Source organism: Brevibacillus sp. AY1 (assembly GCF_029870785.1).
Taxonomy (GTDB): Bacteria; Bacillota; Bacilli; order Brevibacillales; family Brevibacillaceae; genus Brevibacillus; species Brevibacillus invocatus.
This window is the reverse complement of record NZ_JAFLPN010000008.1, coordinates 57672-115342: the sequence shown is the minus strand read 5'-3', so window position 1 is coordinate 115342 and position 57671 is coordinate 57672. Positions and strand designations below refer to the sequence as shown.

Below are 57671 nucleotides of genomic sequence, written 5' to 3'. Positions count from 1 at the left end.
ATTGTTCTGGGCCTTTTTTATTTCCAATATTCTGGGGTACGGCGGCGGTCCTGCAAGTATTCCGTTGATTCAGAATGAAGTGGTCAACCAGTATGGATGGATGACGGTTCAGGAGTTTGGTGAAGTACTTGCTGTTGGGAATGCCTTGCCAAGCCCGATCGCTACCAAGCTGGCTGGCTATATCGGTTATGAGGTAGCCGGTGTGCCGGGAGCTTTGGTTGCCTTGTTTGCGACAGTGGCGCCCACTGCCATCGCGATGATTTTACTGCTCCAATTTATCCATATGTTCCGCAAGTCACCCCAGGTAAAAGCAATGACACAATCGGTACGTCCTATCATAACGGTCTTATTGGGAACCATGACGTATCAGTTTCTGATGGGAGCTGTCGAAGGGATTGGCTGGATGCAGACAGGGATTCTGACTGTTGCTTCCTATCTGCTTTTGGAGACGTGGAAAATGCATCCTGCCTATGTGATTCTGATTTCGATGGCCTACGGGTTCTTCTTTATTGGTTAGCTCTTACGGTAGAAAAAAGGAGGTTAATAACATATGACACAGTTTGACGCACATGAATACCCGTATGCATCGCGTAGAACGACGACTTTTGCCAATAATGGCATGGTTGCCACTTCTCAACCCCTGGCAGCCCAAGCAGGTCTGGACATCCTGAAAAAGGGTGGAAATGCGATCGATGCAGCGATTGCTACAGCTGCTTGCTTAACTGTTGTGGAACCTACCTCCAACGGTATTGGCGGAGACGCCTTTGCCCTGGTATGGGTCAAGGATGAGCTGTTTGGCATGAACGCCAGCGGTCCGGCTCCGCAAAGCATTTCCATTGATGCCGTCAAAGCCAAAGGTCACGAAGAAATGCCGACATACGGCTGGACTCCGGTAACCGTACCGGGCGCTCCTGCTGCGTGGGCTGCTTTGTCCAAGCGCTTTGGCCGTCTTCCTTTGACAGAAGTTCTGCAGCCTGCCATCGATTACGCGGAGAAAGGCTTTCCACTCTCCCCGACTCTCGCGCACTACTGGAAAGTGGGCTACAACAAGTTTAAAAAGCTTTGCACAGGTCCTGAATTCGCGCATTGGTTCACGACATTTGCTCCAGACGGACGTGTGCCACAGGCAGGAGACATCTGGAAATCTCCAGCTCATGCCCAAACCCTGCGTCTGATCGCCGAGACGAATGCAGAGAGCTTCTATCGTGGTGAGCTTGCAGACAAAATCGATGCTTTCTCCCGCGAGTGCGGCGGTTTCCTGACCAAGGAAGACTTGGCAGCGTACCAACCAGAGTGGGTCAAACCAATCAGCGTCAACTATCGCGGCTATGACGTATGGGAAATCCCGCCGAACGGGCAGGGAATGGTAGCCCTGATGGCATTGAATATCATGAAGGGCTTCGAGGTAGGAGCAAAAGATACAACCGATACGTACCACAAGCAAATCGAGTCGATGAAGCTGGCCTTTACTGATGGCATGCACTACATCACCGAGCCAAAAGACATGAGCGTGACTGTGGAAGAGCTGCTTTCCGAGGAGTATGCAGCGGCAAGACGTGCGTTGATCGGTGACGAGGCACTGATTCCAGAACCAGGTCAACCGCGCAGCAGCGGTACAGTCTATCTGTGTACTGCTGACGGTGAAGGCAACATGGTCTCCTTCATTCAAAGCAACTACATGGGCTTTGGCTCCGGAGTGGTTATTCCGGATACCGGGATTGGCATGCAAAACCGCGGTCACAATTTCTCGCTCGATCCGAAGCACGACAATCGACTGGAACCAGGCAAACGTACGTATCACACCATCATTCCTGGCTTCCTGACGAAGGATGGAAAAGCGGTAGGACCGTTCGGAGTTATGGGCGGCTTCATGCAGCCACAAGGGCATATGCAGGTTGTGATGAACACGGTAGATTTCCATTTGAACCCGCAAGCTTCCCTCGACGCACCGCGCTGGCAGTGGCTGGAAGGCAAGACCGTGGAGCTGGAGCGGCATTTCCCAGAGCATTTGGCTCTGGCGTTGGAGCGCAAAGGCCACACAATCAAATGGGCGCAGCCAGGCAACTACTTTGGCCGCGGACAGATTATCTGGCGCAATGAACAAGGTGTGCTGATCGGCGGAACGGATATGCGGACTGATGGTTGTATTGCGGCCTGGTAATACAAGTGAACGCATCATGAAAAGGGTGTCCTCCGAGTGGATAATGGCTCGGGAGACACCCTTGTTTTATGGAGATTATCGGAATTCACGGTCTTTAAATTTGATTGATAATTATTTTCACAAGGTGCTAAAATGATCCTATCAGTGCGTAGCGAAAGTAAGATGCGTTTGTCTGCCGGGAGCCGATTCAAAACTTCTTTTATCATTGGCCAAGAAACATTTTCATCGCGTTCTGGGTTGAAGCATTGATCGCACAGCCGATAGCCAGATTTACCATAAAAAAGCTGCACGCTAGACAGGATCGTAAAGCAGCAGGCACGCATTAATCGTTGAAATGGATCGCTGAGATGAACTGGAAAGCAGCACTGGGACCTTTTTTCAGATTCGTGGCTGCTGCTTTTTTTCTTGTGAAAAACGTCTCGACGTTTTTCATTAAACAGAATATGACCGTTTATTTGCGTCTGTGTAAAACGTATTGAAAGGAGTCATGGGGGAATTGTCTTAGAAATTCATGCAGGGGCTAAAGGCACCTAGCCAATTTATTTCGCTAACGGAGTAGGGTTCTTTTAGATTAAGCAAGGAGAGACTTATCATAAGTGACAGATATTTTTATTACTTGTAGTGAAAATTTGATTTTTCTCTTTTAAAAAGGAATTTATAAATGGGGCGGTATAAGGGGCAGCTAATATTTCAAATTTGTTAGGAAAATAATATTGTTTTGTTGTCTTTTTGTTTACATGTTAAATGTACTTTCAGATATTAGTGGTAATTTGTAAGTACAATAATAAACTACGAAATAACAATCCATATTCAATCTAAACTTATCCAATAACAAAAAAGGGTTATCCTTGCCGGAATTAACCATACAAGAATAGCCCTAATTATGAAAACAACGTATATAGTTTTCTAGCTTACTCATGAAATAGCAAATCAATCCTCGAATTCGCTAAAAGCCCTAATACTAACAGTTTTATTCTCAACCGGAATATGAATTTTAGGCGGCATATTATTAGTGTTTATAAATTGCTGTGGAGTTTGAGAGCATATTCTACTTATATCACAGCTATTACACTTCTTGCTGCAAGGCCTCATTGGAAAATCATTATCAAGAATACGTTCGACTGCCCAATTAATATTTCCGATTGCTGCTGTTATAGCATCCTTTGAAACTGGAATATCTATTCTCTTGTTATCCTTTAGTAAATGCACGGAACCGGTTTTTGTCTTTTCACCTAAAACTTCATTAGCAGCATGAGCGTAAAGTTGAACCTGTAAAGATAAATCTATCCAGTCATTTTCAGCGGATTGGTCAGGTGTATCTAATGATTTAAAATCAATAACGTGTGCATCAATAATATTACCAATATCATCACGTTTAAGAAGTAAATCTATAGCACCTGAAACCAATGCTTGACCAATATTAATTTCAAACCTTGCTTCATCTTCCCTAATTCTTTCAAAATCACATCCAAAAGAATTAACATAATTACCAACAACTTCCTTTGCGCTCTCGTACGCTCTTTCATAAGGACCTGGTCTATTCACTGGATCATTACTTGGAAAAATGTGCTTTAAGTGAAATGTCTCTTGGGCAACAGTATCTACTTCCATTTGACTAGGAGCAGAATTCTTATAGGTTTGATGTAGTTTTTCAATAATAGTATGCGTTGTTAATCCGAAACCGAACAGTTCAGGAACTGCAGGATTAAATCCGAAAAATTTCTTAAGTTTATAACGCATAGGACAAACCATATATTCTTTGATTTCTGAATAGCTGGTTGGTAGTAGGGTTTCATCAATCCGACGTTTTTGAGGAACTTTTTCAATTCCAACAGGCAAGGTTAAGTTATCGTTAGAAAGGCCAAGCTGATCAATTCTTTTTTTGAAATCCGATGGTTTCTTCAAGCTTTTAGCGTCGGGCTGTCGTTCACTTCCAGTGATATACAAGAATCGTTCTGCTCGTGTCATCGCTGTATAAAACAGTCGAGCCTCGTCTTGTCTTGTCGTACAATAGGCACCTCTTCGAACGGGTTCCTCCATTAGTGAGGATGGAAGCCATCCGGAATAACTACTTTTATCGGAAGGAAACCGTCTATTGACTACATCGACAATGAAAACTACCGGATATTCCAGACCTTTCATTTTGTGAATTGTTGAAATTGTTATGGCGTCAGGTTTTGCGATTACATCCAAAGTACTTACGTCATAACCACTCTCAGCAACATTAGAAAGAAAGTTTAATATTTCTCGGTATCTACCTGGAGAGTCAATGCTGACATATACTTTTTCGATATCAAGGATAATACTGCTAAAAACCCCCAAATCTCGCATAACAACATCATCAAATGTTGTTTTTGGAACGCCAAAAGCTAGCATAATTTGATGTAAGAATTCCTGAGGATAAACTTTACGACGCGCTCCGCCTTGAGGTGTATGTATTTTTAGGTTCCAATCGGAGATAACTTTGGCTACTTCATTAAAATCAGCATTTGGGAAATTAGAAATTATAACTGTTTCAAATAACACTTTCATCATTTCTCGCGTAGGAGCAGGTTCACGTAATAATTCCATAGTATTTCTAATTGTTACAGCGTGAGGTCTTTCGAAAATACCGCCCTCAGCATCTAGGGAGTATGGTAACCCCATTCTACGCAATTCGGTAGTAAATTCGTGGTGTTTGTGAGGTAAATTTTGGGGATTATAACTTCTTTTAATTGATCTGAATAAGATTGCAAAATCTGCAGGTGTTAACCCTCTAACTTCACGTTCCGTTCCATCGGCGTTATATTCAATGAATTTTGTGCCAAGTAATTCATTAATTCTATTTGCTACCCATCTAGCCTCATTTTCCCTTGAATCAAACCATAGAGATTTGAAGTCACTAATATTACCATCACTATGTGATTTTGGATTTTTTGAATGACGAGATGTACTTAGCTCTTGTTGTATAAAGTAATCCGAGGCTTGAACAATTGCATTTGTACTTCTAAAGTTAGTACTCAAAATATGAGTAGAACAGTTAGAGTACCGGTCTTGGAAACTTAAGATATTGTTAACGTCAGCTCCACGCCATGAATAGATTGATTGATCATCATCACCAACAACCAATAAAGACTCAGCTTGTTTTTTTAGGTGTACTATTAGTTTTTCTTGTATAGGATTAATATCTTGATATTCGTCAACCAAAATGTGCTTTAGTTCTTTTAATGATTCCTTAATGGACGGTGTCTCCTTTTCAAGTTCTTCTACTGCAAGACGTATCATCAGAGAAAAATCAATAAACTTATCTCGATGTAAGCTTTGATATATCGTTTTTAATAAGCGACCTAACGTTCCGTCTTCATTTTCAATATCTTCAAGGGATAATGCTTCATCATTTGCAGTGCTCCATGCATCAGCAACTTCTTTAATTGTAGAAAACATTCTTGCATTACGTTCGTTTTGAATTCCATTTAAGCCTAAGGTGTAATAACGAGATAGTAGATATAATTTAAACCTATTTTCATCGAGAACCTCATATTGTCGATATTTTGCATCTACTTTACCGAGTAAATACTGACAATAAGAATGTATCGTTCCAATGTACATTGCCCCAACTAATGAGACTGGCAGAGAAAATTTCAAAAGTGCATCAGCAACTCTGCGTTTAATTGATTCTGCTGCCTTATCGGTGAATGTAAAAGCAACGATTGATTGGGGGGGACAGCCAGTAGCAATTAAATAGGCAATTCTAAAGGCTAATGTTCGTGACTTTCCGGATCCAGCACAAGCAAGGCATAATATATTTTCATTGTCATCTAATACGGCAGCTTGCTGATTATAAGTTAAGTTTTCGGATAGTACTTGTTTAAGGTCCATTTCTATCCTCCAAAATTTCATAAATAATATGGTGAAATAATTTCCAATTTCCGTAACTATAATTTTATTATTTTGGACGGTTTTTCTTTAACAACAATATTACACATTAATGCCTCGTCTAGTTTTTTCCGAACAACCAAACCTTGAGCTTTACAAAATTCAGGGGGCAATGCATTTCCGATCATTAATGCGATAGACGAAATTGGTATATCATCGGGGAAGTAATAATTACGTCTAAACGTTTGTAATAGAGCGGCTTCTCTTGCAGTAATGCATCGATCTTCTTCAGGGTGAAGAAATCTACCTTTTGAAGGATTTAAACAACCACCAGTAATTGTTGAAGATACGTCATCCCATCTCAATCTGCCATATACATCATTAAATCCTACATTTTTTTTTGTATGGCACTCTAATGTAAATTCTGCAGGCAAATCTTTTCTACTTCCACCGTTGCGTGGAGTTAATTTTATTCTCTGCAAAACTTTTTCAGAGTGTCTTGGGTAACGTTTATGTGCGTTATCAGTTGTGACATCCACACTTTCCAAATCGCCAATAAAATCTCGTACAGTCATAACTCTTTCATTACCTGGAGGTACTTCTATTTTATCTATCAAAGAGCCTAACATCACCAGTCGCTTTCTTCTTTGAGGAACCCCATATGCTGCCACATCAACAACTTTATACTCCAGTTTATACCCTATTTTTTTAAGTCGGGAATATACTTTTTTAAATAACGTGTAGTTTTCCAGCCCTGGTACATTTTCCATCATAATGGTTATTGGTTGCAATTCCTCAACAAATCTTAAATATTCTAATATCAAGCTATTACGTGAATCTTTTGAAGCCCTTTTTTTATTCCGACGTCTAATTGATGAAAAGCCTTGACATGGTGGGCATCCGGCTAATAAATGAAGTGGTTGTCCTTTGAGAAGATCCAGTATTTTTTGGGTTTCTATGTTCCTAATATCTTCTTCAAATAAATGGATGTCGTGTTTTTCGTGATTCAACCGATATACCCGAGCAGCATGTTTATCTATTTCAATAGCTGCAATTACATTAAATCCCGCATTTATTAAACCTTCTGTCATTCCTCCACAGCCAGAAAATAAATCAATTGCATTATAAGCCATCTTATCACCACCCTATTTTCTAGTGCTCACCTTTTGTACCCATAATTTGGTGCCCAAGCTTGAAATAAAACATATACCACTCGGGATTCTCCCTTATTAGCATAGAAGTTGTTTTTACTGAGATGAGTTGTGTTGTTTTACAATTTATAAACCAGTTCCTCAAACCAATAATACTATTCTCATTTTATCGCAAGAGCAAAATTTATCAAATATAGCTTCTTGACGAAGAATAATGTTTTCATGCCTTAAGAGGAATTCCAGATAATTAAAAATAAGTATCGATTGACTGCTTGTTTTTCTAGGTAATCTTAATAAACAAGCATCTAAATATTAGTGTAATGATGAACATGGGCTCAAAAATATACTTAAAGTGTGGTGGAAGTTCCAGTGATGAATAAAGAATCAGCACTTTGAATATGAGTTCTCTAAAACGTGTATATAGTCAGAACTCGCTGCCTCCGTTGATCTTTTCTTCGGGTCAGATATTCTTCGTCATTCTTTCCTTTTGTGACTTTTAATTTTTACAGGGAGTCAATGAATTTCAGTCGAGTTCTCGATTTTCAAATGATAGTTAATGTAAAGAAAATGATCGCCCTACCAGTTACCGAAAATTAACACCCTTAACAGGTCAGGCGGTTAAATAACTATGTTTATCTATTCCTAAAAAATAGGAGCTCCTGCTCTGCATGCAAGAACTCCTTTTATTAAAAATAAAATTAATTAAAGATCGGCAAATAGTTGAAGATGGTAATCTTCAGAAGTTAATCTTGCCTTACCATAATGTTTTATTTCAGCTTCAATTAAGATATCGATAGGGTTATTATACTGTGAAAACCATTTTGTAATATAATCGACCACCCTATTCGAGAAATCCAACTCCCAGTACTTTCTGATTATAAAAGCTCTAACAATGTTGACTTCAGGAGTTGGATTTAAATTGATGTATTTATCCTCAATAATGATATCCAATAATTTTTCTCTAATTGCCTGTATAAATATATCAGCGTCAAGATACGAGGTTTTTAAATTTAACGCTAAGGAATCAAAATTATAAAAAGATCCTTTTGAAATATTTTCAAATTTTGCATCTAAAATGTTTTCTCTGAATGCCCAATTGTTAGAAATACCCCAAATATCTAGTTCAATATTTTCGAGAAAGACCTTGTAACCACCGAAGCGATTTCGACGATAACAATATGAATCTAGAACCTCGTCAAAATTGGATATTTTGGAATCAACTATAATATCAATATCTCTAGGCAGTGTTTTATGGGCATAATCTCTAATTGCTCCACCCACTAAAATAAGATCACCATATTCACTTAGATTATTAAATAGACAAGCAACTTGTTGATTCCCCGTCCTAAATTTCATTAAATTATCAATTGTACGTTTCTGTAATTGGGACGCGGTAACCATTTATGTACCTCCTACAACTTAATCCCAGTTAAACGCTGATACATTTCAAGGGCATATGAGTCAGTCATACCACATATAAAATCTGTAACAAGTAGAAGTTTGTCATATATACTAGGAATAGTGTCTTCAAGCTCAAATGGATATTTTTCGATTATATCTCTGTAGTTATCAGAGATCAATAAATACAACTTACCTTCCTCAGTTTTACTATCTTCTATATTCTCAGAAACAACAGCAGATACAAACATATTAAGCAGGCCTTGAATAACCTTTCCTCCTGCATATTCCCTAGCGACTATATCTTTAGAGTCAAAAATAATATTCGCCAATTCTTTAAATGCCTCTCTTACTTTTGCAGCTTCAGATACATCGATTATTTCTTGGTCAAAATCACCATTTAGTATCGATTCATGTCTGCTAATAAATTCTTTTACAACACATTGTATCATATAGCCTTGAGCGTCAATTCTAAACCTTTGTACTGCATTATCTAATTTGTCACATCTATTTATTTGTATATTTTCTTCGTAAGTTTTTACGAAACTCTCATATAATTTTTGATCTTTTTCAGAGCCATCAGTTAAATGTTTTCTTAGTACACCTTCAATTGTATGGTAGTCCAGAACTTTCTTTTTGCATCCATCTTCAATATCAGCTGCGGAATATGCAATATCATCGGCAGCTTCTAAAAGAAATGTTACAGGATGACGGTGATTTTCAATACCCGTATAGTTTTTGATCCTTTCAAATATTTGTTCTTCAGACTGTAAATATCCAAACTTTTTATAACTGATACCTAAATTTTTCTCCCTGCGCTCTATTTTGTTTTTATTTCCTACAATTGATGATCTTGGATATTTAATTATACTGGCTAAAGATGCAGAAGAAAGATTATAACTAAATTCATCCACTAAGAAATTTAACCTTGATAAAAGTCGAAAGGTTTGGGCGTTACCTTCAAAATTAATAAAATCAGAAACTTTTGCAGAAGAGTTAAGGCGATCTCTAATCTCAATTCCTCGGGGGTTATTATTAAACCAGTCTGAAAAAAATTTTTGAATAGCTGCTTCCCCAAAGTGGCCATATGGGGGATTACCTAAATCATGTACCAGACCAGCAAAAGCTAACAAAGAGCTAATTTTACCTCTATGTTCGATGGATAGTTTTCCAAGCTCAATTAATTTTTCTTCAACGCTAACTCCCAAAGAACGTCCTATTGTAGAGACTTCATGGGAATGTGTTAATCGAGTTCTTACAAAATCACTATTATCTAATGGAAATACTTGGGCTTTGTCTTGAAGTCTACGTACTGCTGAGCTAAAAACGAGTCTTGCATAGTCATCATCAAAATCGTTTCGTAAGTCAAATTCGTTTTCTTGTCTTCTATCTTTAATTTGCCCAGTTCTTAAACGCACTCCACTTAATAATGTATCCCAATTCATTTTGGTTTCCATAATTAACCTCCCAGTATAAACCTGTAGGTAGGTACTTCTAATTGTTTATCCAAAACTCCTTCTAAACTGGAAAATGTATCATTTTGTTTCGTGTTGTTTGTAGAGATACAAATTGACCGTTAGACCCGTTACGGAGAACCGTACCAAAAGTAATGGAAAATAATAATATGACGGGTTGATTTCTCCAAGTACGGTCTCGACAGAAAATGGAAATCCGGTATCGCCAATTTGAGTCGGTGGCTTGATGAAAAAACCAGAAGGACAAGGCATCGTTCAGCGATACAATGTCTTTCCGGTTTTAGTACATGTCAAGCTAATCCAAGTGCCAGCGCCAGCAAGACCGCCGAAGCACCACCTGCAAGCGAGCCGGCGACATTGACGGAATCGTTGTTCCAGCCGATGCGGCCACGGACCCGCACGGCTGGCTTACCGCAGTGACGAGCCTGCTCGATTTCGCGACCACAAGCGTCACAACGGTACATTTGCTGCCATGTCGCACCGATCCAAGAATCAGTCAGCGATCCGATGAGGCCCGCCAGACCGGCTATTCCGATCCAGGCCGCTGGTCTAAGCATCTCCGCGACCGCATCTGGCGCAGCTTGACCGGGCATCGCAAGCAGCAACCATGCTACTGTGCCGATAAATAACCCGCCTGCAAACGATGCCCCCAAGCCAAGGCCAGAGACGCCTCCGGATGTGCCAGGTGGAACACGCCGACCTGTCTTGATCGATCTCGGGGGAGTCCGGCTCAAACCTCCGATTTCCGTAGCCCAAGTATCAGCAGTAACAGCCGCCATGACACCAAGGAAGGCGTACCACCAAATCGGATGCGGATAAGCCCAATTTGCTACACACAACAGCAGCCCCAGTCCACCGTTCGCGAGCACTTGGCCGGCATCACGGGTCCCGGTTTTCTCATAACTACTCTCGGCCTCTTTCTTTGCATGCTTTTTCCACTTGGACCAGAAGTTCGACGAAACAAAAAAAGCAATGAGGGAGCCGAACCAGATCACGCTTCCGAGCGCGTACATCACCGTACCCAGCATCACTGCAGCCAGAAAGCCGGAACCGGAAAGCGACCTTTTTGAATAAGCCGCCCCCGCAATTCCAGCGCTGCAGGCAAGACCTATTAACCATACCACCGTTTTCCGCCCCCTTTGCTATTGAACTATTATACCTTAATACAGCAGGCTTACGAGAAGTATAAAGAGTCTAGTAGGACATCGGATGTCTCGACCTCCAAATAATGGACGTGGTATGATTTGAGAATACTATCTTCACATTAGGTGGTATGTAATGGGAACAGGTAATCCGGCAACGATAACCGTAGAGACGATTGTTCATTCTCCCGTCGAAAGCGTGTGGAAATTTTGGACGGAACCGAAACATATCATGCAATGGAATAACGCTTCCGATGACTGGCACACGCCTTACGCCGAGAATGATCTGAAGGCCGGTGGCAAATTCGTATCGAGAATGGAAGCCAAAGACGGCAGCTTCGGATTTGATTTTGGCGGAGTATACGATGAGGTGAGCATGTACGAGACTATCTCCTATACGATGGGAGATGGTAGAAAAGTGAAGATCTCTTTTATTCGCCAAGGCAACGACACGCAAATCATTGAGTCGTTCGATGCTGAAGAGACGAATAGCAGGGAGATGCAGCAAGCCGGATGGCAATCGATTTTAGACAATTTCAAGAAATATGCGGAAAACGCTAAAGAAGAATAGGAAACTCTCGCAGTCCTAGAAGCGCATGCCAGCATCGGCATGCGTTTTTTGCTATTGCTGCGTCTAGGCTGACCTGATTGTTTTTTGCATTTTGGCTGTTTTGCTGTTTTATAGATGAATAGTAAAAGTGAGAACCCCTGGCACACCAAAAAGATGGTGAAGACAGGGGTTCTTATCATTTTCTTAGTTTTGCTATGTAATCGATCGTGGTTCACCCGAACCTGCGAACAGATGCCAATGCATCCTCCAGCTCGCCGAACACGACGATTCGCGACTGGCGATGCACCTCTTTTCCCTCGAAGAACAACAGTATGGTGGGTGCGGCAAATACGAGGAATTCCCCGCTGATTTCGGGTGTTTTTTCGATTGAGACGATTCTACCCTCTACTTCAGGAAAGGCCTCAAGCAGTTTGATTGTCTTTTCCAGCGTGGCGTCACAGACTCCGCAATTCGCCATTTTTATAAAGATTAGACTGATCGGATGGGCTTCCAGATGTGCCTGTACCTCAGACATTTGAGTGAGTAGATTCATTTCATGTTAACCCCCGGTTGTTGGATCACTTTATGCTGTAGTTGTCCTTTTTCTTGCGGAACAACAGAAAACCTCCGCAAGCGATCAGAATGATCCCCAGAATTCCGCCTAATTGAGACGATAGCAGGTTGGTGGCAAAAAGATACTGGCGACGACGGTCAATATCGAGATGGGGATCAGAAGGGCATGATTGCGGCCACCGAAAATGTACAATTCCAGAAGACCAAAGGCTGGACCAATAAGAAAGAATGGCCATGTACCGCTCATGTCGCCATCGAACAAGAGCTGGCTAAAGAAAAACAGCGGAGCATAGACCAGCAGGATACCTCCCGGAACCAGCAGTCCCGCCCGTTTGGGGTGTGGATTCATGAAAAAGAAGATGTGAAATCCAATCGCTGGAATCAAAAGAAATGCTGGCCACAGAACACCCATATTCATTTCGATTCCACTATAGGTAGCCAGAACAAAGATTACGCCTAAACCAATTAAAACATATCCGAAAAACTCCTTCATCCCTTCGAGCCCCTTTAGATTATTTTTCCAGCCTGCACTTTTATCAGTCTAACATACCCCTTCTAGGAGGTGATCCGTCTTCGGACTGAAATGACATAAAATAGACGGCTGCACCTGAGGCAATAAACCCAGCTGGTCCACATAACGATCAGTGAAAAGTCCCCTTTCTGCAAAAAAATAAAGAAAAATTTTGGGGGATTTGCAACAAATTATGCCAAATGTCCGTCTGTGGGTTTGACAACATATTCCAAAGGAAGGAAGGAAGGGGGATGTGATTGCTACCCGCATACGTCTTCATTCCTATGATGATCATCATGGTCATCGCCGTTTACACCGATTTGCGTAGCAGGATGATTTACGACTGGCTAACGCTTCCTGGAATGGTTTACTTTTTGCTCTGCCATGCTTTTGCCCAGCCGGATCGATGGCTTTCGTATGTGCTCGGGGTGGTTGTATTGGGGGGAATTACCCTGATGATGGCAGTGATCAGCAATGGACAGCTGGGTGGTGGAGATATCAAGCTGTTTGCGGTGGTGGGTGCAGCGTTGGGATGGCAGGCAGGATTAATGGTGATGGGACTTACTTACCTCATAGCAGGAATAGGGGTTATTCCGGTCTGGATTGCATCGAAAGTCTTGAAAAAGCAGGGAATTGGGCGGGAAATTCCATTAGCTCCTTATATAGCAGGAGGAACAGCACTTCTGATAATGCTGGCGTTTTACATCGAGTGAGAAATAACTTTCTGGAATAAAGGGTCAATGAAGCAAGTGAACAAGACTCGTGCCCTTTGACAGCGAAGTTTTTTAAAAGGAGAGGGAATCATTGCATGCTGGAATCCAAGCGTAGAGCCATTATATTCTTGGCGCTTTCCATTTTGCTAGCGGCGGGAGCAGGCTTTTTATTTTTGAAAAAAATCAAGGATTTGAATGCTCAACTAGGGGAAATGGTGGAGATTTACGTGGCGACTACCGATATTGCGTCGCGTTCTCTGATCCAGCCAGACCAGATCACAACGAGAGAAATTCCAAAAAAGTATGCAGATGATTCGTACATAACGGACAAAGCAGTCCTGAAGAACCAAGTGACGGTTGTCCCATTGTCAAAGGGCAACATCATTACGAAGAACATCCTCAAGCCAGCGACTACGGTACGTGATCAAAATAGTCGTCTCGTCACCGTCTACGCTTCAGGAAAAGTCGTCTTTGACCAGCAGCTGGATGCATTGGATCGGGTTGATATTATCGTCTCCCGTGAAATCAATGGAAAGCCGGCTACAGAGGTCTTCATGAAGGACGTTCCAGTCGCGATGGTCGCCAAATCCGAAGATCAATTTCGCGGTGTCGCATTGGAGATGCCGTTCGAGCAGGTTCCAGTCTTTATTCATCAGCAGCACTATGCCGATGTCATGCGGATCTTGAAAGCCAATGTAGGCAAAGAAGAGCTGGGGATTCCGGAGCCATTCTCCGAGCAGCCAGCAGAGCCAGGAGCACCAGGGGCGTCTCCTGCGGAAGGACAGCCTGGCAATCAGCCGCCTGCATCGACACAACCAGCAGGGACTCCACCTACACCAGTTCCGAATTCGGGAGGCTAATGCATGAACACCGATGTCAAAATACTTGTCGTCGCCGACTATGAGTCAATTCAAAGTCTGTTGCGAGAATCTCTCACCCAGCGTAATGTCCACTTTACGACATCGCGCGAAGTGAAAAAGGAGATCGACCGGATTGCACCCGATGTCGTGCTGCTCGTTCAACCTGAGGATGGCACAGGGGTTGAACTGGTTCAATACATCCAGGGGGAGCTGCCGGAAGGAATCATCATTTTTTTAACGGAAAAGCAAGACTTTGCCCTGGTGCGCGATGTTGTGCGCGCGGGTGCGATCGAATACATTCTGATGCCCGACGAGCTGTCGCTGTTGACGGATCGGCTGGACAAAATCGCGGAGCTGGAGCAGCACCAGCAGCGCAAGAAGGGAGCCGTTGCGACCGGAGGGGCATTCGTCAGGGGAAGGGGAAAGGTATATTCCTTCTACAGCGGCAAGGGTGGCAGCGGTCGAACACAGCTGGCGACCGGCTTTGCGCAGGCACTCAAGCTGGAGTCGACCGCCCGCGTCCTGCTGATAGACCTGAATCTGCAGTACGGCGGCGTGGAAACCTTCTTCTCGCTCGACAGTATGCGTACGCTGGCGGATCTGGTCCCGGTGATGAATGAGATGAATGAAAACCACATTCGCAATGTGTCGCAGAGGGAGAGTCATTCCAAGCTGGAAGTGCTGGTAAGCCCGAGAGATGCGGAGACTGCCGAGAATATTTCCGAAGAGTTTATCACCCGACTCATCCGCGCGAGCCGACGCAGCTATGATTTTGTCATTCTCGATCTGCCAAATCATATGAATGAGCTGACGTATTCGGCCTTGGAGGAATCCGACACGATCTATTACGTCATGAATCTGGATACGCCGTCTGTACAGACCTATCGACTGGTAGAGGAGCTGTTCAGAAAGTTGCGAATCGACACCCAAGGAAGATTGGAGATCGTGGTCAACCAGGTGGGAAGAGATAACGAACTGACCGTATCCGACTTGAAAGGATTGACACAAACACCGATCACTGCCGAAATCGTCCGCGACCATCGCGGTGTGCAGGCTGCAGTCAATCAAGGGCTGCCCCTGCAGCGAGAAGCCAATGAGAAGAAGCTTGTTCCCGCTGCCAAAGACATCCGCAAATGGGTACTATCCAAGCTGTCATAGGAGGCGAAGGACATGGCATTATTTCGACGAAAAGAAGAGAATCACGTACAGCCTGAAGAAACCGCCCGTTCGCTCGCAACTCCGCCCTATCAAAATCCGTACATCGACGAGCTGGCTGATCACTACAAAGCGAGGCTCTTGCGGGAGACCAATCTGGATCGCTTGACCAGTCTGGCTCCTGGTGAGATGAGACTGGCGATCGAACGAATGGTATCGCAATACATGTCGGAAGAAAAAGTCGTCATTCCACGCAATGAAAAAGAAATGCTGCTAACCAGGCTGATCAATGAGTCTGTCGGTCTGGGGCCCTTGGAACCTTTGCTGGCTGATCCCGAGATCACAGAGATTTCGATCAACGGTCACAAGGAAGTCTACATCGAAAAAAGCGGCCGACTGGAGCGAACCGATCTGAAGTTTCGCGATGAAGAGCATCTCCGCCACATCGTCGACCGGATTGTGGCACCACTCGGACGGCGAATTGACGAAAGCTCTCCGATGGTGGACGCCCGCTTGAAGGACGGCAGCCGCGTGAACGCTGTGATTCCCCCGGTCAGTCTGAACGGTACGCTTGTCTCCATCCGGAAATTCCGCAAAGAGCCGTTCGCCATGAAGGATCTGATGAAGTTTCATTCCTTTGATGACAAGATGGCGTTTTTCTTGGAAGCCGTCGTTCAGGCAAAGATGAACGTGCTCATCTCGGGAGGTACGGGCAGCGGAAAAACAACCTTGCTCAATGCCGTTTCCAAAGCGATTCCTGTCTTTGAGCGGGTCATTACCATCGAGGATTCGGCAGAGCTGAAGCTGGATCGACCCAATTGCGTGGGACTGGAAGCACGCCCGCCCAATATGGAGGGAAAAGGGGAGATTACGATTCGTCATCTGGTGCGCAACTCCCTGAGGATGCGTCCCGACCGGATTATCGTTGGGGAGGTCCGCGGCGCTGAGGCCTTCGACATGCTGCAAGCGATGAATACAGGTCATGAAGGCTCCCTGACTACGGTGCATGCGAATACCCCGCAGGATGCGTTTAACCGCTTGGAGGGTATGGTCATCATGGCAGGGATGGAGTTGCCTTCCTCGGTCATTCGCGAATACATCGTCAGCGCCCTTGATTTTATCGTCCAGGTCACGCGCCTATCGGACGGAACACGGAAGATGGTCTCGATCTCAGAGGTGTATACAGGGGCTGACAAACAAATTGAGGTCAATGAGATTTTTCGTTTTCAGCGCATCGGCATCGGCAAGGATGGGGAAGTGCTCGGCTATTTTACCCCGACAGGCATCATCCCCCGGTGTCTGGAACGGTTGAAAACCTTTGGCATAGAGATCGACGAGACCCTGTTTCAGTCAGCGGAGGTGAAAAGACGTGAGCATCTCCATCCTGTTTAGTCTCTCGGTATTGCTGGGCATTTGGGGCATTTATGAATACCTGGGCTACCGGGCGAAGAAGACGGAGTGGAAAAAGAAGGCCGAGGAATGGTACGACGTCAAATCACAGCGTAAAAGCTTCCTGCTCGTCTGGGGGGATCGCTTTGACCGTACTCCTCACGCACAGGAGATTCAAAGCAAGCTCGTCAAGGCCAATATCTCCCTCGCTCCCTCTGAGTACTACGGCATCATGCTGGTGGGCTCATTCGGATTGGCCATCTTTTTCAACAATGTCGTGGGCCTGAAATTCCCCTACAACCTGTTCGCGGGTGCAGCCAGCATGTACATCCTGCAAAACCTGCTTTTCATCGTCCGACGCAACAAATACCAGGAGAGAATGAACGATCAGCTATCGGACGTGTGCCGCCTGCTCGCCAACTCGCTACGGGCCGGACTAACCCTGACACAGGGGATTGAGATGGTAGCCAGAGAGATCCCGCAGCCGGCAGGCATGGAGTTCAAGCGAATGGCGCGTGAGCTGCAGCTGGGGGTCAGCTTTGACAAGGCTTTGAGCGACATGGAAAAACGTATTCCGACGAGAGACTTTCGGATTTTTGCAGCGACGCTGTACATCCAAAGGCGGGCTGGGGGCAATCTTAGCGAGGTGTTGCAGGAGATGGCAGAGACCTTGGAGGATCGGCGAATCGTCAACCAGGAAATCAAGACGATGACGGCTGAGCAACGCTACGTTTCCATCCTGGTGCCGATCATGCCCATCGCTTTGGTGCTGATGATGAACACGATGAACAAAGGCTTTATCGATCCACTGTTTTCCGGCTTTGGGCTGATTTTGCTGGGGGTATTTATTATCGGGACGATTTTGTCCTACGTTCTGGTCAGAAAAGTGACCAACATAAAGGTGTGAGAAGGGTGTGGCAGATGGATGCTTGGATGATAACCTGTCTGTTTCTGTTCTTGTTGTTCTTCGGCATTTTTTTAAAGGAATTCTATCGTTACTCGGTCGAGAAGGAAAAGCTGATCAACCATGTGCATGAAAAAACGGGCATTCGTGGTTATGAGATTCGCAAGCGGGAGACGGCTTCCGAAAAGTGGATCAAAAAATGGCTCGCATACAGTGACGATTACTCTGCTCTCGGACAGCGCATCAACTTTTTCAGTGAATCGCATGAGGTGGAGGAATGGCTGCTAAAGGCGGGACGCCCGTTTGATCTGAGCGTGGAGCGGTTTCAGGGAACGAAAATTCTCATGGCTCTGCTCGGGGTCATCGTTGGTACGGTTTTCTTCGTTCTGGGCTTTCCCTTTGGGCCCTATGGCTTGATTGTGTGGCCATTGGTCGGCTATTTTCTGCCGATTATCCTACTGAAAAATCGGGCGAAGGAACGGCAGAACCAGATACGCTACGATCTGCCGGAATTTCTCGACACGGTGAGTGTCACCCTACAGGCGGGGGTCAGCCTCGATCAAGCGCTGCGAGCGGTCATCCAGTTTTTCAAGGGCCCGCTGCAGGAAGAGTTCTCCCGATTCAATCAGGAGCTTGATCTTGGGGTTCCTCGTGAAAAGGCGTATGAGCAGCTGCTGCGGCGCAATGACAATCCCGAGTTTCAGATGCTGATCAAAGCGTTGATTCAAGGAATGCGGCTTGGCGTACCGATTGCGGTCACCTTCAAGATCCAGTCGGAAAACATGCGCCGCATCCGCAAAGAATTGATTAAGGAAAAAGCAGCGAAAGCTTCACCCAAGGTCACGTTGATTACGACGTTTGTAGTGGCGCCGACAGCCATTGCCTTGATTGGTGGGCTGATGGTTCTGAACATTTTGGAGAGCACGACCATGTTTTCGGATGTGTTTTCCAGATAGGGCCAAGCTGGAGAGGAGGTGATGCCCCTCATCAGGAAGAGCACAAGGAAGATTAGTACTTATCACTTAAAAAATTTAAGCCATGAGGGGAGTAGTGAATGATGATGACAAACACAATCCAAAAGTTTTACGCGAAGATGAAGGTTTCACTGAACAATCAAAAAGGGGCACAAGCGATTGAGTGGATTGCCCTGGCTGGCGTCATTCTCGCTGTATTCGCTTCGATTCAAGTGTTTTTCAAGGGAGATACTGCTGTCGGTACTGCCGTTTCCGATACACTTTCGAACATCATCAAAGGCATTAGCGGTGGAGAGTAATCCCTGATCGTAGGGGGTGCTGGCAATCAGACATCTGCTTTGTCAGCATCCTGCCATTTTTTTGTCCTTTATACATATCGAGGTTAGATAAAAAGAAGAAAGATCAGGAGGGAGAGAGCGTTGCGGAACCTATTTTTTGTCATCTTCCTGGCTTGTGTAATAGGTTTGTACGCCTGTTCTACAGATGAAGGAGCACCTGCAGGCACGAACGGCTCTACAACTCCAGCACAGCCAGAGGATACCCAGCCTGCACAGCCAGGCGTCAGCAATCCTGAGGATCAAACACCACCGGAGTCATCCTCCAGCGACAGGGAAAAGCAATTGGCTGAACTACGTGCCATGATCCCTGAAGGTCTGACCAAATTGCCGCAAACTGCTGAGGATTTTTACAGCATGCCAGTCGGCCGCTTTGCTGGCGTTTCCTATGGGGAGCAAAGAGAGGCGATTGAACAGGCAATCCAACAGATTCCCGATATAAAAGACCCAGATCCGGAAATCATCGAGCTTTATTATCTCGCGCTGCTTGGCTTGTTTGCCGAAGATTATCCCGAGCCAGAGGAGATCATCAATCAAATCAAGCTGAATTCGTTCGGAAGTCCGGAAATGGATGATCCCCGCTTTCAATTCAAAGAGCAGTACAATGTGATGATTGTGCTGGATGCCAGTGGAAGTATGGGGAATATGGCCGGAAACAAAACGAGAATGGAAGCGGCCAAAGAAGCCATTCGTGCTTTTGCTGCCTCACTGCCGCCGGAAGCACGAGTCGGGTTGCGTGTCTACGGGCACGAGGGTGATGGCTCAGATTCGAAAAAAGAGCTATCCTGCAGCAAAAGTGATGTGATGTACCCGCTACAGGCGTATGACTCACAGAAGCTGGACGGGGCACTGGCTGAGTTCAAGCCGGCTGGATGGACGCCCATTGCCTTAGCATTGCAGCAAGCGCAGGAGGATTTGCAAGCCTTTAAAGGAGAGAACAGTACCAATATCATCTACCTCGTCAGTGACGGGATTGAGACATGCGGGGGTGACCCTGTGGCCGTTGCCGAACAGTTGGGTACCTCAGATATAACGCCGATTGTCAATGTCGTCGGATTTGGGGTCGATGGGGAAGGCCAGCGTCAGCTCAAGCAGGTAGCAGAAGCAGCAGGTGGACGCTACGTGTTGATTCAGGATCAGGATCAGCTGCAAAAGGAGTTTGACCAGGCCAATAAAATCGCACGCAAATGGAACGAGTGGAAGAGCGGTGCAACCTATGACGCGTTGTCAGCCAACCTTTCCCAAGCGGTTTCCATCAATATATATGGTTCGAACTGGTACCGATATTCGGTCGTGGAAAGCTACAACTTTCTTTCCGCGTTCAACGATTTAAAAAGGTTCAAGGTTTTGAGCCCGGAAACCATTGCAAAGCTGGAAAAAATGGAGGCCGAACAAGAGAAGCTCATCGTCAAGCACGGCAGAGAAATGGAAGCCTTTCTGAAAAAGTTCAATGAAAAGTCCTACAAGGAAGCCGTAGCAGCGATTAAGCAAGCCTATAAGGAAAATGTGAAAGGAAATTAGTTATCGCACTGGAGGGTTGCGATGTGGGCAAAAGAGGAAGAAGACCCTGGTTGGCCGGAATCTTCGCCCTGTTTATTCTTTTGATGCAGGTTTTCCCGATGATCGTGCTGGCGGAAGGTGCAACCTTGCAGGCACCTTCCATGCAGGTGCCCCATTATCAGGCACCTGACCTGAAGGCACCAGACGGGAAAACACCATCGCTGGAAGGCGTTCAATGGGAGGTGCCAGATCTAGAGCCTCCACCGGGCAGCCTGCCTCAGCTGGAAACTCCGAATTATCAGGCTCCTGATTTGCAACCGTCGGGTGGAAGCATGCCATCGCTGCAATCTCCTGACAGTCAGGCACCCGGTCTGACTCCTCCGAATGGGAGCGGACCTGTGCTGCAAACTCCGGGAGGAAATGGTTCTACAGGAGGAAGCAGTAATAACGGCGGTGCACCACAATTACAGCCACCCAGTCTCAATCCGAATGGCAATGCCGACGACAAGCCATTTGGAGAGACGCTTGGCTATAAGATGATGGAGCTTTCCTTCAAGGATGTGGTTGGCGATACGCTGAGCTATACCGCTGACTTGCTCAAGGAAGGGGAGGTTTCCGCTGGTGGCGGAGCGGGTGGATACGCAAAAGTCCTGTTCACGCTCGGTCTGAAGGGATTAGACATCGGTCTGCAGGGGACAGATTACGAGAATTATACGGGTGGTGCACTTGATCTTTTGGGGGCAAAAGGCGCTTACGACGGCTACAAGTTCGTCGTGCAGCAAAGTGCCAGCTCCCTGGCAGGCGGAGTAAACGCCCAACGCTCCATTACCAATACCGTTCAAGGAGCGTCAGGAGCCGTTCGTGTACCTGGTATCGTCTCCGGATTAAATGCGGGCGTTGCTGCCATCAGTCTGCCTTTTGACGCCTACAACACGTATACGAGTTTTGGGCAGGCATTCGATCCCAAGCTCAGCGAAGACAAGCAAAATGAAAAATTCGTCGATGGGGTCGGCAGCTTGGGAAGTACGTTGATGGATGCCGGCATTATCGCCTCGGTCATTCCAGGCGGACAGACGGTAGGGACGGTTCTCTTTGTCGTAGGCGGTGTCCTTTGGGGAGGAAGCAAGCTCGTCAAATGGGCAAACAAAGCGACGGGTGGGGCCGTGACAAAATGGATCCGAGAAAAAACAAGCGGGGCCATCGGTTGGGTGAAGTCCATCTTTTCGTAACGTGTAGGAAAGTACGGAATCTTTATCGTATACAAACAGCATGAAATTCATGAGTGAGTTGGGGGAATGGTCGCATGATCGTGAGAGAAACAGCACAAGTACGAGAACAGATCCAAACCTATAAACGCTTTCTGGAAAAGCCGGACTTGTTTAATCATGCGGCATTGCTTGATGACCAAACCTATTACAATGTCCAGTATTGGCGATGGGGGAAAAACGAGGCGGTCGGGTATTTGATCCTGCGCAGCGATGGAAGTGTACCGCCTCGCTCCGAAGCCATTTCCGTCGTTCACTTGTTCATGTCCCATAACAACGCAGCGGTCAACTTCACGCAAAAATTTGCTGTCGATAAGGAGAAGCCTGTATGGATGTACCAGCAAAAACGGGATCATCTCTGGGCCCTTCTCCCGGCATGCGAGGCGCAGATGGATACACAAATTAGTCAGGATGCAGCTGCTGTCATCGAGATGTGCGAAGAAATGGTTGGAAGTGTGGATAAGCTGCAAGCGATCTTTGATCGGGGCATGCGCCATCACAATCAAATGCTTTCCCGCAACTACGTGACCCCGGAAGACGAGAAACATATGCGTGACGCTTTGATTGAATCGGATTATATTCTCTACCGCAGACTGAAGAAACAGGTAGAACTACAAGGTGCTGTGGATCGGCTGTATCATTTTTTTCATTCCTACCAGCATGATTTGCCCAGGGAACAAAGAGAGGCTGTCAAAAAGCTGACGGCTCTATTGCGTGACTATAAAAGGGATGAGATCAGACGAATCATGATCCAATCCGTTCGGGACATGGAAGTAAGCGGCTCGCCTTATCGCAATGTTGAAGAGATGAGGCAGGCTATCGGAGAAAAAAACAAAGAAATCTTTCAGAACCAGGTCTTTTCCATTCTGCGCAATCCTTAGCAGAAGAGGAAGGTAAGGAGGGCCGTCTGTGAATCCATTCAAAGAAAGCGTTCATTTTTACACGCGTCATATTGAGTCGCTGTTGATACTATCGGCTGTTATTGTGCTTCCGTTGCTGCTTTTGCACAACATGACGATCAACTACGTCCATTTTCTGGCCGTCCTGACGGGCGCTCCTGTGGTAGCCAGTTTCTATAATCTCTTTTTGCTGCTGTTGTTTCTGACATTGGTGCAGATCGCATTCGCGCAATTCGTCATCAGTGAAAGAGAAGGGGAGGAAAGGCCGCTGCGCAAGGCATTCCGTATGTTTTTCGAAAATGGATTCTCCGTATTTCTGTTCGGGATCGTCTATGTACTGGCGGTCTGTATCGGTCTGCTTTTGTTCGTTGTGCCGGGAGTCATCGTGTTGATCTTGTTTTATCTGACTCCGTATTTGACCGTCATGAAGCAAAAATCGCCTTGGCAATGCTTTCGGTCAGCTCTGGAAATGGGAAAGAGGCACTTTGTTCCGATCTTGGGCTTGATGATTCTGACGAGTGCGATCCAATGGCTGATCAGTTTGATTGGCATGGCGTCTGTGACCTTTGTTACGACCAGCTTCGGAGCCATTTTTTTCACGCAAATTCTATTGACGGTGCTGATTTTCCCCTTCATCGCCGTATTGTTTACGATGTATACCTACAAGTGGAGTGCTGAAAGTGTGCGAGCCACAGAAACAGAAGGGCTGGCTGTGGAAGGATAAGCGCTCTGCCAACGGAGGTGACTTTTCTCATGAGCATGCTAAGTCGGACCATAAAAAGTGAAAAAGGCTCTGTGACCGTGGAGTTTATTGGCATTCTGCCCTTCGTCTTTTTGATTCTGCTGATCCTGTGGCAGTTTTTGACGGGCGTGTACGCCGTGATCATCGCGCAGTCTGCAGCGAACGAGGCGGCAAAGGTGTACGCCATCACGGGGAATTCCGGGGAGGCCATGAGTGCTGCGCGACAGATCGTCAGCTCGGCTGGGGGAGGCATTTCCTACAATGGATCAAAATCCGGAATCAAGAATGAAAGTGACAGCTATTTTACAGCACAAATTGGCGTAGAACTGGATTTGTTTTTTATTCCGGAGTTCATCAAGGAAAACATGAGTGAGGAAGACAAGGTCATCTCACTCAGCCGTGAGCTGCGGGGACGGGTGGTCCATTAGATGAGAAACGCAACGGAAATGTTACGCGACCAACGAGGCAATATGACGGTGTTTGTGCTGACGATTTTTTTCTTCTTCTCCCTCGTCATGTTCACCCTGCTGTTCAACATGTCCACAATTTTTGTAGACAAGGAAGTCGCTGCCAACAGTGCGCAGCAAGCCAGCTTGGGTGCGACGCAGATCGTGTACGAAGAAATGGAACGGGCCATTAAAGCCTATGATGATTCCATCAGTCTTTTGATAGATCCGGTATTTATTTGGCCGTTGGTGGAAATCGCGGAGTCGAACTATCGCCGGGCCTATCCGAGCTGGTCAGAAAGTGAAGTTCGATACCACGCGATTGATCAGGTGCTTAGTGCCTATATCGTAGGCAATCTGGAGCTTCGCGCCTATGTCTGGCGCCACTTGGCGATTGCAGAGCGAGAAATTCCTGGTACGGTCGGAAGCATTCTGTCCTCGAACGGTGCGGTCAAGAGCGGGTCACGAGTGAAGATGTTCAATAGTGAACAGCGGATTGAAGTTCGGACCTCTGTCCGCTATGAGAGCGAGACGTTCGGGCTTGATTTTTTATCGAATCATCACAACGAAATTGAGCAAACCGCAGAAGGGCGGCGCATTCGCTTTGTAGAGGTGCTCCGTTGGGGTGATGTCCACCTTTCCTTATAGAGAGAATATACGGACGGGCTTTGTGCAGCGAAGGAGGCGAGGAGTAGTATGGCATGTACAGGTAAATGGCGTCACATTCTGAGCGGCTTGGTCCTGACCTTGTCGCTTTGCGGCTGTTCATTGGGATCAGCTGTAACAGGCTCAGCACCGGGAATTCCACGCATGCCACAGACGACACAAGAATTAATTGGTGCCGAGCCGGGTCCATTGTCTGGCACACACTTTTATCAGGAAAACTACCCGCATCGGGCACAGATCGCGAAAGTTCTGGATCAATTGCCCCCAATCATCGACGGAATGGACTCCTCGATCGCAGACGTATACTGGGGACAGCTGCTGACGTTGTTTGCAGAAGACTATCTGACTCCACAAATGGTCGTGGATCGCTGGCGAATGGCTTCCTTTGGCAGCCCGGATGTGGGCGATGCCCGTTTTTTATTTCGTGAGAATTTCAATGTGCAAATCATTCTGGACGCGAGCGGCAGCATGAAGGAGAAAATCGGCGACAAGACCAAAATGGAGCTGGCGAAGGAAGCAATCAAGGAATTTGCAGAGGCTCTCCCACAGGAAGCCAAGATTTCGCTGCGCGTATACGGGCACAGGGGCAGTGGAGCTGAAGCAGACAAACAGCTTTCTTGTTCCAGCAGTGATCTGGTGTACCAGCTGCAATCGTACAATGCGAAGAAGCTGGACAGTGCCCTGAAGCAGTTTGAGCCCAATGGCTGGACCTCTATTGCCCATTCCCTACGGATGGCGCAGCAGGACATGTCTGCTTTTCACGCCGATAAAAACACCAATGTCATCTATCTGGTCAGCGACGGTATCGAGACCTGCGATGGTGATCCGGTCGCAGTCGCGAAGGAACTCTCGCAATCTGACATCATGCCGTTGTTGAACGTGATCGGTTTTGATGTAAATGCAGATGGTCAGAAGCAGCTAAAAGAGATCGCCACCGCTTCGGAGGGCTTGTACGCCAACGTGACCAATCGAGAGCAGTTCAAACAGGAGCTGGAAAGGGCGCGTGAGATTGCTCTCAAATGGGAGCAGTGGAAAAAAGACGCTTTGAGTGAAGCGGATGCCGTCCTGATTGACCGCAAGAAGTGGATTGATGCTTATGATCGGGATTGGTACGAGAAAAACTGGCGTGAGAGCTTGAATATTGGGGCAGCCATCGACTATCTGGCTGCGACTGGGAAATTGGGTGCCGAGGCTCGCGAGTATCTGGTCGCGAAGCGGCAAGCCAGAGAATCGTTGGTCACACAGTCCAAGGATGAGCTGGTGCATTATCTGGTCAATCTGACGACGCAGACGTACAGTGAGATGCGTGTGGAGATTGAGGAAAAGTATAGCGGGGGATGACGACTTCCTATGCAGCACCATACAGATAAAGGATTTTACCTCGTATAGAAAGAAAGAGTGGGTATGCGCTCGAAGCGAGGAGGATGGAAGATGAATGTGAAGGATTTGAACCATGCCATTCAAACGTATGTCAGAACCGATACGTTCCTATCCGCTGGAACGCGCTTCGGTAGATCCGGATGTCGTCGTGATTTACGGAAATTCAGCCCAGGTGATGCGGCTGGTGGCAGGCATGCTGTACAAACGAGGCGGTTCTATTCCTTCGACGTTTTCCAGTCGAGCAGACTGTGCGGATATTGCGATTAAGCCTCTACAGACAGGAGAGCCACAGGTCATCGTGCCCTGTTACGGGGACAGGTTGTTTGCCCAGACACAAGACCATGAGATGGCGTTCAGCTTTCATTACAGAGATGCAGAGGAACTGGTAGCGGGGCTTGCGGGTACCCAAAAAGGCGGTGTTCGCTATCCGATCCCTTCCTATCTTCGCTATCAGGCGGAGTTTCCACCGACTTATCAGAAATTGAGTCACATGTTTGCTGAGAAAGAGGAAGAATCCTGACGTGTATAGACGTAAGGATTTTATTTTTAGTTACTTGAAAGTTCAGACAAATACTCGTATGATAAGAGAAATATCGATAAAAAAAATCTTATCGAGAGAGGGAAAAAAAGATGAAAAAAGCGCTCGTTATCGGCGGAACGCAGTTCTTTGGAAAACGTTTGGTGAAAAATCTGATCGACAGCGGCTGGGGTGTCACAATTGCGACGAGAGGTAGGGCCTCGGATCCTTTTGGTGACAAGGTTCAGCGATTGATCATCGACCGGGAGGACAAGCAATCTCTGGAAACAGCATTTGACGGAAAGGATCTGTTTTATGATTGCGTGTTCGATCAATCCTGCTATTCGCCCCAAGAAGTAAAAGACGTACTCGATGTTTTGAATGGCAGGATCGGTCACTATGTGTTCACCTCCACGATGTCTGTTTACGATTACGGTACCTTCAAGCAGGAAACAGAGTACGATCCGTATCGCTATCCAATCGAGCTGAAGTCACGCCGAGAGTATTCCGGGATCCCTGGGTACAAGGAGGCGAAGAGGCAATCGGAAGCAGTATTGTTCCAGCTTGGAAATCTTCCAGCTACTGCCATTCGCTTTCCGCTTGTTGTCGGGGAGGACGATTATACCGGGCGTTTTAAATTTCACGTGGACAGGGTAAAAGCAGGGGAACCGATCGGATTTGCCAATCCGGAAGATCGCCTCGGCTACATCACATCCGAGGATGCAGCAAGATTCCTTCAGTTTGCCGCAGAAGAAAAACTGCAGGGACCGTACAACCCAGGATGTGCAGGCGACCTTTCGCTTCAGGAGCTGGTCGATCGGATCGCTGCTGCATCCAACACAGAAGCGATTGTCATCACCCCGGCGGAAAAGGAATCCACTTCCCCATATAATGTGGGAGGGTCGCTCTCTCCCGATGTGAGCAAGGCTGAGGCTGCCGGTTTTGAATTCCGCAGGCTGGATGACGTCTTGGATGAATGGATTGGACATTACCTGCAGAAATAGGTCATTCACATATTCGATGTATCCATACAGGCCGGTCGAGACACGAACAAGTGTCAGATCGGCTTTCTTTTTTGCGAATGCCTGAAAAACATGTCATAAAATGAAGGATTATGTAAGGAGATCGAGAAATTCTTACTATATAGATGATTTTTCCAGTCATAATGAGTCGAAGAGAGGGACGAGGCTGTTGCGGTTACGTATAAATACTTGGTTGATCGTGGTTTGTTTCCTGTTGTTGTTCATGCCGCCATCGTTTGCGCAAGCTGCTACCCATGCCGAGGTAGCGGTAGACCAATTAAATATTCGCAGTGCTCCCAACACAACATCCCAAATCATCGGAACTGTCGGCAAACCTACACGACTTCCGATCCTTACCCAGCAAAACGGCTGGTCACAAGTGAAGCTGACGAATGGGAAGACGGGCTGGGTCGTCAATAAATATGTCAAGATGATTGAAGTTCCGCGGATCATCTATGTAAAAAGCACGGTAGATATGCTGAATGTACGGGCTGAGCCGAATGCAAATGCCCAAATATTGCAGATCATCGACCAAAACGGTGTCTATTTGCAATTGAAAAAACAAGAAAATTGGGTGCAGATCAAGCTGTCTGACCAAGTGAGCGGCTGGGTGAATGCACGCTATATGGTCGAAACAGCAGCGCCAGCGCCAGCACCCGCACCCACACCTGCACCGGTGCAAACACAAACACCCCTAGACCCGATTGCTGTACCCACTATACCGGTAGCTCCACCGCCTCCTCTGCCTACAGGGGATGGACAAGCTGTTGGTACCATCGTGCTCCAAGAAGGGCTTGAAATTTTCTCCCAGCCCGATTTTTTGAGCCATGTCATCGGTCAGCTTCAAGGTGGTGTAGTGATCAATCAATACGGATATGCAGACGGCTGGTACAAGATTAGCTTTAATGGAACCTATGCCTATATTTATAAGCCAATCATCCAGGATGCTCCGGATCAGGGACAGGTAATCGACACGCCTGTGGCCCCAGTCCCCGATACAGCAACTGGACAAGCAGAAGCGATGATTCGCGTGAAAAATGCCGATACCAATCTGCGCACTGGTCCCGGAACCGAGCATGCGGTCGTCGGAATCGCTCAGCCCGGGCAAACCTTCCCGATCGTACAAAACGCAGGAGACTGGTATATGATTCGGCTCCCGGATCAATCCACGGCCTATGTAGCGGGGTGGATCGTCGATCAGATCCTGCCAGCAGGGAGTCAGCCAGGTGGATACAATCACGGCATGGTCGGAAACGAGACCGTCTATATTTACCATACCCATAACCGCGAGTCATGGCGGAATGTTGCGAGCCAGACCCAGGGAAGCTCTGTGGACGATCCCGTCATCAACATTACGCTGGTCGGGAAACGATTAGGTGAGCTGCTGCAGCAAAGAGGCATTCAGGCGATGGTGAACCAGGATGATTTTGCCAAGAAACTGGCTGAGCAAAAGAAAAGCTTCGCGATGTCCTATACGGAATCGTACAAAGCGGTCGTGGCGGCAACCAACACAAGCCCGCATCTGAAGTATCTCTTTGATATTCATCGGGACAGTGATGAGCCACGCAGCAAGGTAGCCCATACCTTGAACGGAAAGACTTACGCGCGCGTCATGTTTGTGATCGGGACAGCCCATCCGACCTATCAGGAAAACAAGAAGCTGGCAGAAAGCCTGCACGCCAGACTGGAAGCTGCATACCCTGGCTTGTCGCGTGGCGTCATTCTGAAGGGCGCGAACGAAGGAAACGGTGTGTACAATCAATCCGTTCACGAGGGAAGCTTGCTCCTGGAATTTGGCGGTACGAACAATATGCTGGAAGAATGCTACAATACCGCAGAAGCATTTGCGGAAGTGTTGACCACGTATATTATGGAATCGCAAATCGTGTTTAAATAAATGCAAAAAGGCAGCCGCTGGGGTTCTCCCTGGGCTGCCTTTTGCATTTTCAGCGTTGCGCTTTACACCAGATTCTCCGGGTTCAAGCCCTCCAGCTCTGGCAAAACAAAGCGTCCGTCTTTACGAATCAGGACGTCATCGAACCAGATTTCTCCGCCGCCGTACTCAGGACGCTGGATTTGCACCAGATCCCAGTGAACCGAAGAGCGGTTGCCGTTGTCTGCTACGTTGTAGGCATTGCCTGGCGTGAAATGGAAGCTGCCGGCAATCTTTTCATCGAACAAAATATCCAGCATCGGGTGCAGGATGTAAGGATTGAAGCCAATCGCGAACTCCCCGATGTAGCGCGAGCCTTCGTCTGTATCGAGGATATCGTTGAGCGCTTTGGTATTGGAGCTGGTCGCTTCGACGATTTTTCCTTCCTTGAATGTGAATTGCACATCGGTAAAGGAAGTGCCGTGATAGTTGGTTGCTGCGTTGTAGAAAATGGTTCCTTCTACAGAGTCACGCACCGGAGCGGTATACACTTCGCCATCCGGGATGTTTCGTTTTCCATCGCATTTTACAGCGCCAATCCCTTTGATCGAGAATCGCAGATCTGTTTTCGGGCCGACGATGCGGACGCGGTCTGTGCGGTCCATCAGTTCTTTGAGCGGCGTCATGGCTCTGGACATTTTGGCGTAGTCCAGATTGCAGACGGAGAAGTAGAAATCCTCGAAGCGCTCCAGGCTCATGTTGGACAGCTGTGCCATCGATTTGTTCGGATAACGCAGAACAACCCAGCGCTTGTTGGCTACGCGTTCATTCGTATGTACCTTTTGATACAGAACGCGGGCGTAGATACCCATCTTGTCTTCAGGCACATCAGCCAGCTCATTGATGTTTTCATAAGCGCGAATCGCGATGTAGGCATCCATGTCTTTCATCCGGTCGTATTCGTATTTTGCCATCAACGCCATATGCTCTTCGCTTGTTCCTTCATATAAAACGCGCAGCACTTCCTGGTCCTTCAGTGTAACCAGCGGGAGCGCTCCCACAGCAAAAGCTTCGCGGACGAGAGCTCGTACCATCTCAGGCTGAAGTCCTGTATTTTCGATGAGCAGCTTTTCTCCCTTTTGCAGGTTAAGCGAGTAACGAATAAGACGGCTCGCCAGTTCGTTGATCCGTGGATCCGCCATAGCTTGACAACCCCTTAAGTAAAAATTTTTTTACTAATCATATTATCGCACAAATCATCCAAAACATGCCATAGCCAGGTTAGCGAATCCTTTCCTTGCTGTCCATTTCTACAGGCAAGCCTCGTAGATAGAAACGATCTCTGCCGCATTCAGTTTGTGAGAGCTAGGCAAGTATCCCACACCTCGACCGCCGATTTGAACAGCTTCTTCAGCCATACGTGGAAGTGCATCGCGGGTCACGCCGAAATCGGACAGGCGCTCCGTGATTCCCATCCGTTCGTACCACTGCCGCACTGCTTCGATGGTTGCTCGCGCGCAAGCTTGATCGTCTGCGATATCGATGCCAAAGCAGTTTCGTCCCATGCGAGCGAGTCGCTCCGGCCGATCGGCCAAGATGATCTGCTCGAAATAAGGAAGAGAAAGAATGGCGAGTCCTCTGCCATGCGCCATGTCATAAATACCGCTCAATGGATGCTCGATGCCGTGCAGAGGCATGCTGGCACCACGGCCAGCGAGGGCAAACGGGCTAATCCCGAGTGTGCTGGCCCAAAGCAAGGTGGCACGCGCTTCCGCATGATCCGGCTGCTGGATGGCTTTCAGGGAATGCTCGACGACCAGACGGATCAAGCTTTCGGAAATGCCGTCCTGCACGTGGGTTCCACTGGCGCTGATCAGATAGCTCTCAAAAATATGGGAGAAAATATCGGCACTCGCTTCGGCTGTAATGCGTGCTGGAACGGTAAAAGTAAGCTCCGGGTCGAGGATGGCGATTTTCGGGAAGAGGGCAGGACCGTTGAAGGAAGATTTCTCGTGTGTCTCCCAATGCGTCAACACGCTGATGGCGTTGGCTTCGGACCCGGTAGCGGCGACGGTCGGAACGGTCATTAGCGGGAGAGCGCTTTGGACAGGGACCAGCTCCTTGGCGGTACCGAGCGGATTGCCGCGCATGTAATCGTAGATCGGCCGCCCCGAAAGTGCGGCTGCAGCAATGGCTTTGGAAGCATCCATGACCGAACCGCCGCCAACGGCCAGCACAAAATCACAACCATGCTCACGTGCAAGGGCTGCTCCGGCATCTACGGTAGTCGTACGTGGATTTGGTTCAATTTTATCAAAAAGAATAGCCTCGATATTCGCCGCTTCCAATAGAGCCTGAACACGGGCCAAAAGACCAGTCCGCTTGGCTGCGTTTCCCCCGGTAACGAGCAGGGGCTTGCAGCCTAGGGTTTTCGCTCTCTCGCCCAATTGATTGATTTCCCCAATGCCAAAAAAGATTTGCGTCGGAAAAGAGACCTCAAACGACAACATCTGGATTCCTTCTTTCACTGTAGGTTATACAACGTTAGTTTATCACAAATAGTAGGAAGGAGCGGAAATCAGAGAAGTTCATTGTAGGACGAAAGTGGCATCGATCCCGAATGTTTAAGCAAATGTTAAGATGAATTACATATAATTCCCGAACATTTGTCGAAGTTCGTTAACGGAGTTTTCGTTGATAAATGCGTATGATTATGTTTTAATGTATTTGAATCGTTCGTAAATTAATCACAACTCAACCTTTTTACTTGGGAAGGTGGCTCCTGCGGTGGAAAAACAAGAACAACTATACGAAGGTAAGGCGAAGCGTATTTATCGGACTTCTGTATCTGATCAATACTGGGTGGAGTACAAAGACGACGCCACAGCATTTAACGGAGAAAAACGGGCTCAAATCACCGGAAAAGGTGAGCTGAACAATCGGATTACTGCCATCTTTTTCACGATGCTCAAAGAGCGCGGCATTGACAACCATTTTATCCGCCTGTTGTCAGCGACAGAACAAGTTGTACGTAAAGTAGAGATCATTCCATTAGAGGTTGTTGTCCGCAACATCGCCGCAGGTTCCTTGGCGAAGCGATTGGGAATGGCAGAAGGCACCGTCTTGCCGCAACCGGTTGTTGAGTTCTACTACAAGGATGACGCCTTGGGCGATCCGCTGGTCAATGCTTCCCACATCAAGGTGCTGGGCATTGCGAGTGAAGAGGATCAGGCGACACTCGAACGCATGGGTCTTGAAGTCAATGAAGTGCTTCGTCCCTACTTGCGCGAACGAAATATTACCCTGGTCGATTTTAAATTGGAATTTGGAAGAACGCCGGAGGGAGACATTCTCCTCGCCGATGAAATATCACCGGATACATGCCGGTTCTGGGATTCTGTAACGAATGAAAAGCTGGATAAAGACCGCTTCCGCAGAGATTTGGGCAATGTAGAGGAAGCGTACCAAGAAATGCTGAAACGATTGGGAGGAGATGTACATGTTTAAAGCAGTCGTATACGTAACCTTGCGCGAGAGCGTTTTGGATCCACAGGGACATGCGGTAAAAGGAGCGTTGAACACGCTTGGTTTCGATGAAGTGAAAAACGTGCGCATCGGGAAGTACATGGAGCTGGAATTGGGAACCAATGACCGTGCTCAGGCAGAAGAGCGCGTTCGTGAAATGTGTGAAAAGCTTTTGGCCAATACGGTGGTTGAAGACTATCGCTTTGAGATCGTGGAGGGCTGAGTCATGCGAGTAGCCGTTATTGTTTTTCCCGGCTCCAACGCCGACATTGATTTGTATAATGCTGTTGAAGATGTCATGGGTGTGCCGGTAGATTATGTGTGGCACTCGGATACGGATCTTTCCGCCTATGACGTGATTTTATTGCCGGGCGGTTTCTCCTATGGAGATTACCTGCGCTGTGGTGCAGTTGCCCAATTTTCTCCTGTCATGGAGCAAGTGGTGAAGGCGGCAGAGGAAGGCAAGCTGGTCATGGGGATCTGTAATGGTTTCCAAATCCTCACAGAGTCCGGTCTGCTGCCTGGAGTTCTGCTGCGCAACCGTTCGCTCAAATTCCGCTGCAAGCTGTCTGCCTTGCGCGTAGAGAACAACGATACAGCTTTCACAAGTGATTATGCACAGGGAGAAGAGATTCACATCCCGATCGCGCACGGTGAAGGAAACTACTACTGTGATGAAGAGACGTTAGCCAAGCTGAAAGCGAACAACCAGATCGTGTTCCGCTATCACGGGGAAAATCCGAATGGCTCACTGGAAGATATCGCCGGGATTGTCAACGAAAAAGGCAACGTGCTGGGCATGATGCCTCACCCGGAGCGCGCCGTTCATACCTGGATGACATCCGATGACGGTCGCCGCATGTTTACTTCGATCCTGAAGACCTGGAGGGAACGGAACAGTGTCACAACTCACGCATAAAGAACCGACAGCTGAACAAATTGCCGAGCAAAAGCTATATCGTGAAATGGGTCTGACTGACGACGAGTATCAGCGCGTAGTCGACATCATCGGCCGCAAGCCAAACTGGACAGAGACAGGTCTGTACAGCGTTATGTGGTCGGAGCACTGCTCCTATAAAAACTCCAAGCCTGTCCTGCGCCGCTTCCCGACAAAGGGACCACGCGTCTTGCAGGGTCCTGGTGAGGGTGCGGGGATTGTAGACATTGGCGATAACCAAGCCGTCGTCTTTAAAATCGAAAGCCACAACCATCCATCTGCGATTGAACCTTACCAAGGTGCGGCTACGGGTGTCGGCGGCATCATTCGCGACGTGTTCTCGATGGGTGCGCGTCCGATTGCTGTATTGAACTCGCTTCGTTTCGGGGAGTTGACCAACCCTCGTGTGAAATACTTGTTTGAGCATGTGGTAGAAGGCATCGCAGGCTACGGCAACTGCATCGGGATTCCGACAGTAGGCGGAGAAGTCAATTTCGACCCGACCTATGAAGGCAATCCTTTGGTAAACGCGATGTGTGTGGGCCTGATCGACCACGATAAAATTCAAAAAGGTGTCGCCTCCGGTATCGGAAATCCGGTGATTTACGTAGGTTCCAGCACAGGACGTGACGGGATTCACGGCGCTACCTTTGCCTCTGAAGAGCTGAATGAAGAATCCGAGAAAAAACGTCCTGCGGTACAAGTGGGCGATCCGTTCATGGAAAAGCTGCTTTTGGAAGCGTGCCTGGAGCTGATCGACACCGGTATCGTCGTAGGGATTCAGGACATGGGAGCAGCAGGCTTGACCAGCTCCAGCTCCGAGATGGCATCCAAAGCGGGAAACGGGATCGAGATGAATCTCGACCTGGTGCCGCAGCGTGAAGCGGGCATGTCTGCTTATGAAATGATGCTCTCCGAATCCCAAGAGCGTATGCTCGTTGTAGTAGAGAGCGGCAAAGAGGCAGAAGCGATCGCGATTTTTGACAAATGGGGCTTGGCTTCTGCGGTCGTGGGTAAAGTAACAGATGACAGCATGCTCCGCCTGCTCCATCAAGGGGAAGTCGTAGCGGAAGTGCCTGTAGACAGCCTGGCCGAGGAAGCGCCTGTCTATCACCGTCCGTCTGCTGTTCCTGCTTACTATGAAGCAAACGCGCAGGTTGATGTTGTAGGCGCAATCTCCGAGCCTTCTGACCTGAACGAAACGCTGAAAAACGTGTTGGCTCAGCCAACAGTTGCCAACAAAGCGTGGGTTTATGAGCAGTACGACCACATCGTACGCGCGAATACCGCGGTAAAGCCTGGCTCTGACGCAGCTGTTGTCATGGTGCGCGGTACACGCAAGGCTTTGGCGATGAGCACGGATTGCAACGGACGCTATGTCTACCTCGACCCGAAAGTAGGAGGCGCGATTGCCGTAGCCGAGTCTGCGCGCAACGTTGTGTGCTCCGGCGCTGAGCCGTTGGCGATCACAGACTGCCTCAACTTCGGCAGCCCGGAAAAGCCTGAGGTGTTCTGGCAGTTCGAGAAAGCGTGCGAGGGCATGAGTGAAGCCTGCATAGCTTTGGATTCTCCGGTTATCGGCGGAAACGTTTCTTTTTACAATGAACGCAGCGGTGACGCTATCTACCCGACCCCTACTGTCGGCATGGTAGGCTTGATCACCGATGTAGACCATATTACAACGCAAGATTTCAAGCACGAAGGCGATGCCATCATTTTGCTGGGCGAAACCTTTGCCGAACTGGGCGGCAGCGAGTATCAAAAGCTCGCAACCGGCTCCATCTCCGGCCGTCCTCCGCAAATCGATCTGAACAAGGAAGCGGCTGTACAAAAACTGGTTCTGGCTGCCATCCGCAAAGGGCTGGTCAAATCCGCCCACGACCTGTCAGAGGGCGGTCTGGGTGTAGCTTTGGCGGAATCCTGCTTCGGCAAGGAATTCGGGGCAGAAGTGGCGCTCGAATCTGCGTTGCGTCCTGATGTATTGCTCTTTAGCGAATCGCAATCCCGCATTCTGCTCAGCACGGCGCAAGAGCAGGCAGAAGCGGTATTGGCTCTGGCAGCAGAGCTCGGCGTGCCGGCGCAAGTGATCGGCAAAACCGGAGGCAGCAGCCTCGTGGTAAAAGTGAACGGAGCAGAAGCGATCAACGCTTCGATTCAAGAGGTGAAGGCAGCCTGGAAGGATGCGATTCCATGTTTGATAAGCTGATCTGGGACAAACTGAATGAAGAATGCGGCGTCTTTGGCATCTACAACCACAATGAAGCGTCTCAATTGACTTATCTGGGTTTGCACGCCCTCCAGCATCGCGGACAGGAGAGCGCAGGAATCTGCGCCTCCGACGGCGAGAAGTGGTATAAGCACCGTGGTATGGGCTTGGTATCGGAGGCATTTGGCAAAGGGGATTTGGAAAAGTTCCGCGGCCACATCGCCATCGGTCACACTCGCTATACAACGGCTGGATCGAGCAAGATCGAAAATGCTCAGCCACTGTTTTTCCGCTACGCACAAGGCAGCATGGCAGTCGCGCACAACGGCAATCTGGTCAATGCAGCGGTCTTGCGAAAAGAGCTGGAGGCTAAAGGCTCCATTTTCCAAACGACCAGCGATACAGAAGTCATTGCCCACTTGATCGCGCGCTCTGAAAGCAGTGATTTGCCTGGAGCGGTGAAGGATGCCCTCCAGCATATCAAAGGTGCTTATGCGCTTATCGTCATGAACAATCATCAGCTCGTCATTGCGCTCGATCCCAACGGGCTGCGCCCGCTTTCCCTGGGCCGCTTGGGGGATGCCGTCTGTGTGGCGTCCGAAACCTGCGCCTTTGACATCATCGGAGCTGAGTACTGGCGCGATGTGCAGCCTGGTGAATTGATCGTGATCGATGAAAACGGCATTACTGAAACCAGCTTTACCGAGAAAACGCAACGTTCGCTCTGCATCTTTGAATATATTTACTTCGCTCGTCCGGACAGCGACATTGACGGAATCAATGTGCACATGTCGCGTAAACGTCTGGGCAAGCAGCTTGCGCAGGAATCTCCGATCGAAGCCGATGTCGTCATTGGGGTGCCAGATTCCAGTATCTCTGCTGCGATCGGGTATGCGGAAGCTACCGGAATCCCGTATGAAATTGGCTTGATCAAAAATCGCTATGTGGGACGCACCTTCATCCAGCCAAGTCAGGAAATGCGTGAACGCGCTGTATATCTGAAGCTCTCCGCGGTGCGCAAGGTGGTGGAAGGCAAGCGGGTGGTCATGATCGATGACTCCATCGTTCGCGGTACGACCAGCAATCGCATCGTTCGCATGCTGCGCGAAGCAGGGGCGAAGGAAGTACATGTACAGATCAGCTCTCCGCCCGTGATGAATCCTTGTTTTTACGGGATCGATACCTCCAGTCGCGAAGAACTGATCGCGGCCACCAAATCGGTAGAAGAAATTCGCCAAGCTATCGAAGCTGACAGTCTGTACTTCTTGTCGGTTGAAGGAATGATCCAAGCGATTGGACGTCAGGATACAGCTCCTAACAACGGACATTGCCTCGCTTGCTTTACAGGACAATATCCGACTGAGATCAATTTTGAAGAGGCGCTGCCTGCGATGAAATGCTAAGCAGTGGTTCTGCTTGAGAAAGAAACCACCTCTTAGGGGGAGAAACGATGAGTGAAGCATATAAACAGGCAGGGGTAGACATCGACGCGGGGAATGAAGCGGTTGAACGGATGAAAAAGCACGTGAAGCGCACGTTCCGTCCCGAAGTGATGACGGATTTGGGCGGCTTCGGCGCTCTCTTTCGCCTGGATACGAAGAAGTATGAAAAGCCGGTGCTGGTTTCCGGCACGGATGGAGTCGGCACCAAGCTGAAACTCGCCTTTGCGATGGATAAGCACGACACGATCGGGATCGACGCTGTCGCCATGTGTGTCAATGACGTCGTCGTGCAGGGAGCAGAACCACTCTTTTTCCTGGACTATCTGGCTGTCGAAAAAGTCATTCCGGAAAAAATTGAAGCCATTGTCAAAGGAATCTCCGATGGCTGCTCCCAGGCAGGCTGCTCCTTGATCGGTGGGGAAACAGCTGAGATGCCAGGTATGTACGCAGAAGGCGAATACGATATCGCAGGCTTTACTGTCGGTGTGGTAGACGAAGACAAGATGATTACCGGCTCTACGGTTGCAGCTGGCGACGTCTTGATCGGTCTTGCATCCAGTGGTGTGCACAGCAACGGTTTTTCATTGGTTCGCAAAGTCCTGCTCGCAGATAAAGGCATGTCTTTGCACGATCACGTAGAGGTACTGGGCAAAAAGCTCGGAGAAGAGCTGTTGACGCCAACGCGCATCTACGTGAAGCAGGTCCTGTCGGTTCTGGAAAAGCATGAAGTCAAGGCATTGGCCCATATCACAGGCGGTGGTTTTACCGAAAACATTCCGCGTGTTCTGCCTGAAGGCACACAAGCGGTGATAGAAGTCGGTTCATGGCCAGTCCTGCCGATCTTCCAGCTGGTTCAGGAAGCGGGCAGCATTTCGTATCCGGACATGTACAAAACCTTCAATATGGGGATCGGGATGATGCTCGTAGTCAAGCCGGAAGATGCAGATTCCGTGATTGAGGAATTGAAGCAGCTGGGTGAAGAGCCGTATCGGATTGGCAGCATTCAGGAGGGTGAACGCAAGGTCGTATACAACGGGGTGGAATGGTGAGAAAGCTAGCCATTTTCGCCTCAGGAAGCGGCTCCAACTTTGAAGCGATTGTCCAGGCTGTACAGCAGGGGCAGCTGCAAGGTGTGGAAGTAACGCTTTTGGTCTGCGACAAACCCGGTGCAAAGGTATTGGAGCGTGCAGAGCGACTCGGTATCGAGGCTTTTGTGTTCGACCCCAAGGCATATGCAGGCAAAGCCGCTTTTGAAGCTGAGATCGTTGCAGAGCTGCAAAAGCGCGGAGTTTCACTGGTCGTTCTGGCGGGCTACATGCGCTTGGTCGGAGAGACGTTGCTTCATGCTTATGAAGGCCGTATTATCAATCTGCACCCGTCTCTTTTGCCAGCCTTCACGGGCAAGGACGCCATTGGTCAGGCGCTGGCTTATGGGGTGAAGGTGACGGGCGTTACGGTTCACGTCGTGGATGCAGGGCTCGATACCGGACCGATTATCGCCCAGCTCCCGGTAGTCGTAGAGGAGAATGACACGGAGCAAACGCTGGCTGCGCGTATTCATCAGGTTGAGCACGGTCTGCTGGTAGAGGTGATCGGCTTGCTGGCAGCAGATCGTGTAAAGCTGGATGGACGACAGGTTCGCGTATTACCTGAATCATGATTCTATAAATAGAGGGCAGTCCCAAGGTGTAAGCTTACACGCTGGGGACTGCCCTCTTCTATATCATTTCCTTTTTGCCCTCGTACCACGGGATGGTTGGTCTGGTAGCGGGGTAGCCATGCGCGGCTCGATAGCTCTTTCGTTCTGCCGTAAAATCAAACCAGCTTTTCTCGCTTTCCGGATGATTGGCATGGTGGACGATACAGCGGAAGCAGTCCTCCAGACAGGGATCATTCCAGTAGCCCGTCAAGGCCTCATAGCGGTTGATCAAATCGGCTCCATTCTCGTTTTTGATTTCCGCAAGTGAATAGTAGCCGAGTGAGACCACTCCTTCCGCAACCTTTGGCCCGATCGAGGGGATGGTCTGAAACTCAGCCAGCGCACGAAGGTATCGGGCACGTACCGCAGACACCTGTAGCGCTTGCTCGATACGATGCACATCCTGCGTGGCAAAATCTTTTAAGGTGAGCTTGGCTGTGCGCATATTCTGCCGTTCCTCGGGCGTCAGAGGGAGCTTGGGTGCAGTCTTTTGCAAAATGGTTTTCACTCCTGTCGGCTTAATACAAGTCGAACATATTGACTTCGTACCCTTTTGTTTTCAAGTAGGTGAACAACTGTCCACGGTGATGCTGTGCATGGGTGACGATTTCGATCAGCCATTTGGCTTGTTCTGTGCCATGCGGCAAGTAAAACGGTGTCGTTTTCTTGTAGAGAAAATCCTCGTCTGATAATGCTTCCATATATGCCTTCAGCTTGTCCAAATCCTGCGTCATTCGGTTGATCAATGATTCTGGGTCGTTATCATCGGCAAACAGTGCCTCCAGAATGCGCACTTCATCCTGGTTTTTTTCCTGAAGGATAAGCAGGTCTACAGCAGGAATCGCGACGAGATGCTGTACCAATTCCAGCAAAGAGCGCATGTTTTCGCGCGGCTGGTACGTCCAGTCCTCAGCCGAAATTTTTCGAATCAAGCCAGCCGTGGTGTTGGTGATAAGCGTAAGCTCCTCGAACAGGTATTTCTTCATTTCTTTGGCTACATCCATTTTTGATCGCTCCATTCAGGTTTCATTAACTGCTCTGTCTGCATTCTAGCGTATAATAGTGACAAGAATTGTCATGGTTATCAAAGAAATTGGCTTGCTGCCAAGATGAGGGGTTCACTCATGTCCAAATCCAAGCGACTGATGGAGTTAATGATGACCGTCAATCGGATGCGCAAATTCACCGTCGGGGAGCTTGCCACCCAATTTGGCGTATCATCCAGAACGATATTGCGCGATTTGCAGGAATTAAGCGAGCTTGGAGTCCCGTTGTACTCCGAGGTAGGCCCACATGGCGGGTATCAGGTGATCAAAGAAAGAGTTTTGCCGCCGATTGCCTTCTCGGAAGAAGAAGCAGTCGCCATGTTTTTTGCCAGCCACTCGTTGCGCCACTATCCATTGTTGCCCTTTGAGACCGAATCCAGCTCGGCGTTGAACAAATTTTACTACTACATGCCGGGAGATGTTCGAGACCGCATCGATCAGATGAAGAATCGGGTCGATTTTTTCACACCGACTCGCCAGAAAGAATCGCCCTATCTGTCTGTTCTTCTCCAGGGCGCTATCGAACAAAAGGTGATTCACATCCAGTATGATTCTCGGGAAGGGGATTCCTGCCGATTGATCCAGCCAGTTGGGATTTACGCCAACAACGGCTTCTGGTACTGTCCTGCCTACTGCTTTTTGCGTGAAGATTTTCGGCTGTTTCGCTGTGACCGCATGCTTGCAGCGCAAATCGATGAATCCGCAGAGCCGTTGGACCACCGGCATGTTCACTTGGGGAATTGGGAAACGTTTAACAAAAGGCAGAGAGTGGATGTTCGGTTTTACGTTGAGCTGACGAAGGTCGGCATCCAGCGCTGTGAGGCAGAATTGTGTCCAATCCCGAACCTGGTCGTATGTCCGGATGGTAGCGGTTATCTGGACAGTCTTATACCGCAAAGCGAAATTCCGTTCTTTGCTTCCTTTTTTCTCGGTCTGGGAACAGACGCAATCGTCAAGGAACCGCAAGAACTGGTGGAACGCATGAAGCAAATGCTTGCCCGCATACAGTCTATCTACGGATAGACTGTTTTCACAAGGAAATGGGTAAGTGTAAAGAAAACCAAACTGGACCCTCTGACATACAGTAGAAAGAAGCCAAAGCAGAGGAGGGGCCCAATGAGCGGGGATTTTGTAGCCGATTTGCTGGGCAAGCTAAGTAAGCGTACTGGTCGGGAATGGACGCTTACAGATATTATGAAGCTTGCAGAAAAGATGCCAAAAGACGGAACACAAAATATTGATTCATTATTAAAAGAGTTGTCCAATATGGGTCTTGATGTGCCTGAGGAGACCAAGGAAAAAGTCAAAAATCAGATGAAGGATGGCAAATCAATCTCACTGGATGAATTAGGCAAGCTGCTGCCCAAGGACGTCAAGGCGGAGAGCGGCAAGAGTCGCAAGGCGTCGAGAGCTAGTGGAAAAAGCAAGCATCTCTCCTTGGCTCAAAAGGTGAAAAAGCTATCCGGAGGCAAGAAGAAAAAACGCTAGGAATGCATATGATATCGTTGGCAGCAGCCGCGAGTGCTTATGAGCAGTCGCGGCTGTCTGACGTTTGAAAAGGGATAATCTCCTGACGAAAACCTTGATAAAAGCGTACAATTATGATTTAATATTATAGGAATGTTCGTGTTTTATTCGAATCACTATTTCTTCTTAATAAAAGTCAGGAGGTTCTATCTGTGAGTGTGAAAAAAGCGTTAATCAGCGTTTCTGACAAGACTGGATTGATTCCGTTTACGCGTCGACTTGCTGCTGCCGGGGTTGAAATCATATCCACGGGAGGTACAGCTTCCCTCTTGAAAGAAGCGGGGATTCCCGTGGTTGGGATTTCCGAAGTAACCGGATTCCCGGAAATCCTGGACGGACGTGTCAAAACGCTACACCCGAACATCCACAGCGGTCTTCTGGCTGTGCGCGACAACGAGGCTCATCAGAAGCAACTGAAAGAGCTGGAGATCGAAACCATCGATCTGGTTGTCGTCAATCTCTATCCATTCAAACAAACCATTGCCAAACCAGACGTCACGTTTGAGGAAGCAATCGAAAATATCGATATTGGCGGCCCAACCATGCTGCGCTCTGCTGCGAAAAACCACGCTTTTGTCACCGTTGTGGTCGATGCGGCGGACTACGAGCAAGTCATGGAGGAAATAGAGGCCAACCAGGATACAGCATTGGAAACACGCCGTCGACTGGCAGCGAAGGTATTCCGTCATACGGCTGCTTACGATTCCCTGATTTCTCGCTATTTGAGCGAGCAGGTGGGGGAACTGCTGCCTGAGAGCTACACAGTGACCTACGAAAAGGCCCAAGACCTCCGCTATGGGGAAAATCCACATCAACGCGCTGCCTTTTACCGTGCGCCGCTTGCAGGTACAGCCAGCATTGCCTATGCGGATCAGCTGCATGGGAAAGAGCTTTCCTACAACAATATCAATGACGCGGATGCTGCCCTGGCGATTGTTCGTGAATTCGATCAGCCTGCCGTGGTCGCCATCAAGCACTCCAATCCATGTGGCGTTGGAATCGGGGCAGACATTCGCGAAGCGTATCAAAAGGCGTACGAAGCGGACCCTGTCTCCATTTTTGGCGGAATTGTCGCTGCGAATCGCACGATTGACCGGGATACTGCGCTGGCGATGAAAGAAATCTTTTTGGAAATTATTCTGGCTCCTGATTTTACCGAAGAGGCTTTGGCTGTGTTGATGGAGAAGAAGAACTTACGTCTGCTGCGTATTCCGACTCTGAATCAACCCGAGCAAAAAGCAGACAACCTGTTCCGCGTAGCTCCAGTGGCAGGCGGTGCCTTGGTGCAGGATTACGATCAGAAGCAACTGGAAGATGATGAAATCCGCGTGGTGACCGATCGTCAGCCGACTGCTGAAGAACTGGCACAATTGAAATTCGCCTGGAAGGTAGTCAAGCACGTAAAGTCCAATGCAATCGTTCTGGCAAAAGGAAACATGACCATTGGGGTAGGCGCAGGTCAAATGAACCGCGTAGGTGCAGCCAAGATTGCCATTGAGCAAGCGAAGGAGCTGGCGACTGGTTCTGTCCTCGCTTCCGATGCCTTCTTCCCGATGTCCGATACTGTGGAGGCAGCCGCTCAAGCTGGCGTCACCGCGATTATTCAACCAGGCGGCTCTGTTCGTGACCAGGAATCCATCGATGCCTGCAATCGTTTTGGCATCACGATGATCTTTACGGGCACTCGTCATTTTAAACACTAATACCAAGAACGCGGAACCTCTAACACAGGAGGAAATACAATGAATGTTTTGATCGTAGGCAGTGGGGGCCGTGAGCACACCATCGCCTGGAAACTGTTGCAAAGTCCTCGCGTTGAAAAAGTGTACTGCGCACCGGGCAATGGTGGAACGGCTCAAATCGCGCAAAATGCACCGATCGACGTCCATGATTTTGCAGCCCTCGCTCAGTTTGTCAAAGATGAAGGCATTGATTTGACTGTGGTCGGTCCGGAAGATCCACTTCTTGGCGGGATTGTCGACTTTTTCAACGAGCGCAATCTGCCTATTTTCGGACCCAACTCACAGGCTGCCAAGATTGAAGGCAGCAAGTCTTTTGCGAAAAGCCTGATGAAGCGCTACAACATTCCGACTGCTGCTTACGAATCGTTCCTCGACTATGAGTCGGCCATCGCCTATGTGCGAGAGCAAGGCGCCCCGATCGTGGTCAAAGCGGATGGTCTGGCTGCTGGAAAAGGCGTCGTCGTAGCAGAGACGCTGGAAGAGGCAGAGGAAGCACTTCGTCAGATCATGCAGGAAAATGTGTTCGGCCAAGCTGGAGCGCGGGTCGTGATCGAGGAATGCATGCGCGGAGAGGAATTGTCCCTGCTGTCGTTCGTAGATGGTGAGACCGTCAAGCCGATGGTTACCTCTCAGGATCACAAGCGCATCTATAATGATGACCAGGGTCCGAATACAGGCGGGATGGGGACGTACGCTCCGGTGCCGCAGATGTCAGACGAGCTGGTCGCAAAGATCGTGGAGACGATCGTCGAACCGATGGCTGTTGGAATGGCGAAGGACGGAATTCCGTTCAAGGGGATTCTCTACACAGGATTGATGATTACAGAAGCTGGACCGAAAGTGGTGGAGTTCAACGCCCGCTTTGGCGACCCGGAGACACAGGTCATCCTGCCTTTGCTGGAAACCGATCTGCTGGAGATCTTCCTCGCTACGGTCAGCGGAGAACTGGCTTCCGTAGATGTGAAGTGGAAAAAAGAAAGCGCAGTCTGCGTAGTGATGGCAGCTCCGGGCTATCCGGGGAATTATCCGAAGGGGGCAGTGATCTCAGGCTTGGAGCAAATCGCTCCGCCAGTGAAGGTATTCCACGCTGGAACCAAGGAGACTGAAGCGGGAGTCGCGACCAATGGCGGTCGGGTCCTCGGTGTGACCAGTACAGGTGAAAATCTGGCGAAGGCGCGCGAGTCTGCTTACGCGGCGGTACAGTCCATTTCTTTTGAAGGGGCTCATTACCGGACCGATATTGCAGACCGAGCCATGCGCTTTGAAAAATAAGAAAAAGCAGAGTCCTGGCCCGCGAAAATGCGTTGTCAGGACTTTTTTAAGGATCGATTTGGTTGGTTGCTGGAAGTGCTTTGTCTAACCATGATTCTGGGAGGAGGCTTGGTACTGGCTGCTTGTGTTCGTCCGTTTTTTCTTCGTACTCAAGCAGTCAGTACAAATCCTGAAATCATCTCAACCGTGGAGGATCTTTCCATAAAGGCGTGGAATCGCTACAATCGATACTCCTTCCTTTGCAGTCTTGGTCTGTTGGCTTTGGACGTTATTCGCTTCTCGGCCGGCGTGGTGCTCTCCTTTTGGCATCTCGCGACGATTCTTGTTCTGGTGCTGGCTTTTATGCGGAAATTTTCTATTGACCATCAGCTCAGCAAACGACTGCGTGATGAGGCTGCAGGAGCAGTAGGGAGCAAGGAGCAGAATGCAGGACATCGAGAGGTCGAGATGATTACCAAGTTGATTCTCATCCTTGCTTTTGTCACGCTGCTTTTGATGAACCTTCCCTGAATACAGCGAAAACCCCTGACATTCTTGCTCGCAGATGTCAGGGATATTCTCTTCACTAAGCAGCCAATTGCTGTTCCTTGGATGCTTTTGCTTTGAAATAAGAGACGAAGTAGATAACCAGAAACAGAAGCATGAAGATAGCTGACCAGCGGTACATAATCGAGTAGCTGGAATAGGTGATAATGATACCGAGCAATAACGAGCCGATACCGATGCCCAGGTCGATCGTACTTAGAAAGACAGCGTTGGCCATCCCACGCTGCTCGGGAGAAACCACTTTCACCATCCATGCCTGAATAGCAGGCTGGATAAATCCGTACCCTAAGCCGTAGAATGCGGCAGAGGTAAACAACAGGTAGTTGTTGTCTGTAAAGGAGAGGATCATCAGACCGGTTCCTGACAATAAAGCACCGAGAGGCAGGACGGCGATGGGCCCCTTGCGATCGAACAGCTTGCCGGATAGAGGCCGGACCAGCAGGATCGTAATCGCATTACAGAAAAAATACCAGCTGACGTTGGCGAGATTGGCTTCCTTTCCGAAGAGTACCAAAAAGCTCATCAGGCCTCCATACGTTATGGCAAGAAGAGTATTCAGGACGGTAGGAAGCAAGATCTTTCTGTCAAAAAAACGTCCCAGTCCTTTTGCCTGCAGTTCTGGATTTTGCAGGACCGGCACTGGTTGAGAACGTGTGCTAAAAAGTAAAGGTAGGGCAATGGCTACCATCCCAACTGCTGCAATGACCATGATGGTAAATCCATATTCATTCAAGAGGGTAATTCCAACGATTGGCCCCAGCGCAAGGGCGAGACTGACGGATAGGCCGAAGTAACCCATTCCTTCACCAATTCGCTTGGGAGGGATGGAGTTGGAAGCCAATGTAGCAAAGGTTGTGCTGCCGAGTCCAAAGCCGACCCCGAACACGGCGCGTAACGCAATCAGCAGGGTGATGGTCGCGCTAAAAAAATAGCCGATCATCGCAAGACCTGCGATCATCAGACCGAGAAAGGCCAATACCTTGCTCCTTTTCGTTTTGATCGCTTCCCCTGTATACATTCTGGAGACAATCGCACAAATATTAAAGAGCATGATGACGAGCGAAGCTACGAAATCGTTCGAATGATAGGTCTCTTTCACATAAGCGGGGAGGGTGGTTGCCTGCATTTGCACTGTAGTGAACAGGAGCAGATTGCTTAGCGTGATCAGGATGAAGTCCTTGGTCCACAGCCTTTCAGGATGTTCTTCTTTCATGTTGACACTCCTATTCTTGTGTATGCCTTTGAATATTTGCGCTGCAATGCAGCATGATTTGCTTCAGCCACTCGATCTGTTCGGAATCCAATCCTTCAAAAACCTGTTCCAAGGCTTTGTTTTCCACGGGAATGGCTTCCTCCATCACTTTTCTACCCTTTGTGGTGATGCTGATCAGGAAAGCGCGCCGATCTGACTGGCACATTTTCTTTTCGATCAATCCTTTACGGGACAGGGCATCCAGGATGCGAGTCGTTGTGGGCTGGTCTTTGGACGTGCGCTTGGCCAATTCCTTTTGATTGATTCCATCACTTTTGTACAGCTGAAACAAGGCGGCAAACTGCTCGGTTGTAATATCGAAGGGACGCAGCTGAACCGATATGTGCTGCACCATCTTCCGATACATATTGCCAATGTAATACCCCATTGATTCTTCGAGCCATTTATCTTCCAAGACGGTATCTCCTTTACAGATACTTGCTACGACAATTATATTTGTGACAATTATTTTTGTAAATGGAAAAAATAAAAACCGCCAGACTCTACTGGCGGTACCTTCCTTTTCTCCGGCTGATCGTGTAAGCGAAATACACCATCACCACAATGACGCCAATGATGCTGGCGATGACAAACAGGTTATGTGACAACCATTCGTATAAAGTGGATCCCACTAGCAATGGATTCGCCCCCTAAGAGTAGGTAGGGTATCGGTGTTCTTCATGGCTGAATGACTCTGAGTAGCTTCTATCGTTTGTGGAAGAGCTGCTTGCAGATGGCATGTCATCGGAAGGCATCTCAACGATTTCACGGACGGCCTGTTCCATCCTGAGATCCTCTGCCGAAAGCTTCATTTCGCCACGGGGTTGAGAAGCGGGCGAATGATTGGTGGTGGCTTGCGGACCTTCGCTTTTTTCTTCACGAGCGGAACCGCCCAATACCTGATTCATGACGGTTTGCATGCCAGCATTCTTGATTTTGTCCATCATGTTCGTATTTCCCTTGGAATCAATGCCCATCGCAGCATACATCGGGCAAAATCTCGTTACGCCTTCCGCTACCTTCATCGCAGACAAGGACATCAACAGCCAAGGTGTGCGGTATGGACGTCTGCCCATGACACCCACTCCGTATGCCAGCCCCAGCAGTCCACCCGTTATTCTGATCATCGCGTCGGTTGTTCCCACGTTTTTGCGCATGTTGGTCTGCCTCCTGTTTATGCGAACTTCTATGAACTATTCTTTGTTTGGGACAAGAAAACAAGACGTGGTAATTGTTGCAAGCAGCAACAGCTAGTGGAAAGGGGATCGTCCTGTTCATGGCGAAGCATAAAAGAAAGATGAATGACCATTCAGTAGAAAGAAACTTCAACAAGAGGGAGCGATCATACATGCGTGTAAGACAAATGACAGACGAAGCTTTTTTGCAATTGATCCGAGTATCGAGGCGAAAGGCGCCTGCGACCATGTGGATCAAAGGGGCAAGCGTCCTGAATGTGTATACCAAGGAATGGCAGCAGCTCCACGTATACACGGCTGGGGAGCGCATCGCATACGTTGGCGAGCAGGAACCGATGGTAGATGGGGATACGGAGATTGTGGATGCGACAGGACAGTACATGGTACCTGGATACATGGAGCCGCACGCTCATCCTTTTCAGTGGTACAACCCTTATACGCTGGCTGATTTTGCTTTGCAGCGAGGGACCACCATGCTGATCTCGGACACGATGATGCTGATGAATCTGCCGATGGAGCAGGTGGAAAAACTCATGGAATCGCTCGCTTCTCATCCGGTCAAACAGTTTTTCTGGGGCAGACTCGATCCACAGACTGGCAAGGATCACCCTCATTTTACCAAGCAGGGTTTGGCTCGCATGTTGGAGCATCCTCAGGTGATTCAGGGCGGAGAGCTGACGAATTGGCAGGGTGTGCTAGGCGAGTCAGATGAGATCCTGTTTGGCTTGAAGCATACGCGGGATTTGGGCAAGCGGATGGAGGGGCATCATCCCGGAGCATCGGCGGAGACGCTGAATACGGCAGGGGCAGCAGGGATAACAGCCTGTCACGAGGGGATTTCCGCCCAAGATCTGCTGCAGCGTCTGCGCCTGGGAATGTACGCGACATTGCGCCACTCCTCGATCCGTCCTGATTTGCCTGAATTGGTCAAGGGATGGCTTGCGCTCGGCCTGCCCTGGTCGCCTCGAATGATGCTTACTTCAGACGGGAGCACCCCTCCTATGCATCGGCATGGGTTAATGGATTATACGATCAAAGTGGCGATCGAAGCGGGGATGCCGCCGATCGAAGCATACGTCATGGCAACGCTGAATCCGGCGGTATACTACGGGCTTGATGCTGAGGTAGGAGGAATCGCACCGGGCAGGATCGCAGATTTGCTGTTGCTGCACTCTGAGGATCAGCCGACTCCCACCTTGGTGATTGCCAACGGCCAGCGCGCGGCTTCGAATGGGGACATCCTGATCCCGACAGTCGAACCTATCTGGGAGGAATGTCACTTTCCGCCTGTAGACCAGCTGGATAAAAAGGTGTCAGAGGAATGGTTCTATCTTCGCCAGGAAAACGGGGAGACACCGATCGTGGAGATGCTGAACGCAGTGATCACCCGATTGCGGATGGAGGAGCTTCCTTTAAAGGAAGACGGGGTAGTGTCCTTGGAGCATGACCCGGAGCTAGCCTACATCGTAACCATTGATCCTTTTGGCAGACGAAAGACGCAAGCGGTGCTGTCGGGGTTCGGCCGCCATCTGGAGGGCTTGGCCAGCACGTATTCGGCTTCTGGTGAATGGCTGGTTATCGGGCGAGATCCGCATGTCATGAAAATGGCCCTGGATCGAGTAAGAGAGATTGGCGGAGGCGTCGTTCTGATGGATCAAGGAAGTGTGGTCTGCGAATGTCCGCTTCCTCTGGCAGGGAGATTTTCGAGCGCACCGATGGAGGAAGTCATCGATATGGCGGAAAGATTGATCGACCAGATTCGTCAAAAAGGGCATGCCCATCTCGATCCGATCTATTCCATCCTGTTTTTTTCTTCGACGCATTTGCCGTACGTCCGGTTGACCGCGGAAGGAATTGTCGATGTGAAGACGGGTAGGATTGTAGTCCCATCTCTCCCACTTGAATGATGAAAAGGCAAGGTAAAAAAAGGAATTACTGACAATGTGATTTTCATTACGCAAAACATTAATGCTTTATCGTGATGAAGCAATGATATGTTCATTTGATTTCAATAACGGTCCATTTATCATGTTGATGTATCAGTTGAACATGTTTCTTTAAAAAATATTTTTTCTCTTGTAAATTTTCAAATTTATTTTACAATAAAGAATAACCAAGCCAGCTCTATCTTGAGGCCTAGTAGAATCGGTAGATCGTAAGTCGCAACCTGCTAAGTAAGATAGATGGATGGGAGAAAAATAAAAATAAAAATTAATAAAAGGGGGATTCAATTCCGCATGAAAAAATTCTCTCACCTCAGTTTTTTATCTGCGGCATTGGCAGCAAGTCTTGCACTCACAGGTTGCGCGGGTGGTAACAGTTCGACAGGAAATACCAACAACAATTCAGGGGGAGGTACACCAGCGGCTCAACCCAACACTTCCGGCAGTGGCGGTGGAGCACTTGAAGTCATTAAAATTGCCACGCAGACGCCGCTTTCCGGGAACCAGTCATCGCTCGGGGATGCGATCAAAACCGGAGCTGAGTACGCACTGAACCTGCGTAAGGAAGAATTCAAGGCAATGGGCTTAGATGTACAGCTGTTCCCGCAGGACGACCAGGCTGACCCCAAAATCGGCGTCTCCAATGCGGAAATGCTGATCTCCAATCCGGAAGTATACGGAGTAGTCGGTCACTTGAACTCCGGTGTTGCGATCGCTGCATCGGTGAAGTACGAGGAAGGCAAACTCGTCATGGTATCGCCGGCAAATACAGCCGTCAAGCTGACGGAAGAAGGCAAGAAGACCGTGCACCGGATTTGTGCGCGTGACGATGCACAGGGACCGAGCGCTGCGATGTACGCCAAAAACACCCTGAACGTCAAAAACGCTTTCATTATTCATGACAAGACCGCATACGGCCAAGGTCTTGCTGACCAAGTAAAAATGCAATTTGAAAAAGACGGTGTTCCCGTACTCGGCTTTGAAGGAATCACACAAGGCGAGAAGGATTACAGCGCCGTACTCAACCAGGTAACGGTAGCTAATCCTGACATCATCTTCTTCGGCGGACTGTATCCGGAAGGCGGAATCCTGATCAAGCAAGCTCGTGAAAAAGGGTATAAGGGCTATTTCATGGGCGGAGACGGTCTGGACTCTTCGGATATGATCAAAATTGCAGGCGCAGCTGTAGAAGGTGTTGTGTTTACATCTGTAGCGGGTGACGTAACCCAGACAGAAGAAGGCAAGAAGTGGGCAGACGAGTACAAAAAAGTGACAAACAAGCCGCTGGAAACCTACTCGGTATACGGCTATGACTCGATGAACGTCATCTTGAACGGATTGAAGGAAGCGGTCAATGCCAACGGAGGCAAAAAGCCTACCCGTGAGCAAGTATTGGATGCCGTTCACAAGACAAAGGATTTCCAAGGACAATTTACAAAAGTCACGTTTGACGACAAAGGTGACAACGTGCACTCCGACGTCTTCGTGTACCGGTACGACAAAGAAAAATCCAATTTTGTCGGAAAAGCCCAGTAAAACCACATGATTGACCCATTCAACTTAGAATTCGCTTACGTTTAAGGCCTCATCCAGCTAGGGGCGGCACGAGAGTGTTCGCCCCTCCTTTATGGAATTTCACGTCTGGACAGCTTGATTTTGTAGATGTGAATGGCGGCCATAAGTGATGCAGAAACGAACGACAAGTCTACAAAGGAATGAGGGATGGGTAAGCATGCTGCTAAGCATTTTGCCTCAAGTGTTGGTTGACGGTTTGACGCTTGGATTCATGTACGCAGTCGTGGCCCTGGGCTATACGATGGTTTACGGTATCCTGGAATTTATCAACTTTGCTCACGGTGAGATTTTCATGGTGGGTGCCTTCGTCGGCACTGAAGTGCTTCTGCTTACGGACGCAATGGGTGCGTTGGAGGGAATGAATCCATACGTTGCGCTATTTATGACCATTATCATTACGATGATCATAACAGGTGCTTTAGGGGTAGGGATTGAACGACTGGCTTATCGCCCGCTGCGTGGAGCACCGCGATTGGTTCCGTTGATCTCCGCGATCGGTGTATCGTTTTTGCTGCAAGACCTTGTCCGTTTTACGGAAGCTATCGCTCGTAATGAATTTTATCTGAATACGCCAATACTGTTTACCGGATCGGTTTCATTGTTTGGCATCGCAACAATACCCGTCAAGGGATTGATGGTTATCATCCTAGCCATCGTGCTGATGATTGCACTTTCGCTGTTTGTAGGCAAGACAAAGTGGGGAATCGCCATGCGTGCCGTCGCACAGGATCAGAGTACGGCATCGCTGATGACCATAAATGTGGACAAGGTAATCATGCTCACCTTTTTGATCGGCTCCAGCCTGGGAGGAGCCACGGGCGTTCTGTTTGCCCAAAACTACGGAACCATTGATCCGTACATCGGATTTATCCTTGGTATGAAGGCATTTACCGCCGCTGTTTTGGGTGGGATCGGCAATTTGCGAGGAGCGATGGTGGGGGGCGTTTTGCTCGGCCTGCTGGAATCACTCGCTGGCGCTTATATGGGACCATTGACCAACCAAGCGTTTGGTGCCGAGTACAAAGACGTATTTGCGTTCAGTATTCTAATCCTTGTGCTTCTCTTCAAGCCGGAAGGGCTGTTTGGCGAAGCTGTCAAAGAGAAAGTGTAGGTGAAACCAATGGCAAATCTGGCCTTGAAATCATTCAAAGGTATTCCGCTCGTCGTCACATTGATTTGGATCGCAGCATGCGCCTCGGCATTGCACTTTCTGGATAAATCGGTTATCGCATTTCTCGGTATCCTGACCTCAATCGTTTTGATTTACTACACCAATACGAGCAAGCTGATCAAGCTCGTGATCGGCGCGGCCGTACTGATTATCATTATTCCGTTGGTAGCCGGTGAAAACCGCTATTACATGGAAGTGGCCTCGCAGGTAGGAATCTATGTCGCGATGGCGCTTGGCCTGAACATCGTAGTGGGCTTTGCGGGCCTGCTTGACCTGGGCTATGTGGCGTTCTTTGCCGCTGGTGCCTATGCATACGCCATTTTTTCTACCTCCCAAGCGAACGAATTTATTGCGGGCAATCTGTTCCCGTTGTCGGGTGACTGGTTCTGGCCGTTTCTGATCGTCGGGCTGATTGTCGCCGCCATATTCGGGGTATTACTCGGGTTGCCGGTATTGCGGGTAAAGGGTGATTACCTGGCCATCGTAACGCTGGGCTTTGGTGAGATCATCCGAATCGTCTTCAACAACCTGGATAAGCCGATCAATATCACGAATGGTCCACAGGGAATTACGCCAATTCCGGCCCCTGAGCTTTTTGGGATCAAAATGGGGACGCCGTTCTATTTTTACTTCATTGTATTGTTTGTCATTGCCTTTATCGTGCTGGCCAATATCCGCTTTGAACACTCTCGTCTGGGCCGCGCATGGGTTGCGATCCGCGAAGATGAACTGGCCGCGCAATCGATGGGAATTTCACTGTTGAACACCAAGCTGGCTGCGTTCGCGACGGGAGCTTCCTTCGCAGGAGTAGTGGGCGTGATTTTTGCAGCGAAGCAAACCTTTATCGACCCTACCTCCTTTACGCTGATGGAGTCGATCGGGATTCTCGTCATGGTCATTCTCGGAGGCAGCGGCAGTATTCCAGGCGTCATACTCGGGGCTGCATTCGTTACGCTGCTGCAGGTTCAGCTCCTGAAGGAATTCTCCAACTTTCTGCACTCCTTACAGCAGTCAGGTATGATCAACCTGCCCAATCAGTTGGATCCGTCCAAGTTCCAGCGTCTCATCTTTGGTATCATGCTGATCTTCGTGGCGTTGTACCGCCCGAATGGCCTGATTCCAGCGAAAAGGAAAACCAACGATATCGATGCGATCAAGGCTAGTCCGTTTGGCAGAGGAAAATTGGGAATTCTGAGCAAGCTTTCTCAGTCGTCGTCTGGTAAACAATCGTAGCGAACAGGGAGGGATGCAAAATGGCACTTTTGGAAGCTGTAGGGTTGACCAAGAAGTTTGGCGGTCTCGTCGCGAACCAGGATGTGACACTGAAGATAGACAAAGGAAGCATTACCGCTGTCATCGGTCCGAATGGGGCAGGAAAGACGACCTTTTTTAACATGATCACAGGCTTTTACGAACCGGATGAAGGGGAAATCCTGCTGAATGGCAAAAGCATCAAGGGGCTGCGTCCAGACCAGATCGCCAGCAGAGGAATTACCCGAACCTTTCAAAATATTCGTCTCTTCAAACAAATGACAGCGCTCGAAAACGTCATGGTAGGTGTCCACAGCCGACTTTCGGCAGGCATCATGGGCATTCTCTTCAATACCAAGCGAGTGCGCGAGGAGGAAGAGATGGCGCGGGTCGAAGCGTATCAATTGATGGAGTACGTAGGGATCGCCCATATCGCCAACGAAGCGGCGGGAAGCCTGCCTTACGGGTTGCAGAGAAGGCTCGAGATCGCCCGAGCGCTGGCGACCAATCCGCAGATTATTTTGCTGGATGAGCCAGCCGCAGGGATGAATCCGAGGGAAACGGTGGAAATGACCGAATTTATTCGACTCCTGAAAAAAGAGCTGGATTTGACCATCATCCTGATCGAGCATGACATGAAGCTGGTGATGGGCTTGAGTGAATACATTCACGTGCTGGATTACGGACGCAAGATCGCAGAGGGTTCGCCGGAGCAAATCCGGAACAACCCGAGTGTCATCGAAGCGTATCTCGGAAAAAGCGCGTCGGAAGTGTCGTAGGAGGAGGAAGCGATATGGCCATGTTGGAGCTGCAAAACGTTCATACCTATTACGGCGGAATCCACGCGTTGAAAGGCTTGTCCATCCAAGTGAATCCGGGAGAGGTTGTCACCCTGATCGGGTCGAATGGAGCAGGCAAGTCCACCACGCTCAAAACGATCTGCGGGCAGACGCGGGCGCGTGAAGGGAAAATCTTTTTTGAAGGCAAAGATATTACCCAGATGCGCACACATGACATCGCCTTGTTGGGAATTGCACATGTACCAGAAGGACGCCGTATTTTTCCCAAGCTGACGGTCCATGAAAATCTGGAGATGGGCGCTTTCTTCACCAAGGACAAACAAGTGATTGAAGAGGGGATCGAGCGCGCCTTTCAATACTTCCCGCGACTCAAGGAACGGATCAGTCAAAAAGGCGGCACGATGTCCGGTGGCGAGCAGCAAATGCTAGCCATCGCACGTGGCTTGATGATGAAGCCGAAAATTTTGATGCTGGATGAACCGTCGATGGGGCTGGCGCCAATCCTCGTGGAGCAGATTTTTGAAATCATTACGGAACTGAACCGCGAAGGAACGACGATTCTGCTGGTGGAGCAAAACGCCAACCAGGCCCTGTCAGCAGCGCATCGCGGATACGTCATCCAGACAGGTGAAATCATTCTGAAGGATGATGCGAAAACCTTGTTGGCCAACCCGCAGGTGCGGGAAGCGTATTTGGCATAGGGATTGTGGGGACCGATGGAGTCGGAAATGACTTCGTCGGTTTTTTCATTTGAAAGCACGTAATCCAAGCTTCAGTGGTGGGCAGGAAACAGGAGAAGACGTTCTTAGGTTTAGATTAGTTCCAGAAGAGATTCGTAGTGCGTTGTTTAGAGAGATTAGAGAAGTAATTAAAGACACAGAGGAAATTTGTAAAACTACCAGCAGTTGTTTCATTTACGAAAAACGGCAGCCTTCGTAAATGGCTGCCGTTTTATCAACTAACGGACAAATTAGATTAGCAATCTGTAAGAAACAATCCGAACTGAAATGTCATAAAATGTAGTTTATGTAGACATCCCTCTTAACGTCTAAAAGAATACGACAGACGCACACAAAGGAGTGTAGTCATGAAATTTCTGCTCACATCTGCAGGCATCAAAAACCAAAGCATACACGACGCGCTGGTTGACATGCTGGGCAAACCGATTGCCGAGTCTACCGCCCTCTGCATTACTACTGCGGTGTACGCAATACGAGGTGGTGCGGGCCATGCATGGCATTTCTTTAGCGGACAAGCCACCACACCGATGTGTGAGCTGGGCTGGAAGTCCATGGGGGTTCTGGAGCTCACCGCGCTGCCTAGCATCGATGAAGAGCTTTGGGTTCCTATGGTCAAGGAGACTGACGTTCTACTAGAAAATGGAGGTGACCCCTTGTATCTGTGTTACTGGATGAGGCAGTCCGGACTGGCAGACCTCTTGCCGTCGCTGAATTTAGTCTATGTGGGACTAAGTGCCGGGAGCATGGTGATGGCACCTAACATCGGGAATTTCTTCGTTGGGTGGACTCCACCCAACGGTGGCGATGAAACGCTAAGACTGGTTGATTTTGCAATATTTCCGCATCTGGATCACGAGATGCTGCCGAGAAACACCATGGCTGATGCAGTGAGATGGGCAGCCGGGATGCAAGGGCCAGCGTATGCGATTGATGATCAGACCGCCATCAAAGTGATCGACGGAGCGGTCGAAGTTGTATCAGAAGGGCATTGGAAACTGTTTTCGCCCTGATATTACTCCACTTTTTACCAATAATTGCTGGAACCTTAGTGGTAATGATTGGTCGGTTTAGAGGTGCGTTAGTCGAAATTTAAACTAAAACGGGTACTATTGCGCAAGAACAAGAGGCAGTCTACGACTTTATTTTCCAAGTCTTCAGACTGCCTTTCGTAATAGTGAAGTATAGTCTAATACTTATTTCTAAAGATCTGCCGATGCTCTACTCCAAATAACCGCGTCAAATCAACGAATCCAGTCTAAGACATCATTTTCATCGGACACAAAGCAGCCGTCTCAAAGGAGTCTCTCAGGGGTGGACGCACGTTTAAAGGCGTGTCTCATTTTTTTCACTCCGCCTCGGTAAGTACCTCAAAGATCTTCGCTTGTTTCTCCTGTTTCCTAGCGACAGCTTTGTTTTATCCCCATTTTTTCAAGATCATTTAAAAAGCCAGCTAGAAAGCGAGGCTATAACTAGAACTAGCACCCAAGCTAGTGAGAGAAAAAAGAAGAAAAGGCGAAAGTCTTTGGGAGTCCGACCGAAGCGGAGTGAAAAAAGAGAAACCTGTCTTTAGCGTCCACCCATGAGAGGCATCTTGAACCGGCTGCTTTGGACGCGGGTTTCCCTTTTTTCACGGAGCTGGACAGGAATGACTCTCAGTGGGAATCCCAAGAACTTGTGGCCTTTTCTTCTTTTTTCTCTCCTCCACCATAGCACGGATCGATAACTCTATGAAAAATGTCCTCCTGTTAAGAGAATTTTGATAAAATTCAATGAGAAATAGGCACAGGTCCGTTCGGGAGGAAGAAAGATGCTGGATATCAGTCCTCGCTTGGAGGAAGGCGGCGAACCGCTATATTTGCAGTTGTATCAATATTTCTGCACAGAGATTCGGGAAAGACGACTGCCATCTGGCACAAGGCTGCCTTCGGTGAGGGCGTTGAGCAAATTTTTGCACATGAGCAAAACAACAGTGGAGAGCGCCTATCATCAGCTTTTGGCAGAAGGATATATCGAGAGCAGGGAACGAAGCGGATTTTACGTGGTGGACATTTCTTGGGATGGAGCGATCCGGGTCAAAAAGTCGGGTGGGGGAGGAAGCGTAGCGAAAAAAGAATGGACCGATCCCGAAGTGCCCTTCCCATCGATTCCGTTTCGCTACGATTTTCATCAGGCCAGGGTGGACCCGGATTCCTTTCCTTTTGAACTGTGGCGGAAATATACCAATCAAGTCACGAGGTCGGAAAACAAAAGCTTGCTCTATTACGGAGATCGGCAGGGTGAACCAGAGTTGCGGCAGGAGCTTGCTCGTTATCTGCGCCGAGCGAGAGGGGTGCAAGCTACGGCAG

At 48.6% G+C, this 57671-nt stretch carries 54 protein-coding genes and 1 pseudogene (2 of these 55 cut by a window edge); 40 read left to right on the top strand and 15 right to left on the bottom strand.

Annotated elements, in window-relative coordinates:
* Positions 1 to 517 carry the 3' portion of a chromate transporter gene (locus tag JZI27_RS09815; RefSeq protein WP_122908986.1) on the top strand. 14 nt of this gene lie to the left of the window's left edge, so only the last 517 of its 531 coding nucleotides appear in the window; its start codon lies off the left edge, out of view; the stop codon is at positions 515 to 517.
* Between the two features lie 33 nt (positions 518 to 550).
* Positions 551 to 2161 carry a gamma-glutamyltransferase family protein gene (locus tag JZI27_RS09810; RefSeq protein WP_280207424.1) on the top strand — a complete coding sequence of 537 codons (1611 nt, stop codon included), beginning with the start codon at positions 551 to 553 and terminating at the stop codon, positions 2159 to 2161.
* 930 nt (positions 2162 to 3091) lie between these two features.
* On the opposite strand, the gene JZI27_RS09805 is transcribed toward JZI27_RS09810, so the two are convergent.
* From JZI27_RS09805 to JZI27_RS09785, 5 genes are all read right to left on the bottom strand, one after another.
* On the bottom strand, positions 3092 to 6019 hold the full coding sequence (locus JZI27_RS09805) for an ATP-dependent helicase (RefSeq protein ID WP_280207423.1): 2928 nt from the start codon (positions 6017 to 6019) through the stop codon (positions 3092 to 3094).
* Between the two features lie 56 nt (positions 6020 to 6075).
* Positions 6076 to 7149 (bottom strand): DNA cytosine methyltransferase, encoded by a 1074-nt coding sequence (locus JZI27_RS09800; protein WP_280207422.1) that lies wholly within the window; start codon positions 7147 to 7149, stop codon positions 6076 to 6078.
* Between the two features lie 720 nt (positions 7150 to 7869).
* Positions 7870 to 8568, bottom strand: coding sequence for a hypothetical protein (locus tag JZI27_RS09795; protein ID WP_280207421.1), 699 nt, complete (start codon positions 8566 to 8568; stop codon positions 7870 to 7872).
* An 11-nt stretch (positions 8569 to 8579) separates the two neighbouring features.
* Positions 8580 to 10022, bottom strand: coding sequence for a dGTP triphosphohydrolase (gene dgt, locus JZI27_RS09790; protein WP_280207420.1), 1443 nt, complete (start codon positions 10020 to 10022; stop codon positions 8580 to 8582).
* Positions 10023 to 10330: 308 nt separating this feature from the next.
* On the bottom strand, positions 10331 to 11164 hold the full coding sequence (locus JZI27_RS09785; protein WP_280207419.1) for a DUF92 domain-containing protein: 834 nt from the start codon (positions 11162 to 11164) through the stop codon (positions 10331 to 10333).
* A gap of 154 nt (positions 11165 to 11318) precedes the next feature.
* Here JZI27_RS09785 and JZI27_RS09780 point away from each other — a divergent pair, with 154 nt between their 5' ends.
* The gene (locus tag JZI27_RS09780; protein WP_280207418.1) at positions 11319 to 11753 is read left to right on the top strand and encodes an SRPBCC family protein; all 435 of its coding nucleotides are present in this window, start codon (positions 11319 to 11321) and stop codon (positions 11751 to 11753) included.
* 211 nt (positions 11754 to 11964) lie between these two features.
* Here JZI27_RS09780 and JZI27_RS09775 read toward each other — a convergent pair whose 3' ends face one another.
* Both JZI27_RS09775 and JZI27_RS09770 read right to left on the bottom strand, forming a co-directional pair.
* Positions 11965 to 12285, bottom strand: a complete 321-nt coding sequence (locus JZI27_RS09775) for a thioredoxin family protein (RefSeq protein WP_280207417.1) — start codon at positions 12283 to 12285, stop codon at positions 11965 to 11967.
* Positions 12286 to 12393: 108 nt separating this feature from the next.
* Complete coding sequence (locus JZI27_RS09770; protein WP_280207416.1) at positions 12394 to 12798, bottom strand: hypothetical protein; 405 nt, start codon at positions 12796 to 12798, stop codon at positions 12394 to 12396.
* A 275-nt stretch (positions 12799 to 13073) separates the two neighbouring features.
* On the opposite strand from JZI27_RS09770, the gene JZI27_RS09765 reads away from it, so the two are divergent.
* The 17 genes and pseudogenes from JZI27_RS09765 to spoIIP all read left to right on the top strand — a co-directional run bounded on the left by JZI27_RS09765 (position 13074) and on the right by spoIIP (position 29480).
* Positions 13074 to 13529, top strand: a complete 456-nt coding sequence (locus JZI27_RS09765; protein WP_251244019.1) for a prepilin peptidase — start codon at positions 13074 to 13076, stop codon at positions 13527 to 13529.
* 95 nt (positions 13530 to 13624) lie between these two features.
* Positions 13625 to 14389: a flagella basal body P-ring formation protein FlgA gene (locus JZI27_RS09760; RefSeq protein ID WP_280207415.1), complete on the top strand. Its 765-nt coding sequence runs from the start codon at positions 13625 to 13627 to the stop codon at positions 14387 to 14389.
* Positions 14390 to 14392: 3 nt separating this feature from the next.
* Positions 14393 to 15547: a CpaE/TadZ family protein gene (locus JZI27_RS09755; protein WP_280207414.1), complete on the top strand. Its 1155-nt coding sequence runs from the start codon at positions 14393 to 14395 to the stop codon at positions 15545 to 15547.
* 12 nt (positions 15548 to 15559) lie between these two features.
* Positions 15560 to 16936, top strand: coding sequence for a TadA family conjugal transfer-associated ATPase (locus JZI27_RS09750; RefSeq protein WP_280207413.1), 1377 nt, complete (start codon positions 15560 to 15562; stop codon positions 16934 to 16936).
* Positions 16914 to 17840 (top strand): type II secretion system F family protein, encoded by a 927-nt coding sequence (locus tag JZI27_RS09745; protein ID WP_280207412.1) that lies wholly within the window; start codon positions 16914 to 16916, stop codon positions 17838 to 17840. Before JZI27_RS09750 ends, JZI27_RS09745 begins: the two co-directional genes overlap by 23 nt.
* A gap of 14 nt (positions 17841 to 17854) precedes the next feature.
* Positions 17855 to 18793 (top strand): type II secretion system F family protein, encoded by a 939-nt coding sequence (locus JZI27_RS09740; protein ID WP_251244014.1) that lies wholly within the window; start codon positions 17855 to 17857, stop codon positions 18791 to 18793.
* 101 nt (positions 18794 to 18894) lie between these two features.
* Positions 18895 to 19110, top strand: a complete 216-nt coding sequence (locus tag JZI27_RS09735; RefSeq protein WP_122909256.1) for a hypothetical protein — start codon at positions 18895 to 18897, stop codon at positions 19108 to 19110.
* Positions 19111 to 19230: 120 nt separating this feature from the next.
* A complete protein-coding gene (locus tag JZI27_RS09730) occupies positions 19231 to 20667 on the top strand; it encodes a vWA domain-containing protein (RefSeq protein WP_280207411.1) in 1437 nt (478 codons plus the stop codon).
* A 23-nt stretch (positions 20668 to 20690) separates the two neighbouring features.
* Entirely contained in the window at positions 20691 to 21875 is a 1185-nt protein-coding gene (locus JZI27_RS09725; RefSeq protein WP_280207410.1) for a hypothetical protein, read from the top strand.
* 74 nt (positions 21876 to 21949) lie between these two features.
* The gene (locus JZI27_RS09720; RefSeq protein ID WP_280207409.1) at positions 21950 to 22792 is read left to right on the top strand and encodes a hypothetical protein; all 843 of its coding nucleotides are present in this window, start codon (positions 21950 to 21952) and stop codon (positions 22790 to 22792) included.
* A gap of 28 nt (positions 22793 to 22820) precedes the next feature.
* Positions 22821 to 23534: a hypothetical protein gene (locus tag JZI27_RS09715; protein WP_122909006.1), complete on the top strand. Its 714-nt coding sequence runs from the start codon at positions 22821 to 22823 to the stop codon at positions 23532 to 23534.
* Positions 23535 to 23563: 29 nt separating this feature from the next.
* Positions 23564 to 23980: a TadE/TadG family type IV pilus assembly protein gene (locus tag JZI27_RS09710; protein ID WP_245996781.1), complete on the top strand. Its 417-nt coding sequence runs from the start codon at positions 23564 to 23566 to the stop codon at positions 23978 to 23980.
* Positions 23981 to 24646: a Tad domain-containing protein gene (locus tag JZI27_RS09705; protein WP_280207408.1), complete on the top strand. Its 666-nt coding sequence runs from the start codon at positions 23981 to 23983 to the stop codon at positions 24644 to 24646.
* A gap of 48 nt (positions 24647 to 24694) precedes the next feature.
* Complete coding sequence (locus JZI27_RS09700; RefSeq protein ID WP_280207407.1) at positions 24695 to 26005, top strand: VWA domain-containing protein; 1311 nt, start codon at positions 24695 to 24697, stop codon at positions 26003 to 26005.
* A 145-nt stretch (positions 26006 to 26150) separates the two neighbouring features.
* Positions 26151 to 26564, top strand: a pseudogene (locus tag JZI27_RS09695) (DUF169 domain-containing protein); the annotation flags it as partial.
* A 110-nt stretch (positions 26565 to 26674) separates the two neighbouring features.
* The gene (locus JZI27_RS09690; protein WP_280207406.1) at positions 26675 to 27565 is read left to right on the top strand and encodes an NAD-dependent epimerase/dehydratase family protein; all 891 of its coding nucleotides are present in this window, start codon (positions 26675 to 26677) and stop codon (positions 27563 to 27565) included.
* Between the two features lie 187 nt (positions 27566 to 27752).
* Positions 27753 to 29480 carry a stage II sporulation protein P gene (gene spoIIP / locus JZI27_RS09685; protein WP_280207405.1) on the top strand — a complete coding sequence of 576 codons (1728 nt, stop codon included), beginning with the start codon at positions 27753 to 27755 and terminating at the stop codon, positions 29478 to 29480.
* A 62-nt stretch (positions 29481 to 29542) separates the two neighbouring features.
* Here the strand turns inward: spoIIP and JZI27_RS09680 are convergent, their stop codons facing one another.
* A complete protein-coding gene (locus JZI27_RS09680) occupies positions 29543 to 30658 on the bottom strand; it encodes an aminopeptidase (protein WP_280207404.1) in 1116 nt (371 codons plus the stop codon).
* Positions 30659 to 30766: 108 nt separating this feature from the next.
* Positions 30767 to 31966 carry an iron-containing alcohol dehydrogenase gene (locus JZI27_RS09675; protein WP_280207403.1) on the bottom strand — a complete coding sequence of 400 codons (1200 nt, stop codon included), beginning with the start codon at positions 31964 to 31966 and terminating at the stop codon, positions 30767 to 30769.
* 277 nt (positions 31967 to 32243) lie between these two features.
* On the opposite strand from JZI27_RS09675, the gene purC reads away from it, so the two are divergent.
* Genes purC through purN form a run of 7 tightly spaced genes read left to right on the top strand, consistent with a single transcriptional unit; the run spans position 32244 to position 39226 of the window.
* On the top strand, positions 32244 to 32963 hold the full coding sequence (gene purC / locus JZI27_RS09670; protein ID WP_122909014.1) for a phosphoribosylaminoimidazolesuccinocarboxamide synthase: 720 nt from the start codon (positions 32244 to 32246) through the stop codon (positions 32961 to 32963).
* Positions 32956 to 33204, top strand: coding sequence for a phosphoribosylformylglycinamidine synthase subunit PurS (gene purS, locus JZI27_RS09665; protein WP_122909015.1), 249 nt, complete (start codon positions 32956 to 32958; stop codon positions 33202 to 33204). The genes purC and purS overlap by 8 nt, the downstream gene beginning before the upstream one ends.
* A gap of 3 nt (positions 33205 to 33207) precedes the next feature.
* Positions 33208 to 33900 (top strand): phosphoribosylformylglycinamidine synthase subunit PurQ, encoded by a 693-nt coding sequence (gene purQ / locus JZI27_RS09660; RefSeq protein WP_251244004.1) that lies wholly within the window; start codon positions 33208 to 33210, stop codon positions 33898 to 33900.
* On the top strand, positions 33881 to 36124 hold the full coding sequence (gene purL, locus JZI27_RS09655) for a phosphoribosylformylglycinamidine synthase subunit PurL (protein ID WP_280207402.1): 2244 nt from the start codon (positions 33881 to 33883) through the stop codon (positions 36122 to 36124). The genes purQ and purL overlap by 20 nt, the downstream gene beginning before the upstream one ends.
* Positions 36109 to 37527 carry an amidophosphoribosyltransferase gene (gene purF, locus JZI27_RS09650; RefSeq protein ID WP_122909018.1) on the top strand — a complete coding sequence of 473 codons (1419 nt, stop codon included), beginning with the start codon at positions 36109 to 36111 and terminating at the stop codon, positions 37525 to 37527. The genes purL and purF overlap by 16 nt, the downstream gene beginning before the upstream one ends.
* 47 nt (positions 37528 to 37574) lie before the next feature.
* Positions 37575 to 38615, top strand: coding sequence for a phosphoribosylformylglycinamidine cyclo-ligase (gene purM, locus JZI27_RS09645; RefSeq protein ID WP_280207401.1), 1041 nt, complete (start codon positions 37575 to 37577; stop codon positions 38613 to 38615).
* Entirely contained in the window at positions 38609 to 39226 is a 618-nt protein-coding gene (gene purN, locus JZI27_RS09640) for a phosphoribosylglycinamide formyltransferase (protein ID WP_251244001.1), read from the top strand. Before purM ends, purN begins: the two co-directional genes overlap by 7 nt.
* A gap of 58 nt (positions 39227 to 39284) precedes the next feature.
* On the opposite strand, the gene JZI27_RS09635 is transcribed toward purN, so the two are convergent.
* Positions 39285 to 39761, bottom strand: coding sequence for a helix-hairpin-helix domain-containing protein (locus JZI27_RS09635; RefSeq protein ID WP_280207400.1), 477 nt, complete (start codon positions 39759 to 39761; stop codon positions 39285 to 39287).
* 22 nt (positions 39762 to 39783) lie between these two features.
* The gene (locus JZI27_RS09630; protein ID WP_280207399.1) at positions 39784 to 40269 is read right to left on the bottom strand and encodes a DinB family protein; all 486 of its coding nucleotides are present in this window, start codon (positions 40267 to 40269) and stop codon (positions 39784 to 39786) included.
* A gap of 120 nt (positions 40270 to 40389) precedes the next feature.
* Here JZI27_RS09630 and JZI27_RS09625 point away from each other — a divergent pair, with 120 nt between their 5' ends.
* The 5 genes from JZI27_RS09625 (at position 40390) to JZI27_RS09605 (ending at position 45362) form a co-directional block, all read left to right on the top strand.
* Positions 40390 to 41334, top strand: a complete 945-nt coding sequence (locus JZI27_RS09625) for a helix-turn-helix transcriptional regulator (protein WP_280207398.1) — start codon at positions 40390 to 40392, stop codon at positions 41332 to 41334.
* Positions 41335 to 41427: 93 nt separating this feature from the next.
* Positions 41428 to 41799 (top strand): hypothetical protein, encoded by a 372-nt coding sequence (locus tag JZI27_RS09620; protein ID WP_280207397.1) that lies wholly within the window; start codon positions 41428 to 41430, stop codon positions 41797 to 41799.
* Between the two features lie 191 nt (positions 41800 to 41990).
* A complete protein-coding gene (gene purH / locus JZI27_RS09615; RefSeq protein ID WP_280207396.1) occupies positions 41991 to 43541 on the top strand; it encodes a bifunctional phosphoribosylaminoimidazolecarboxamide formyltransferase/IMP cyclohydrolase in 1551 nt (516 codons plus the stop codon).
* A 39-nt stretch (positions 43542 to 43580) separates the two neighbouring features.
* Positions 43581 to 44852, top strand: coding sequence for a phosphoribosylamine--glycine ligase (gene purD, locus JZI27_RS09610; RefSeq protein WP_280207395.1), 1272 nt, complete (start codon positions 43581 to 43583; stop codon positions 44850 to 44852).
* A 90-nt stretch (positions 44853 to 44942) separates the two neighbouring features.
* On the top strand, positions 44943 to 45362 hold the full coding sequence (locus JZI27_RS09605; RefSeq protein ID WP_280207394.1) for a hypothetical protein: 420 nt from the start codon (positions 44943 to 44945) through the stop codon (positions 45360 to 45362).
* Between the two features lie 55 nt (positions 45363 to 45417).
* Here JZI27_RS09605 and JZI27_RS09600 read toward each other — a convergent pair whose 3' ends face one another.
* The 4 genes from JZI27_RS09600 to JZI27_RS09585 all read right to left on the bottom strand — a co-directional run bounded on the left by JZI27_RS09600 (position 45418) and on the right by JZI27_RS09585 (position 47807).
* A complete protein-coding gene (locus JZI27_RS09600) occupies positions 45418 to 46611 on the bottom strand; it encodes an MFS transporter (protein WP_280207393.1) in 1194 nt (397 codons plus the stop codon).
* A 10-nt stretch (positions 46612 to 46621) separates the two neighbouring features.
* Positions 46622 to 47065 carry a MarR family winged helix-turn-helix transcriptional regulator gene (locus JZI27_RS09595; RefSeq protein WP_245996783.1) on the bottom strand — a complete coding sequence of 148 codons (444 nt, stop codon included), beginning with the start codon at positions 47063 to 47065 and terminating at the stop codon, positions 46622 to 46624.
* Between the two features lie 88 nt (positions 47066 to 47153).
* Positions 47154 to 47282, bottom strand: coding sequence for an EYxxD motif small membrane protein (locus tag JZI27_RS09590; protein WP_338068308.1), 129 nt, complete (start codon positions 47280 to 47282; stop codon positions 47154 to 47156).
* 18 nt (positions 47283 to 47300) lie between these two features.
* Positions 47301 to 47807: a YgaP family membrane protein gene (locus tag JZI27_RS09585; RefSeq protein WP_280207392.1), complete on the bottom strand. Its 507-nt coding sequence runs from the start codon at positions 47805 to 47807 to the stop codon at positions 47301 to 47303.
* Positions 47808 to 47998: 191 nt separating this feature from the next.
* Between JZI27_RS09585 and JZI27_RS09580 the strand changes: the two genes are divergently transcribed.
* From JZI27_RS09580 to pdxR, 8 genes are all read left to right on the top strand, one after another.
* Positions 47999 to 49753, top strand: coding sequence for an adenine deaminase C-terminal domain-containing protein (locus tag JZI27_RS09580; RefSeq protein ID WP_280207391.1), 1755 nt, complete (start codon positions 47999 to 48001; stop codon positions 49751 to 49753).
* 330 nt (positions 49754 to 50083) lie between these two features.
* Positions 50084 to 51325: a branched-chain amino acid ABC transporter substrate-binding protein gene (locus JZI27_RS09575; RefSeq protein ID WP_122909029.1), complete on the top strand. Its 1242-nt coding sequence runs from the start codon at positions 50084 to 50086 to the stop codon at positions 51323 to 51325.
* A gap of 196 nt (positions 51326 to 51521) precedes the next feature.
* On the top strand, positions 51522 to 52475 hold the full coding sequence (locus JZI27_RS09570) for a branched-chain amino acid ABC transporter permease (RefSeq protein ID WP_122909030.1): 954 nt from the start codon (positions 51522 to 51524) through the stop codon (positions 52473 to 52475).
* Between the two features lie 9 nt (positions 52476 to 52484).
* A complete protein-coding gene (locus JZI27_RS09565) occupies positions 52485 to 53768 on the top strand; it encodes a branched-chain amino acid ABC transporter permease (RefSeq protein ID WP_122909260.1) in 1284 nt (427 codons plus the stop codon).
* Between the two features lie 20 nt (positions 53769 to 53788).
* Entirely contained in the window at positions 53789 to 54565 is a 777-nt protein-coding gene (locus tag JZI27_RS09560; RefSeq protein ID WP_280207390.1) for an ABC transporter ATP-binding protein, read from the top strand.
* Between the two features lie 14 nt (positions 54566 to 54579).
* Entirely contained in the window at positions 54580 to 55287 is a 708-nt protein-coding gene (locus tag JZI27_RS09555; protein WP_122909032.1) for an ABC transporter ATP-binding protein, read from the top strand.
* Positions 55288 to 55673: 386 nt separating this feature from the next.
* Complete coding sequence (locus JZI27_RS09550; protein WP_280207389.1) at positions 55674 to 56336, top strand: Type 1 glutamine amidotransferase-like domain-containing protein; 663 nt, start codon at positions 55674 to 55676, stop codon at positions 56334 to 56336.
* A 797-nt stretch (positions 56337 to 57133) separates the two neighbouring features.
* Positions 57134 to 57671 carry the 5' end (the start) of a MocR-like pyridoxine biosynthesis transcription factor PdxR gene (pdxR, locus tag JZI27_RS09545; RefSeq protein WP_280207388.1) on the top strand. The gene runs 905 nt beyond the window's last position, so the window shows 538 of its 1443 coding nt (coding positions 1–538); its start codon is at positions 57134 to 57136; the stop codon falls past the right edge of the window.

Excerpts from the sequence above, each read along its gene's own strand:
- JZI27_RS09810 (WP_280207424.1), top strand. The coding sequence starts at position 551 with ATGACACAGTTTGACGCACATGAATACCCGTATGCATCGCGTAGAACG.
- JZI27_RS09805 (WP_280207423.1), bottom strand. The coding sequence starts at position 6,019 with ATGGACCTTAAACAAGTACTATCCGAAAACTTAACTTATAATCAGCAA.
- JZI27_RS09800 (WP_280207422.1), bottom strand. The coding sequence starts at position 7,149 with ATGGCTTATAATGCAATTGATTTATTTTCTGGCTGTGGAGGAATGACA.
- JZI27_RS09795 (WP_280207421.1), bottom strand. The coding sequence starts at position 8,568 with ATGGTTACCGCGTCCCAATTACAGAAACGTACAATTGATAATTTAATG.
- dgt (WP_280207420.1), bottom strand. The coding sequence starts at position 10,022 with ATGGAAACCAAAATGAATTGGGATACATTATTAAGTGGAGTGCGTTTA.
- JZI27_RS09780 (WP_280207418.1), top strand. The coding sequence starts at position 11,319 with ATGGGAACAGGTAATCCGGCAACGATAACCGTAGAGACGATTGTTCAT.
- JZI27_RS09775 (WP_280207417.1), bottom strand. The coding sequence starts at position 12,285 with ATGAATCTACTCACTCAAATGTCTGAGGTACAGGCACATCTGGAAGCC.
- JZI27_RS09770 (WP_280207416.1), bottom strand. The coding sequence starts at position 12,798 with ATGAAGGAGTTTTTCGGATATGTTTTAATTGGTTTAGGCGTAATCTTT.
- JZI27_RS09760 (WP_280207415.1), top strand. The coding sequence starts at position 13,625 with ATGCTGGAATCCAAGCGTAGAGCCATTATATTCTTGGCGCTTTCCATT.
- JZI27_RS09755 (WP_280207414.1), top strand. The coding sequence starts at position 14,393 with ATGAACACCGATGTCAAAATACTTGTCGTCGCCGACTATGAGTCAATT.
- JZI27_RS09750 (WP_280207413.1), top strand. The coding sequence starts at position 15,560 with ATGGCATTATTTCGACGAAAAGAAGAGAATCACGTACAGCCTGAAGAA.
- JZI27_RS09740 (WP_251244014.1), top strand. The coding sequence starts at position 17,855 with ATGGATGCTTGGATGATAACCTGTCTGTTTCTGTTCTTGTTGTTCTTC.
- JZI27_RS09735 (WP_122909256.1), top strand. The coding sequence starts at position 18,895 with ATGATGACAAACACAATCCAAAAGTTTTACGCGAAGATGAAGGTTTCA.
- JZI27_RS09720 (WP_280207409.1), top strand. The coding sequence starts at position 21,950 with ATGATCGTGAGAGAAACAGCACAAGTACGAGAACAGATCCAAACCTAT.
- JZI27_RS09710 (WP_245996781.1), top strand. The coding sequence starts at position 23,564 with ATGAGCATGCTAAGTCGGACCATAAAAAGTGAAAAAGGCTCTGTGACC.
- JZI27_RS09705 (WP_280207408.1), top strand. The coding sequence starts at position 23,981 with ATGAGAAACGCAACGGAAATGTTACGCGACCAACGAGGCAATATGACG.
- JZI27_RS09700 (WP_280207407.1), top strand. The coding sequence starts at position 24,695 with ATGGCATGTACAGGTAAATGGCGTCACATTCTGAGCGGCTTGGTCCTG.
- JZI27_RS09690 (WP_280207406.1), top strand. The coding sequence starts at position 26,675 with ATGAAAAAAGCGCTCGTTATCGGCGGAACGCAGTTCTTTGGAAAACGT.
- JZI27_RS09680 (WP_280207404.1), bottom strand. The coding sequence starts at position 30,658 with ATGGCGGATCCACGGATCAACGAACTGGCGAGCCGTCTTATTCGTTAC.
- JZI27_RS09675 (WP_280207403.1), bottom strand. The coding sequence starts at position 31,966 with ATGTTGTCGTTTGAGGTCTCTTTTCCGACGCAAATCTTTTTTGGCATT.
- purS (WP_122909015.1), top strand. The coding sequence starts at position 32,956 with ATGTTTAAAGCAGTCGTATACGTAACCTTGCGCGAGAGCGTTTTGGAT.
- purQ (WP_251244004.1), top strand. The coding sequence starts at position 33,208 with ATGCGAGTAGCCGTTATTGTTTTTCCCGGCTCCAACGCCGACATTGAT.
- purF (WP_122909018.1), top strand. The coding sequence starts at position 36,109 with ATGTTTGATAAGCTGATCTGGGACAAACTGAATGAAGAATGCGGCGTC.
- purM (WP_280207401.1), top strand. The coding sequence starts at position 37,575 with ATGAGTGAAGCATATAAACAGGCAGGGGTAGACATCGACGCGGGGAAT.
- purN (WP_251244001.1), top strand. The coding sequence starts at position 38,609 with ATGGTGAGAAAGCTAGCCATTTTCGCCTCAGGAAGCGGCTCCAACTTT.
- JZI27_RS09630 (WP_280207399.1), bottom strand. The coding sequence starts at position 40,269 with ATGGATGTAGCCAAAGAAATGAAGAAATACCTGTTCGAGGAGCTTACG.
- JZI27_RS09625 (WP_280207398.1), top strand. The coding sequence starts at position 40,390 with ATGTCCAAATCCAAGCGACTGATGGAGTTAATGATGACCGTCAATCGG.
- JZI27_RS09620 (WP_280207397.1), top strand. The coding sequence starts at position 41,428 with ATGAGCGGGGATTTTGTAGCCGATTTGCTGGGCAAGCTAAGTAAGCGT.
- purD (WP_280207395.1), top strand. The coding sequence starts at position 43,581 with ATGAATGTTTTGATCGTAGGCAGTGGGGGCCGTGAGCACACCATCGCC.
- JZI27_RS09605 (WP_280207394.1), top strand. The coding sequence starts at position 44,943 with ATGATTCTGGGAGGAGGCTTGGTACTGGCTGCTTGTGTTCGTCCGTTT.
- JZI27_RS09600 (WP_280207393.1), bottom strand. The coding sequence starts at position 46,611 with ATGAAAGAAGAACATCCTGAAAGGCTGTGGACCAAGGACTTCATCCTG.
- JZI27_RS09585 (WP_280207392.1), bottom strand. The coding sequence starts at position 47,807 with ATGCGCAAAAACGTGGGAACAACCGACGCGATGATCAGAATAACGGGT.
- JZI27_RS09580 (WP_280207391.1), top strand. The coding sequence starts at position 47,999 with ATGCGTGTAAGACAAATGACAGACGAAGCTTTTTTGCAATTGATCCGA.
- JZI27_RS09575 (WP_122909029.1), top strand. The coding sequence starts at position 50,084 with ATGAAAAAATTCTCTCACCTCAGTTTTTTATCTGCGGCATTGGCAGCA.
- JZI27_RS09570 (WP_122909030.1), top strand. The coding sequence starts at position 51,522 with ATGCTGCTAAGCATTTTGCCTCAAGTGTTGGTTGACGGTTTGACGCTT.
- JZI27_RS09565 (WP_122909260.1), top strand. The coding sequence starts at position 52,485 with ATGGCAAATCTGGCCTTGAAATCATTCAAAGGTATTCCGCTCGTCGTC.
- JZI27_RS09560 (WP_280207390.1), top strand. The coding sequence starts at position 53,789 with ATGGCACTTTTGGAAGCTGTAGGGTTGACCAAGAAGTTTGGCGGTCTC.
- JZI27_RS09555 (WP_122909032.1), top strand. The coding sequence starts at position 54,580 with ATGGCCATGTTGGAGCTGCAAAACGTTCATACCTATTACGGCGGAATC.
- JZI27_RS09550 (WP_280207389.1), top strand. The coding sequence starts at position 55,674 with ATGAAATTTCTGCTCACATCTGCAGGCATCAAAAACCAAAGCATACAC.